Origin of the sequence: Thalassococcus sp. BH17M4-6 (assembly GCF_049323015.1) — a bacterium.
GTDB lineage: Bacteria > Pseudomonadota > Alphaproteobacteria > Rhodobacterales > Rhodobacteraceae > Puniceibacterium.
Window position 1 is genome coordinate 190634 of record NZ_JBMPGU010000002.1, and the last position, 53610, is coordinate 244243.

At 63.8% G+C, this 53610-nt stretch carries 58 protein-coding genes and 1 tRNA gene (1 of these 59 running past the window's edge); 25 read left to right on the forward strand and 34 right to left on the reverse strand.

The window, feature by feature from the left end; all coding sequences use genetic code 11:
* Positions 1-52: 52 nt before the first annotated feature.
* On the reverse strand, positions 53-1654 hold the full coding sequence (locus ACOXXX_RS03360) for a transcriptional regulator (protein ID WP_422825134.1): 1602 nt from the start codon (positions 1652-1654) through the stop codon (positions 53-55).
* 197 nt (positions 1655-1851) lie between these two features.
* Here ACOXXX_RS03360 and ACOXXX_RS03365 point away from each other — a divergent pair, with 197 nt between their 5' ends.
* Positions 1852-2985 carry a phosphatase PAP2 family protein gene (locus ACOXXX_RS03365; RefSeq protein ID WP_422825135.1) on the forward strand — a complete coding sequence of 378 codons (1134 nt, stop codon included), beginning with the start codon at positions 1852-1854 and terminating at the stop codon, positions 2983-2985.
* 110 nt (positions 2986-3095) lie between these two features.
* Here the strand turns inward: ACOXXX_RS03365 and ACOXXX_RS03370 are convergent, their stop codons facing one another.
* Positions 3096-5234: a S8 family serine peptidase gene (locus ACOXXX_RS03370; protein ID WP_422825136.1), complete on the reverse strand. Its 2139-nt coding sequence runs from the start codon at positions 5232-5234 to the stop codon at positions 3096-3098.
* A 284-nt stretch (positions 5235-5518) separates the two neighbouring features.
* Between ACOXXX_RS03370 and ACOXXX_RS03375 the strand changes: the two genes are divergently transcribed.
* Positions 5519-7033, forward strand: a complete 1515-nt coding sequence (locus ACOXXX_RS03375) for a hypothetical protein (protein WP_422825137.1) — start codon at positions 5519-5521, stop codon at positions 7031-7033.
* Between the two features lie 9 nt (positions 7034-7042).
* On the opposite strand, the gene ACOXXX_RS03380 is transcribed toward ACOXXX_RS03375, so the two are convergent.
* Entirely contained in the window at positions 7043-7723 is a 681-nt protein-coding gene (locus ACOXXX_RS03380; RefSeq protein WP_422825138.1) for a hypothetical protein, read from the reverse strand.
* A gap of 131 nt (positions 7724-7854) precedes the next feature.
* Between ACOXXX_RS03380 and ACOXXX_RS03385 the strand changes: the two genes are divergently transcribed.
* On the forward strand, positions 7855-9501 hold the full coding sequence (locus ACOXXX_RS03385; protein ID WP_422825139.1) for a P-loop ATPase, Sll1717 family: 1647 nt from the start codon (positions 7855-7857) through the stop codon (positions 9499-9501).
* Positions 9502-9505: 4 nt separating this feature from the next.
* On the opposite strand, the gene parE is transcribed toward ACOXXX_RS03385, so the two are convergent.
* The 5 genes from parE to ACOXXX_RS03410 form a co-directional block, all read right to left on the reverse strand.
* Positions 9506-11464 (reverse strand): DNA topoisomerase IV subunit B, encoded by a 1959-nt coding sequence (gene parE / locus ACOXXX_RS03390; RefSeq protein ID WP_422825140.1) that lies wholly within the window; start codon positions 11462-11464, stop codon positions 9506-9508.
* Between the two features lie 108 nt (positions 11465-11572).
* A complete protein-coding gene (locus ACOXXX_RS03395) occupies positions 11573-11950 on the reverse strand; it encodes a type II toxin-antitoxin system death-on-curing family toxin (protein WP_422825141.1) in 378 nt (125 codons plus the stop codon).
* A complete protein-coding gene (locus ACOXXX_RS03400) occupies positions 11947-12195 on the reverse strand; it encodes a hypothetical protein (RefSeq protein WP_422825142.1) in 249 nt (82 codons plus the stop codon). Before ACOXXX_RS03400 ends, ACOXXX_RS03395 begins: the two co-directional genes overlap by 4 nt.
* 62 nt (positions 12196-12257) lie before the next feature.
* Positions 12258-12659, reverse strand: a complete 402-nt coding sequence (locus tag ACOXXX_RS03405) for a hypothetical protein (protein ID WP_422825143.1) — start codon at positions 12657-12659, stop codon at positions 12258-12260.
* 17 nt (positions 12660-12676) lie between these two features.
* Positions 12677-13885 (reverse strand): pyridoxal phosphate-dependent aminotransferase, encoded by a 1209-nt coding sequence (locus ACOXXX_RS03410; RefSeq protein WP_422825144.1) that lies wholly within the window; start codon positions 13883-13885, stop codon positions 12677-12679.
* 88 nt (positions 13886-13973) lie between these two features.
* On the opposite strand from ACOXXX_RS03410, the gene ACOXXX_RS03415 reads away from it, so the two are divergent.
* From ACOXXX_RS03415 to ACOXXX_RS03425, 3 genes are all read left to right on the forward strand, one after another.
* On the forward strand, positions 13974-14366 hold the full coding sequence (locus ACOXXX_RS03415; RefSeq protein WP_422825145.1) for a helix-turn-helix domain-containing protein: 393 nt from the start codon (positions 13974-13976) through the stop codon (positions 14364-14366).
* The gene (locus ACOXXX_RS03420; RefSeq protein ID WP_422825146.1) at positions 14366-14629 is read left to right on the forward strand and encodes a succinate dehydrogenase assembly factor 2; all 264 of its coding nucleotides are present in this window, start codon (positions 14366-14368) and stop codon (positions 14627-14629) included. The genes ACOXXX_RS03415 and ACOXXX_RS03420 overlap by 1 nt, the downstream gene beginning before the upstream one ends.
* An 87-nt stretch (positions 14630-14716) precedes the next feature.
* Positions 14717-15214 carry a MarR family winged helix-turn-helix transcriptional regulator gene (locus tag ACOXXX_RS03425; RefSeq protein ID WP_422825147.1) on the forward strand — a complete coding sequence of 166 codons (498 nt, stop codon included), beginning with the start codon at positions 14717-14719 and terminating at the stop codon, positions 15212-15214.
* Between the two features lie 30 nt (positions 15215-15244).
* On the opposite strand, the gene ACOXXX_RS03430 is transcribed toward ACOXXX_RS03425, so the two are convergent.
* The 5 genes from ACOXXX_RS03430 to ACOXXX_RS03450 all read right to left on the reverse strand — a co-directional run bounded on the left by ACOXXX_RS03430 (position 15245) and on the right by ACOXXX_RS03450 (position 19532).
* Entirely contained in the window at positions 15245-15943 is a 699-nt protein-coding gene (locus ACOXXX_RS03430; RefSeq protein WP_422825148.1) for a DUF1194 domain-containing protein, read from the reverse strand.
* Positions 15940-16644 carry a DUF1194 domain-containing protein gene (locus tag ACOXXX_RS03435; protein WP_422825149.1) on the reverse strand — a complete coding sequence of 235 codons (705 nt, stop codon included), beginning with the start codon at positions 16642-16644 and terminating at the stop codon, positions 15940-15942. The genes ACOXXX_RS03430 and ACOXXX_RS03435 overlap by 4 nt, the downstream gene beginning before the upstream one ends.
* Positions 16638-17072, reverse strand: a complete 435-nt coding sequence (locus tag ACOXXX_RS03440; protein ID WP_422825150.1) for a VOC family protein — start codon at positions 17070-17072, stop codon at positions 16638-16640. Before ACOXXX_RS03440 ends, ACOXXX_RS03435 begins: the two co-directional genes overlap by 7 nt.
* A gap of 71 nt (positions 17073-17143) precedes the next feature.
* Positions 17144-18547, reverse strand: a complete 1404-nt coding sequence (locus ACOXXX_RS03445) for a hypothetical protein (RefSeq protein WP_422825151.1) — start codon at positions 18545-18547, stop codon at positions 17144-17146.
* Between the two features lie 4 nt (positions 18548-18551).
* On the reverse strand, positions 18552-19532 hold the full coding sequence (locus ACOXXX_RS03450; RefSeq protein ID WP_422825152.1) for a hypothetical protein: 981 nt from the start codon (positions 19530-19532) through the stop codon (positions 18552-18554).
* A gap of 200 nt (positions 19533-19732) precedes the next feature.
* On the opposite strand from ACOXXX_RS03450, the gene thyX reads away from it, so the two are divergent.
* The 3 genes from thyX (at position 19733) to ACOXXX_RS03465 (ending at position 22944) form a co-directional block, all read left to right on the forward strand.
* Complete coding sequence (gene thyX / locus ACOXXX_RS03455) at positions 19733-20638, forward strand: FAD-dependent thymidylate synthase (RefSeq protein ID WP_422825153.1); 906 nt, start codon at positions 19733-19735, stop codon at positions 20636-20638.
* Complete coding sequence (locus ACOXXX_RS03460) at positions 20608-21756, forward strand: FRG domain-containing protein (RefSeq protein ID WP_422825154.1); 1149 nt, start codon at positions 20608-20610, stop codon at positions 21754-21756. The genes thyX and ACOXXX_RS03460 overlap by 31 nt, the downstream gene beginning before the upstream one ends.
* 576 nt (positions 21757-22332) lie before the next feature.
* On the forward strand, positions 22333-22944 hold the full coding sequence (locus ACOXXX_RS03465; protein ID WP_422825155.1) for an outer membrane protein: 612 nt from the start codon (positions 22333-22335) through the stop codon (positions 22942-22944).
* Positions 22945-23011: 67 nt separating this feature from the next.
* Here the strand turns inward: ACOXXX_RS03465 and ACOXXX_RS03470 are convergent, their stop codons facing one another.
* Positions 23012-23470, reverse strand: a complete 459-nt coding sequence (locus tag ACOXXX_RS03470) for a YHS domain-containing (seleno)protein (RefSeq protein WP_422825156.1) — start codon at positions 23468-23470, stop codon at positions 23012-23014.
* Between the two features lie 391 nt (positions 23471-23861).
* On the opposite strand from ACOXXX_RS03470, the gene ACOXXX_RS03475 reads away from it, so the two are divergent.
* Entirely contained in the window at positions 23862-24194 is a 333-nt protein-coding gene (locus ACOXXX_RS03475) for a hypothetical protein (RefSeq protein ID WP_422825157.1), read from the forward strand.
* Between the two features lie 73 nt (positions 24195-24267).
* Positions 24268-25059, forward strand: coding sequence for an inositol monophosphatase family protein (locus tag ACOXXX_RS03480; RefSeq protein WP_422825158.1), 792 nt, complete (start codon positions 24268-24270; stop codon positions 25057-25059).
* 88 nt (positions 25060-25147) lie between these two features.
* Here ACOXXX_RS03480 and ACOXXX_RS03485 read toward each other — a convergent pair whose 3' ends face one another.
* The 3 genes from ACOXXX_RS03485 to putA are packed head-to-tail and all read right to left on the reverse strand — an operon-like array spanning position 25148 to position 29742.
* Positions 25148-25516 (reverse strand): GFA family protein, encoded by a 369-nt coding sequence (locus ACOXXX_RS03485; protein ID WP_422825159.1) that lies wholly within the window; start codon positions 25514-25516, stop codon positions 25148-25150.
* Positions 25513-26259, reverse strand: coding sequence for a rhomboid family intramembrane serine protease (locus ACOXXX_RS03490; RefSeq protein WP_422825160.1), 747 nt, complete (start codon positions 26257-26259; stop codon positions 25513-25515). Before ACOXXX_RS03490 ends, ACOXXX_RS03485 begins: the two co-directional genes overlap by 4 nt.
* 57 nt (positions 26260-26316) lie before the next feature.
* Positions 26317-29742, reverse strand: a complete 3426-nt coding sequence (putA, locus tag ACOXXX_RS03495) for a bifunctional proline dehydrogenase/L-glutamate gamma-semialdehyde dehydrogenase PutA (RefSeq protein ID WP_422825161.1) — start codon at positions 29740-29742, stop codon at positions 26317-26319.
* A 105-nt stretch (positions 29743-29847) separates the two neighbouring features.
* On the opposite strand from putA, the gene ACOXXX_RS03500 reads away from it, so the two are divergent.
* The 3 genes from ACOXXX_RS03500 (at position 29848) to ACOXXX_RS03510 (ending at position 31197) form a co-directional block, all read left to right on the forward strand.
* Positions 29848-30324: an Lrp/AsnC family transcriptional regulator gene (locus tag ACOXXX_RS03500; RefSeq protein WP_422825162.1), complete on the forward strand. Its 477-nt coding sequence runs from the start codon at positions 29848-29850 to the stop codon at positions 30322-30324.
* A gap of 32 nt (positions 30325-30356) precedes the next feature.
* The gene (locus tag ACOXXX_RS03505; protein WP_422825163.1) at positions 30357-30902 is read left to right on the forward strand and encodes a tetratricopeptide repeat protein; all 546 of its coding nucleotides are present in this window, start codon (positions 30357-30359) and stop codon (positions 30900-30902) included.
* 208 nt (positions 30903-31110) lie between these two features.
* Positions 31111-31197, forward strand: a tRNA-Leu gene (locus ACOXXX_RS03510).
* A gap of 7 nt (positions 31198-31204) precedes the next feature.
* Here ACOXXX_RS03510 and ACOXXX_RS03515 read toward each other — a convergent pair.
* The 3 genes from ACOXXX_RS03515 to ACOXXX_RS03525 are packed head-to-tail and all read right to left on the reverse strand — an operon-like array spanning position 31205 to position 33871.
* Positions 31205-32191: a hypothetical protein gene (locus ACOXXX_RS03515; protein ID WP_422825164.1), complete on the reverse strand. Its 987-nt coding sequence runs from the start codon at positions 32189-32191 to the stop codon at positions 31205-31207.
* A 4-nt stretch (positions 32192-32195) separates the two neighbouring features.
* A complete protein-coding gene (locus ACOXXX_RS03520; RefSeq protein ID WP_422825165.1) occupies positions 32196-33572 on the reverse strand; it encodes a glycosyltransferase in 1377 nt (458 codons plus the stop codon).
* Positions 33573-33574: 2 nt separating this feature from the next.
* Positions 33575-33871, reverse strand: coding sequence for a hypothetical protein (locus tag ACOXXX_RS03525; RefSeq protein WP_422825166.1), 297 nt, complete (start codon positions 33869-33871; stop codon positions 33575-33577).
* Between the two features lie 216 nt (positions 33872-34087).
* On the opposite strand from ACOXXX_RS03525, the gene ACOXXX_RS03530 reads away from it, so the two are divergent.
* The 4 genes from ACOXXX_RS03530 (at position 34088) to yhdJ (ending at position 36445) form a co-directional block, all read left to right on the forward strand.
* Positions 34088-34357 (forward strand): hypothetical protein, encoded by a 270-nt coding sequence (locus tag ACOXXX_RS03530; protein ID WP_422825167.1) that lies wholly within the window; start codon positions 34088-34090, stop codon positions 34355-34357.
* A gap of 47 nt (positions 34358-34404) precedes the next feature.
* Positions 34405-34857, forward strand: coding sequence for a hypothetical protein (locus ACOXXX_RS03535; protein WP_422825168.1), 453 nt, complete (start codon positions 34405-34407; stop codon positions 34855-34857).
* Between the two features lie 108 nt (positions 34858-34965).
* Positions 34966-35484, forward strand: coding sequence for a hypothetical protein (locus ACOXXX_RS03540; RefSeq protein ID WP_422825169.1), 519 nt, complete (start codon positions 34966-34968; stop codon positions 35482-35484).
* A gap of 85 nt (positions 35485-35569) precedes the next feature.
* A complete protein-coding gene (gene yhdJ, locus ACOXXX_RS03545) occupies positions 35570-36445 on the forward strand; it encodes an adenine-specific DNA-methyltransferase (protein WP_422825170.1) in 876 nt (291 codons plus the stop codon).
* Here the strand turns inward: yhdJ and ACOXXX_RS03550 are convergent.
* The 12 genes from ACOXXX_RS03550 to ACOXXX_RS03605 form a co-directional block, all read right to left on the reverse strand.
* The gene (locus tag ACOXXX_RS03550) at positions 36442-37512 is read right to left on the reverse strand and encodes a hypothetical protein (protein WP_422825171.1); all 1071 of its coding nucleotides are present in this window, start codon (positions 37510-37512) and stop codon (positions 36442-36444) included. The two genes, yhdJ and ACOXXX_RS03550, sit on opposite strands and share 4 nt — an antisense overlap.
* Before the next feature lie 124 nt (positions 37513-37636).
* Positions 37637-38257 (reverse strand): hypothetical protein, encoded by a 621-nt coding sequence (locus ACOXXX_RS03555; protein WP_422825172.1) that lies wholly within the window; start codon positions 38255-38257, stop codon positions 37637-37639.
* Positions 38254-38922, reverse strand: a complete 669-nt coding sequence (locus ACOXXX_RS03560; RefSeq protein WP_422825173.1) for a hypothetical protein — start codon at positions 38920-38922, stop codon at positions 38254-38256. The genes ACOXXX_RS03555 and ACOXXX_RS03560 overlap by 4 nt, the downstream gene beginning before the upstream one ends.
* Before the next feature lie 163 nt (positions 38923-39085).
* Complete coding sequence (locus tag ACOXXX_RS03565) at positions 39086-39451, reverse strand: hypothetical protein (RefSeq protein ID WP_422825174.1); 366 nt, start codon at positions 39449-39451, stop codon at positions 39086-39088.
* Positions 39444-39608 carry a hypothetical protein gene (locus ACOXXX_RS03570; RefSeq protein ID WP_422825175.1) on the reverse strand — a complete coding sequence of 55 codons (165 nt, stop codon included), beginning with the start codon at positions 39606-39608 and terminating at the stop codon, positions 39444-39446. Before ACOXXX_RS03570 ends, ACOXXX_RS03565 begins: the two co-directional genes overlap by 8 nt.
* A 163-nt stretch (positions 39609-39771) precedes the next feature.
* Complete coding sequence (locus ACOXXX_RS03575) at positions 39772-40056, reverse strand: hypothetical protein (protein WP_422825176.1); 285 nt, start codon at positions 40054-40056, stop codon at positions 39772-39774.
* Positions 40049-40600 (reverse strand): helix-turn-helix domain-containing protein, encoded by a 552-nt coding sequence (locus tag ACOXXX_RS03580; RefSeq protein ID WP_422825177.1) that lies wholly within the window; start codon positions 40598-40600, stop codon positions 40049-40051. Before ACOXXX_RS03580 ends, ACOXXX_RS03575 begins: the two co-directional genes overlap by 8 nt.
* Positions 40601-41105: 505 nt before the next feature.
* Entirely contained in the window at positions 41106-43673 is a 2568-nt protein-coding gene (locus ACOXXX_RS03585) for a bifunctional DNA primase/polymerase (RefSeq protein ID WP_422825178.1), read from the reverse strand.
* 3 nt (positions 43674-43676) lie between these two features.
* Positions 43677-43919, reverse strand: a complete 243-nt coding sequence (locus ACOXXX_RS03590; RefSeq protein WP_422825179.1) for a helix-turn-helix transcriptional regulator — start codon at positions 43917-43919, stop codon at positions 43677-43679.
* Between the two features lie 217 nt (positions 43920-44136).
* On the reverse strand, positions 44137-44532 hold the full coding sequence (locus ACOXXX_RS03595; RefSeq protein ID WP_422825180.1) for a hypothetical protein: 396 nt from the start codon (positions 44530-44532) through the stop codon (positions 44137-44139).
* Positions 44529-44765 (reverse strand): helix-turn-helix transcriptional regulator, encoded by a 237-nt coding sequence (locus ACOXXX_RS03600; RefSeq protein ID WP_422825181.1) that lies wholly within the window; start codon positions 44763-44765, stop codon positions 44529-44531. Before ACOXXX_RS03600 ends, ACOXXX_RS03595 begins: the two co-directional genes overlap by 4 nt.
* 83 nt (positions 44766-44848) lie before the next feature.
* Positions 44849-45997 carry a tyrosine-type recombinase/integrase gene (locus ACOXXX_RS03605; protein WP_422825182.1) on the reverse strand — a complete coding sequence of 383 codons (1149 nt, stop codon included), beginning with the start codon at positions 45995-45997 and terminating at the stop codon, positions 44849-44851.
* Between the two features lie 210 nt (positions 45998-46207).
* Here ACOXXX_RS03605 and ACOXXX_RS03610 point away from each other — a divergent pair, with 210 nt between their 5' ends.
* The gene (locus ACOXXX_RS03610) at positions 46208-46630 is read left to right on the forward strand and encodes a hypothetical protein (RefSeq protein ID WP_422825183.1); all 423 of its coding nucleotides are present in this window, start codon (positions 46208-46210) and stop codon (positions 46628-46630) included.
* Between the two features lie 9 nt (positions 46631-46639).
* Here ACOXXX_RS03610 and irrA read toward each other — a convergent pair whose 3' ends face one another.
* Positions 46640-47056, reverse strand: coding sequence for an iron response transcriptional regulator IrrA (gene irrA, locus ACOXXX_RS03615; RefSeq protein ID WP_422825184.1), 417 nt, complete (start codon positions 47054-47056; stop codon positions 46640-46642).
* A 170-nt stretch (positions 47057-47226) separates the two neighbouring features.
* Here irrA and fabA point away from each other — a divergent pair, with 170 nt between their 5' ends.
* From fabA to ACOXXX_RS03640, 5 genes are all read left to right on the forward strand, one after another.
* Positions 47227-47736 (forward strand): bifunctional 3-hydroxydecanoyl-ACP dehydratase/trans-2-decenoyl-ACP isomerase, encoded by a 510-nt coding sequence (gene fabA / locus ACOXXX_RS03620; RefSeq protein WP_422825185.1) that lies wholly within the window; start codon positions 47227-47229, stop codon positions 47734-47736.
* A gap of 18 nt (positions 47737-47754) precedes the next feature.
* A complete protein-coding gene (gene fabB / locus ACOXXX_RS03625) occupies positions 47755-48981 on the forward strand; it encodes a beta-ketoacyl-ACP synthase I (RefSeq protein ID WP_422825186.1) in 1227 nt (408 codons plus the stop codon).
* Between the two features lie 210 nt (positions 48982-49191).
* Complete coding sequence (locus ACOXXX_RS03630) at positions 49192-50697, forward strand: hypothetical protein (protein ID WP_422825187.1); 1506 nt, start codon at positions 49192-49194, stop codon at positions 50695-50697.
* A gap of 257 nt (positions 50698-50954) precedes the next feature.
* On the forward strand, positions 50955-51746 hold the full coding sequence (locus tag ACOXXX_RS03635; protein WP_422825188.1) for an enoyl-ACP reductase FabI: 792 nt from the start codon (positions 50955-50957) through the stop codon (positions 51744-51746).
* Between the two features lie 67 nt (positions 51747-51813).
* Entirely contained in the window at positions 51814-52488 is a 675-nt protein-coding gene (locus tag ACOXXX_RS03640) for an FAD-binding oxidoreductase (protein ID WP_422825189.1), read from the forward strand.
* Between the two features lie 72 nt (positions 52489-52560).
* Here ACOXXX_RS03640 and ACOXXX_RS03645 read toward each other — a convergent pair whose 3' ends face one another.
* Complete coding sequence (locus ACOXXX_RS03645) at positions 52561-53430, reverse strand: hypothetical protein (RefSeq protein ID WP_422825190.1); 870 nt, start codon at positions 53428-53430, stop codon at positions 52561-52563.
* 123 nt (positions 53431-53553) lie between these two features.
* On the opposite strand from ACOXXX_RS03645, the gene miaB reads away from it, so the two are divergent.
* Positions 53554-53610, forward strand: partial view of a tRNA (N6-isopentenyl adenosine(37)-C2)-methylthiotransferase MiaB gene (gene miaB, locus ACOXXX_RS03650; RefSeq protein WP_422825191.1) — the 5' end (the start) only. Its footprint extends 1263 nt past the window's final position; 57 of the gene's 1320 nt are visible here — the first part of the coding sequence; its start codon is at positions 53554-53556; its stop codon lies beyond the right edge, outside the window.

A 53610-nucleotide genomic window follows, 5' to 3' on the forward strand; every position in this document is an offset into this window, starting at 1 on the left:
AACCAAACCCCCCGCGGGGGGGGCCGCGGGGCCCCCCCCCCCCCCCCATCCGTCACAAGAGCGCGCGGATCGGCTCCAGCAGACCCTTGTTGCGCAGGGTCCGTACCGGATAGGTCTCATCATTCACGAACCGGTCGAGCGTGAAGCCAGGTTCGATCTTCATCAGCTTCTGCGCCGTGGCCATCGCCTTGTCGTGCTGACCGTCCACCGTGTAAAGCGCCAGCAGATGCCGGTGCGCGGGACGGAAGGACGGGGCGGCGCGGGCCGCGGCCTCTCCGGCCTCGATGGCGGTCTGAGGCTTGTTGCAGGCAACGCTGACGACGCAGTGATACAGGTCCCACCACTGCCGGAAGGGCGAAAAATGCGCGATGGCGCGGGCTTTCTCCGAGTATTTGAACGCCGCCTCGGGATCGTCGGCCAGCATCTTGGCCGCCGACAGCGCCTGCCAGGAAAACGCGTTGCAGGGATTGCGGGCGACCGCCTGTTCGGCCAGATCGAAGGCGCCGGCGCTGTCGCCCAGGGCCATGACCCGGGCATGTCCGACAAGCGATTGGGTCAGCGGATTTTCCGCCGACAGCTCCAGCGCCCGCTGGCCGAATTCGCCGATCTCCTCGTAGATGACCTTGGGATCGTCGTTGGTCAGCTCGATCAGCTGGATCGTGCGCACCAGACCGCGCCAGGCGAGGTAGACGCCGTTGCCATCCGCATCGAAGGCCTGTTTCAAGAGCCCGTCCGCCTCGAGCAGGGACGGGGCCTCGAAACTGAACATGCGGTAGAGCGCCAGCCGTGACAGTGCCGTGGCGCGCGCCTCGGGCCGGGCGTTCTCGATCACCAACGGCAGTTTGCCCAGCACCCGGTCGGCGGCTTCGAAGACCACCGTGGCCACGGTGTTGGACGAGGTCAGGATCTCCTCGGGCTTGTCGAGCTTGAGCAGTTTCGAAAACAGGACCCGGCCCGACGGCGCATGGGACACCTTGATAAAGACCGTGGGTTCACCCTCGGCCTCCATCAGGTCGCAGGACACGTCCATGTCCGCCACCGCCTCTGCCGCCTCGGACGACGCCAGATCGGACTTGCGCCAGGCGCGCACCTGTTCGGCGATATTCTCGCCGATCTGGTTGGCCAGCACGTCACCGATCATTCGCTGCACGTCCTGCCCGTGGGTCTGGGTGCGGCAGCGCAGGATCACCCCGTCGCTGTCGGACGGGCGGGCGATGTCGCGCCGGGTCTTGAGCCTGCTGCGTTCATCCCGCAGCCAGTCGTCGAATTCCGGGTCCCGGACGTCCAGCCCTTCCAGCAGCTCTCGGCTTTCGTCCAGTTCCAGCTCCGAACCCAGCACGTCCACCAGCACCCGGTGCGGATCCAGCGCAATACCCGAACGGTCGCTGGACAGGATGTCGCCGCAGTCGCCAAGCGCCCGGCGCAGCTTGCTCAGCGCCTGTCGCAGGTTGGCGCTGGCCTGTTCGGGGCCGAAGGTGCTCCAGAGCTTGTCCTCGAGCCAGCGGCGCGGGCGCGCCATCTTGGGGCTGAGCGCGAGGATGGCCAGCAGCGCCTGGTTCTTGCCGCCGGTCGGGGTCAGATCCGCACCATCCGGCCCCGTGACATTCAGGGGTCCGATCACTTCGATCCGGATGGTCGTCTTTGCAGAAGACATCGGCGGGGCCTTTGAATTGCGGCGTACGAAAAATCAGGTGGGCGACAACGTACAAACCGTATCACCGGTATTACCCCGGGGCAATCAAACGTTAATATTGCGTAAAAAGCCGTTGGCGCCGGACTTGGCCTTTGACCTGCCGCAGGACCAAGGGCCATAGTCCCGGTAATTAAAAGAAATTTCTCAGGGGGTTTGTCATGTCGATTTTCGGGAGTCAGGGGAGCCAAGGCAGTCAGGGGAGCCAAGGCAGTCAGGGAAGCCAGGGGAGCCAGGGCAGTCAAGGAAGCCAAGGCAGCCAGGGGAGTCAGGGAAGCCAAGGCAGCCAGGGGAGCCAGGGCACCGCAGGCAGCGCGCCCTCGTCCTACGTCAGCCTGGCGCTGATCCTCGCCCGGGACGGCACGCAGCAATACTGGCCCGGGGGCGCCGCGTCGCGCACCCCGCCGCATCCCAACCGCAGCGCCTGGGACACGTTCAAGGCGATGGCGCAGGGTCCGCGCATCGCCGTGCTGGACCGTGCGCTCGACACCATTTTCAACGTGGAACTGGCCAACCAGGCCGCCGCCAACGCCCAGGGCAAGGTGTCGGTCGGCGCGCAGACCTTGGTCACCCTGACCAAGCCCGACGATGCCTTTCTGGCCGAGCATCAGCTGCCCTACCTGCGCGCCGCCGCCGACCTGCGCGGCGACCGGCTGGCGGAAATCTCGGTCGAGACGGGCGACATCCTGTCGTTCTTCGGCTCGGTCGGCTACCTGAGCGCGGATGCGACGAAATGGACGTTGTGGCTGGCCAACGCCGTGATCCGGCTGTGCACGAAGCTGGAAATGCCTCTCAAGATGGGCTTTGACGTGCCGCGCCCGATTTCGATGGCCTACGAGGTGCAGCCGATGATCCAGACGCCCGGCCACCCGGCCTGGCCCAGCGGGCATGCCACCGAAAGCTTTGCGGTGGCCACGCTGATGACGCGGCTGATGTATCCCGCGCCTTTCGATCCGGTGGCCGCCGTCACCGGGCAGAACGCGCTGATGCGCCATGCCGCGCGGATCGCGTCGAACCGCACCGTCGCAGGGGTGCATTTCCCCACCGACAGCATGGCAGGCGCGGTGCTGGGCATCAGCATCGGCGAGGCGCTGGTCAACCTGCTGGACGGCAAGACCGAAACCATGTCGCGCGGGTTCGACGGGTCCGGTTATGCGGGCGATTTCAATCTGACCATTCTGGGTGAGGCGCTGACCGATCCCGCCGTGATCGATTCCACGCCAGTGCCGCTTGATCCCGGCAACGTGCCCGACTGGCTGGGCGATCTGTGGGCCCAGGCGACGGCTGAATGGTAGACGGGTTTAAACGGTAGATCCGGACCGTTGCGTCCGGGTCCTGTACCAGTGGGCCGGAACGCGCAAGCGCTCCGGTCTCCGCTTTCTTGAGGGGGCGGTTGGTCCGCCGGTCAAAGATGGCGCGGACGCGCCCCGCCTTCGCCGGTGACCACGCAGGCCCCCAGCTGCGGTTGCAGGGCCGGATCCACCGGATCGAGCGTCAGAACGTTCGGGTCCAGATCGTCGATCTGGCTGCCGCCACCGGCCTGCGAATTGGCGATGATGCGTGCCGCGCTCAGACCCAGCGCGCGGCTCAGCCGACCGGCGGCTGCGCTGGTGCCGTTGAGCGCAACGACCGAGCCCGAGATCGTGCCGCTGGCCAGCACACCCCAATGAATGCGCGTCGTGTCCGCGACGGTCGATACCGTCGGCGCGGGCACCGACCAGTCCGACCCGACCGAGGTGTAGAGCGGCGCGTGAAAGGCATCGTATGCCGGCGCACCTTCGGCGGCACCGACGCTGAAAACCTGCCGGTTGACGGCGGTGACCAGCGCGCTGTGGGTGGCGTCGCGGGTGATCGGGCAATCCGGCTCCAGCCCCCAGTAATTCTGCATCTGCGGGTCCCAGGCATAGGCGTCGGGACTGTCGAAATAGCTTTGCCGCCCCTGCGGTTCATAGCTGGGCAGGCTGTCGCCGCGCTGAATCTGCAGATGCACCGTCGCCGCCGCCGGGCCGGCATGGCGCACCGCCACCTCCCACCCGCCCGAGGGCGCAAGCGTGTCCCCTGCGAGCAGCGTGTTCGTGGGGGCAAGCGCCAGCAGGTAGAAGGGGCGTTGCGTGGTGCTGGTGCTTAGCTCATGCGCGGGGTTGAGGTAGATGCGCGCCACCGCCGTGCCGTCCTTTTCCAGCGTGCGGACCTGACCCGGTGCCATCGCCGCAAAGCCCGAGGAGGTGCCGTCGGGCGCGGTCAAATGCACCTGCAGATCTTCTGTCGGTGTGTCGGGGTCGGTGCGCACCTCCATGTAGCTGGGCGTGAGGTCGTCGGGCTGCGCCCGCCAGACGATGCCGCGATCGGTGGCGTGGCGCGGATTGGCCGTATCATAGTCGAAGCGGGCGACCTGACGGCTCAGCCGGTTGTTGCCGAACGACCAGACTACGCGCACGGGCTGGCCGGTCACCGCCTGCCAGTTCATCGCCTCCTGGCTGATCTGGTATTCGGTAAATCGCGTGCCGTCCTTGGGCCCGGCCAGCATCCCGAGCGAGATGTTGACGATCACCGGCGCCTTGGGATTGATCTGCGCCGCCTGCGCCAGGATCCAGCGCATGCCCTGCACCATGTAGGATTCGAAATGCGTGCCCGAGGTGTCGGCGATGGCCTGCGGCGGCAACTGCACCCCCAGAAGCGGCCATTTGCCCACCGGATCGTCGCTGTCGTCCGGGTCTGCACCGGCGGCCAGGTCCATCACCACCGTGCCGTGGCTGCGGCTGAAATCGGTGGTGCGATGGCCGCGTTCGGGAAAGAGCTGCGCGTTGAGCTGCGAATAGACCGCGCTTTCATCCAGCGATGGCAGATCGCCCAGCCAGGTATTGATGTCGCTCTTGGTCAGCACCGTGCCGACATAGGCGCGGCGGGGTCCGGGCAGATCGCGGCTTTTCTCGAGCGACTGCAGCCAAAGTGCCTGGAACCGGGTCTTGTAGCCGTCGCGGGTCTTGCGCTTGCGCCGGAACCGCGCGTTGAGAAAGCCGATCCCGTCATCCATCACCGCGATGATCGGCCGTTTTGCGGCGCGCGCGGCAAGATCGGCGGCCTCGTCCGCGTCGTCGTCATCGGGTTTGATCACCGGTTGCGACATCTCTGTCGCGGCAGAGGGTACGTCGGCATCCAGATCGACGGCCACGCCCACGTCCATGAGGAAAAGCAGATCGGCATAGGGCGCCATGTCGGTGCCCTTCCTGCGGTAAAGCGCATAGTCGTCGGGCAGGCCTGCGTTCTGCTGCGGATGGGTGATGCGCGCAGTCAGCCGCGCGTATTCCTGCGGGTCCATGACAAAGGGCGATGCGGGATCGTCGACCAGTGCCTGCAACGCGGTGCGCGCACTCTCGATCGCGCCGGTACCGGGCAGCAGGCGCACGAAAATCGGCTCGTACCACAGATGACCGTCGGGATCGGGCGGCAGCAGCGCCTCGCGGCGTTCCTGCATCAGCCACATCCAGTCCAGATAGGCATCCCAGTAGTCCGCCTGCGCAGGCGCGGTCCAGGTCAGGGTCATCGTCCACTCCCAATCACTTTAGACTATTGGCCTCAGCAAACGCCGCGGCCGGCCCTTGGGTCAAGCACCCCCCGGGCGTTTGCGGTTTTTTCACGCAGCATCTTTCGTGTCCGAAGTTTACCCTAGGGAATTCACGCGCGATTGCCGGTGCATTCACGCGCTGGTCACATTGCGTTCACGCGGCGCTGCCAGTCTGACGGCAAGAGAGTGTTCGACCGACTTTGCCAGTGCCATCGACCTGCCGATGCGTCCGGCGTGACAACCTTATTTTCAGGGGGCTCAAGATGACTGCCGACCAGATGACTTCGCCCGGAACCCTTCACCTGATTTCCGGCGGGCGCAACAAGCGCCAGCGCAAGGCCGCCGCCGCCAACCGGCCCGAAACGACCCTGCCGATCACGCCGCCCGTCATCCCGGACGCCCCGGCGCTGGCCACCGAACTGGCCCGCCTTTACGCGCTGGCGCTTCTGCGCGACGTGCCGTTGCACCGGATGTCCGACCCCGATACCGCCGTCCGCATCGACGGCGCGACCCGAATAACCCTGCACGCGCTGACAGCCGAAATTGCCCAACTGCCCTGGCCTCATCCCCAGTTCCGCCAGGCAACCGTGGCATCGGCTGACAACCTGTCCTCCCTGTCCGTGCCGGGTCACGCTGACCATCCTCCTGTCTCCCGTGGGGATGGTCAGCGGCTTTTGCCAGAACTGCTGGGCCTGCCGCGCCCGTCGGTTTTTCTCGAGGCCGGGGTGCTGGGCGCCACGGCGCCTGCGCCCGATATCGCACCGGCCTTGCCGCCGGACAATGCGCCGATGCCGCACTGGCTGGCCTGGGCTGAAACCGCGATCGGCGCCTGCCTGCCGCAGCCCGGACCGGACCGGCGCGCCGCCCCGGTGCGGACTCTGAGCGATCTGGCCGCGCAGGCGCATCTGGGCGATCCCCGTCAGCAGCCGCTGTCGCTGGCGCTGATGCTGCTGGGGCAGGGCCAGCCCTTTGACGAAAGCCTTGCAGCGGCCAGCCATCGCTGGACCGGACCGCGGCTGATGGCGCTGATGGTCACCGCCGCGCGCCGCGCCACCCGCGCGCTGCACCGGCAGGACCGCCGTGCCGCCCGTGATGCGCGTCCCGCCGTGGTGGCCGCGACGCTGGCCTTGATGCACGAATCCGAGGCGATGCGCGGCGGCCCCGATACCCGGCGGCTGACCGAGGCGCTGGCGCTCTTGCGCCGCGACACGCCGAACCTGCTGACCTGGATCGGGCGGCTCAACGCCGCGACCGGTACGGGCGGCTTTGCGCTGCCCAATCGCGACGGCACCGAAACCGCCGGCTGGACGCCGCTGCAGTTCCGCGAAAACCTGATGCTGCCGCCGCTGCACCACGACGGCGCGGCACTGCGCCCCGCCGATGCCGCCGACCGCGGGGTGATCCTGGGCGCGCTGGTCACACTGCTCAAGGCCTTCTTCGCCGGGGGGGACGACAGCCGCCAGACGGACGAGTTTGATGCGCTGGCGCAGAACCTCGTGGTGGGCCGCAGCGTCGCGGGCGGGTTCTATGGCTACGAGAACGCCCAGCACCTGCGGCTGGGCGAGGCGGTGGCGCTGGAGCTCTTGCGCGAAACGCTGGAGCAGGACGGCACGGCGGCGGGGCTCACCTTGCGCGGTTTTGATGGCCGTACGCTGGCGCTGCGGGCCGAGGCGCGCGGTCCCGGACCGGTCACTGTGCGTCTGCTCAAGGACGGCGTGCCGCAGCTTTGGCCCGCCTCGGGCATCGCGACCCCGCCGGAGCTGGTCGCGGCGATCTGACCCGCCGAATCAGCGGCAGATCCCGTCGACCTTGGCCCCGCCCCAGGGCATCCGCACCCGGGCCGGATCCAGCACCGATTGCAGCCGGTCGATCGGCATCTCGGCGCGGATCATGTCGCGCAGCCGCGCCGTGCGGGGCGCCTTTGGGTCCAGCAGATGGCAGCAGACGTATTCCTCGACAATCGCGCCCTGCTGTTCAAAGCCGTGATCGGAAAACCGCGTGCTGCTCTCCGGCTCGAAAAGGTAGGGATCTTCGCTGACCTGGTGTTCGCGCAACGCGCGCAGGGGGTGATAGCCTGTCTTGCGCCGGTTCTGCCACTGCCAGATGTGGGTGAATTCATGCGCGATCAGCATGACGTCGGCCAGATCGACCGCCTCGGGAAAGCCTTGCAGAAAATCGTCGCGAAAGAGATCGTCGCGGAAAAGCACGGTGTTGAAGAGCACCGTCGCGCCGGGGGACACGGTCACGCGTTCCCCGCGCGACGGCGGCCAGATCCGTTCCTGACAGGTCAGCCTGGGCCGGATGGGCCGGGTGTAAGTGATGGAGCCGCCGGGATTGCCGTCGATCAGCCGGACGCGCGAGGTATCGATCTCGTCCCCGTGCAGGGCCTCGGCCAGCACGACTTCGTTCGGGGTCAGCGGACGCCCGCAGGCAGCAAGAAGGAGCAGGGCACACAGAAGCAATCGCATGGGGGGATGGAAGCGCAAGCCGGACGCGGGCGCAAGCGCAATGCGTGCAACGATAGCTATGCTGCCAGATTTATGGTACTATCGCGAATATTTTCTGAAATTGAAGGTTTGCCCTTTGAAAGTCACATGCTATGAAACACGATGTTGTAGGAAATGCAAGAAGACTGAGTGATATGACGATTGAGCGCCTTCTTCGCCTCACAGACTTTGAAATTGATACTTTAAGGAACCACTTTAACCATAGAACGCCGTTTGGCCCCGAGAATGCCGGCGTTGTTAGAGACGCTGATGCGAAGTGGTTGATTTTTAGTACTCAGAACGAACTGTGTAAAGCATATCGAAAGAGCCCCAGGATAATTATTGGTAGACGGGGCTCGGGAAAAACTTCGATAGTATCTAATACAGATGAGCTTGTGGAGCACGATGTTACGCTATTGATAGATACTGCAGACGCGATTGAGTATGTGAGGGACGCGATTTTTGAAGATGTGGCGCCTTCGGACGTCTATGTTGAGAAAGTTGAAAAATTCTGGACATATGTCCTTGATGCGCTTCTGATGAGACAAATTGTAAAAAATTATGGAGAGCTTCGCTTCCCAAATTGCTCAAAGTTCTTGTCTACATTCAGCATTGGTGACGATGCTGGGTTCAATGATATCGTTTCCTCTTTTCGTAAAAGCGTTGACAGGCTTGGTGATGGGCTTGGAACATTTTTTGTAAGAGCTTTTTTTGAGTATATCGATACCGGAGAGGCAGGTTATGCATCAGCAATTCAGGAACTAGAAACATTCTCTTCTGAAAAAAATTTCTCGAGTGTTGCAATTATCGACTCAATTGAAGATTATAAGATAGGAAACGAGAAGAATGCTGCTAGTATCCAGGGTCTGTTAAAGGCCGTTGGAGAATATGGAAATAGACAGAGGCAGGTAAGGCTTTGTATTCCCGGTGAAGCATACTTTGAGATTAAGAATTTATCATCGAACTTTAGTAAAGACCTTTCGGATAGTTTAATCTTGCATTGGCTCCCGAGTGAGTTGATGCACATAATGGCTTGGCGTTATCTTATATTTCTTCGTATTTATTCTCCAGAAGATCTGTCGAAGTTCAGTGATCTGGATATAAAATCCAGGAGCCACGTCTCTAAGGTCTTGCAGAATTTCCTTCCGCAAACGATAAAAAATAGCTTTGGGAAATCAGAGTCTTCTCTTGCTTATATTCTTCGGCACACTCAGCTATTACCCCGGCAACTCATACTTATCCTCAATTCTATCTTTCGCACCAATACTGGCGAGCACATCTCAAGCTATCGTGATATTAATGTTGTTATGGGTTTGCGTAGTTGCGAAAGCTTTATTTGTGATGAGGTGTTTTCGGCGTTTCGGTATAAGTTTCCTTTCGCGGAAGATCTATGCAAAAAGGTCATTGTTCACTTGCCGAGAACATTTAGAGATGGAGATCTACATAGAGTGTACTCGAGGTTTGGGTCAGCAGTATTACGCGAGTATGGCGCTTTTGATTTTCATGATTTCAAGGAGATCCTTGTGGAAATTGGTGCTATTGGCCGCGTAAAAAATATAACTGGGATGTATGCCGAAGCTGAGTTCGAGTATGCGATGCCGGGAAGGCTTCACCTTGCTACTGACGACCAGTTGTGCCTTCATCCCGTATTTTCAGGTGTCTTTGAAGCAAGTGCACATCGAACAGACGAGGTGTTCGTATATCCTCAGCGTGATTGGTTTGAAAACGAAGAACAGAGAAGCGTCTGGCTAAAGGTATGAGCCTTCAAACATCCAACTCCTCCACGAACCGCGCGTTTTCCTGGATGTACTGGAACCGCAACTCCGGCTTCTTGCCCATCAGCCGCTCGACAAGATCGCCGGTCTCTCCGGGTTCGTCCTCGTCGATGGTCACGCGGATCAGCTTGCGGGTCGCGGGGTCCATCGTGGTTTCCTTGAGGTCCTTGGCGTCCATCTCGCCAAGACCCTTGAACCGCTGCACGTCGATCTTGCCCTTGCCGCCCAGACCCTTTTCCAGCATCCGGTCCTTTTCGGCATCGTCCGCGACGTAAAGCCGCTTGGCCCCCTGCGTCAGCCGGTAAAGCGGCGGGCAGGCAAGATAGAGGTGCCCGCCGTCGATCAGCGGCCGCATCTGCGCAAAAAAGAACGTCATCAGCAGCGACGCGATATGCGCGCCGTCCACATCCGCGTCGGTCATGATGATGATCTTGTCATAGCGCAGATCGTCGACGTTGAATTTCGTACCCATGCCGACGCCAAGAGCCTCGCACAGGTCCGAGATCTCGGCGTTCGAACCCAGCTTGGACGACGCCGCCCCCAGCACGTTGAGGATCTTGCCCTTGAGTGGCAGCAGCGCCTGGAATTCGCGGAACCGCGCGCCCTTGGCCGACCCGCCTGCGCTGTCGCCCTCGACGATGAAAAGCTCGGTGCCGTCGCGATTCTTGGCGGTGCAGTCGGTGAGCTTGCCGGGCAAGCGCAGCTTCTTGGTGGCGGATTTGCGCGCGGTTTCCTTTTCCTGCCTGCGGCGCAGCCGCTCCTCGGCCCGCAGCACGAGGAAATCGAGGATCGCGCCGGCGGATTTGGTATCCGCCGCCAGCCAGTTGTCGAAATGGTCGCGCACCGATCCTTCGACCAGCCGCTGCGCTTCGGTGGTGGCCAGCCGGTCCTTGGTCTGGCCCACGAATTCCGGTTCGCGAATGAAACACGACACCAGCGCGCAGCCGCCCGTAATCAGGTCGTCGCGGGTGATCTGGCTGGCTTTCTTGTTGCCGATCCGCTCTCCATGCGCGCGGATCCCCTTGAGGATCGCGGCCCAGAACCCGGCCTCGTGGGTGCCGCCTTCGGGGGTGGGGACGGTGTTGCAGTAGGACTGGATGAACCCGTCGCGCGACGGGGTCCAGTTGATCGCCCATTCGACCTTGCCCGGCGCGCCGAACTTCTCACGGAAATCGACGGTGCCGGAAAAGGGTGCGGCGGCATAGGTCGACGCGCCGCCCAGCGTTTCCATGAGGTAGTCCGACAGGCCCCCCGGAAAGTGGAACGTTGCCTCTTGCGGGGTGTCGCCATCGGCAATCGCGGATTTCCAGCGAATCTCCACACCCGAGAAAAGATAGGCCTTGGACCGCACCATCTTGAGCAGGCGGGCGGGTTTGAAGCGGTGGTGGCCAAAGATCTCCTCGTCGGCGTGGAAGGTCACGGTGGTGCCGCGCCGGTTTGTGGCCTGGCCCACGCGTGCGACGGGGCCCAAGGGGATGCCGCGCGAAAAGCGCTGTTCAAAGACTTCCTTGTTGCGCGCCACCTGCACGACCATCGAATCCGACAGGGCGTTGACCACCGACGCGCCCACGCCATGCAAGCCGCCCGATGTTTCGTAGGCGTCGCCCGAGAACTTGCCGCCCGCGTGCAGCGTGCACAGGATCACTTCGAGCGCGGATTTGTCGGGGAATTTCGGGTGCGGGTCGATCGGGATGCCGCGGCCGTTGTCGCGGATGGTGATGGCATAATCGGCGTGCAGTTCGACCTCGATCCGGTTGGCATGCCCGGCCACCGCTTCGTCCATCGAATTGTCGAGCACCTCGGCCACAAGATGATGCAGCGCGCGTTCGTCGGTGCCGCCGATGTACATGCCGGGGCGTTTGCGCACCGGTTCCAGCCCTTCGAGGATCTCGATGGACGAGGCATCGTAATCGGTGGGCGCGTGCCCGGAGAGAAGGTCTTCGGCCATGGCTGCTGCTCATTCTTGGTTTTGGTTGGGCCCAGTATGACAGAGCATCTGGTGCGGGGGAAGGGGCCGGACGCAAGCGGTTGTGGATAGGCGGGCGGTACGGCGCGCCTAGTCCGCCTTGCCGCGCAGCCAGTCGGCCAGTTCGCCGCTGTCCATGTGGCCCTGGGCAAGACGGATGATCAGATCGCCGATCTCGCGCGTTTCATGCGAAATCCGCGTATCGTTGATCGCGAGGCAGATCAGCATTACACGATAGGCCGTTCTTTTGTTGGCGTCGTTGAACCAGTGCCCTGTCGCGATGGCCTGCGCATAGGCCGCCGCAAGGTCGAAAACGTCTGCGATCATGCCGTAGACCAGCCGATTGTCGACCCGCGCCAAAGCGCCTTCAAGCGACTTGTCGCGGGCGCGCCCAGCCAATTCACCAGGGTTCAGGACCATGTCGTGAATGTCTTCGACCTGTGCGACGGACAGCAGGATGTAGGTCATTTGTCCTTGAGGTAGTCGAGCACCGGCTGGGCCTGCGCACGTGTTTCTTCGATGGCCGCCATCACCTCGTCCATCGTCGTATAGCGCGGCGCGCCATCGAGCGTCGCCTCTTCGGGGACGAGGTAGCCGACACAGCGGGAATTCTTCATGATCGCCAATGGCTTGCCGCCTGCGCGGTCCAGGACTTTCTGCGGTTCACGCAGTTCGGTTATGGTGCAGATGAGGTTGGTGTGCAGACGTGCCATAGGGTGTGCTTCAAAATGTGCATTTCAGTATACACTTTGGTGCGCATTCCGACAAGTGCCGCTCAGTCCTTCATCAGACGGTCGGCCTTCTTGCGCACCAGGACCGCGCGCAGGTCGTGCATGGCCAGCAGCAGCGCATCGGTCACCTCGTCAAGCTGCGCCTCGGTCGCCTTGGACTGCGCCCATTGCGCGGTCAGGTTCAGATGATCGATGGCGCGGTGAATGTCGTCGATGTCGCGCAGGGCCAGCAGCGTCCGGCGTTGGTCCATCCAGTCGCGAATCGCGGTCAGATCCTCTTCGGTCAGGTCGCGGTCGCCGTGCGGCTTGATCTCGCCGTTGCGGATGTTGATCACGGCGATCTGGTCCATCTCGATCCGGCGGTGGCGGTTTTCGGTGTCGACGCGAAAGGCGAGCGCACCGTTGTCACGGATGCGGAAGTAATAGTCGGGAAGATCGCTCGCCATCGCAGCCTTTCCGTCGCCTACTCTGCGACCAAGCCCTCACAAAACGCGACGATCCTGCCGCAGGCGTCGCGCAGCACGTCGTCCGATGTGGCATAGCTGATCCGGAAGTGCGGCGATAGCCCGAACGCCGCGCCAAAGACAACAGCGACACCGGTTTCCTCGAGCAGGGCCTTGGCGAAATCCTCGTCCGTGTCGATGCGCGTGCCGCCGGAGGAGGTCTTGCCCAGACATCCCTCGATAGAGGGGTAGACGTAGAAGGCGCCCTCGGGCAGGGGACAGGTGATGCCGGGGGCGGTGTTGAGCATGTCGACCACAAGATCGCGCCGCGCCTCGAACGCCCGGCATCGGGTGGCCAGAAAATCCTGCGGTCCGTTCAGCGCCTCGACCGCGGCCCACTGGCTGATCGAACAGGGGTTGGTGGTGGACTGGCTTTGCACCTTGCGCATCGCGGCGATCAGCGGCTCGGGCCCGGCGGCATAGCCGATGCGCCAGCCGGTCATGGCATAGGCCTTGCTGACGCCGTTGCAGGTCAGCGTGCGGTCGTAAAGCCCCGGTTCCACCTGCGCGGGGGTGCAGAAGCTGAAATCGCCAAAGGCCAGATGTTCGTACATGTCGTCGGTCATCACCCAGACATGGCTGTGCCGCATCAGCACATCCGTCAGCGCCTCGAGTTCGTCCCGGCTATAGCCCGCTCCCGTGGGGTTGCTGGGCGAATTGAACAGGAACCATTTTGTCCGGGGCGTGATCGCGGCCTCGAGCGCGTCCGGCGTCAGCTTGAAGCCGGTCGCCAGCGCGGTTTCCACCACCACCGGCGTGCCGCCGCCCAAAAGCACCATGTCGGGGTAGCTGACCCAGTAGGGCGCCGGAATGATCACCTCGTCACCCGGGTTCAGCGTTGCCATGAAGGCGTTGTAAAGCACCTGCTTGCCGCCGGTCGATACGCTGACCTGCGCCGGCGTGTAGCGCAGCCCGTTTTCGCGCTCGAACTTGGCGCAGATCGCGGCCTTCAGCTCGGGTATCCCGTCGGGGGCGGTGTATTTCGTTTTCCCGTCATGGATCGCCGCAATCGCCGCAGCCTTGATGTTGTCCGGCGTGTCAAAGTCCGGTTCACCGGCGGCCAGCCCGATGATATCGCGCCCCTCAGCCGCCAGATCGCGCGCGATCTGGGACATGGCGACGGTGGGCGACGGCTTCACGCGGGCTAGCTGTTCGGACAGGAATGACATTGGCCACCGGTTTGAAAACGGGAATGGCCTGTCATAGGGTGCAGGCAAAATGCGATCAAGCGGCTTCGGTCGGGAAGGAGATTTGCAGATGATGGATGGCGACGACTGGTACGGGCCCGACGCGGCCACCTTCGGCGACCGTGTGGCGGCGGCGCGCGATGCCGCCAACATGACCCAGGAACAGCTGGCCAAGCGGCTGGGGGTCAAGCTCAAGACCCTGCAAAGCTGGGAGGAAGACCTGTCAGAGCCGCGCGCCAACCGGCTGTCGATGATGGCGGGGCTTTTGAACGTGTCGATGATGTGGCTGATCAACGGGCAGGGCGAAGGCCTGAGCGGTCCGCTTGAAAAGGAAACCGCCTCTGAAGAGGTGCAGACCATCCTTGTCGAACTGCGGGCCATGCAGAACAAGTTTCATGCCGCGGCCGAGGACCTCGGTCGTCTGGAAAAACGCCTGCGCAAGACGATGACGGAAGGCGCCTGATGGCCGAGACGCCCGAACATCGGCTCAAGAGGCTGCGCATGCGTTCCATGCGGCGGGGTATCAAGGAGATGGACCTGATCCTCGTGCGCTACTGCGATGCGCGGCTCGAGGCGCTGAATGCGGCGGAACTTGACCGGTACGACGCGCTTTTGGCCGAAAACGATCAGGACCTTTATCAATGGGTGACGGGGCAGGTGGCTCCGCCGCCCCCGTTCAGCGGCCTGATCGCCGATATCGCCCGCGTGGCCGAGGGCGTGAAATAGCCGGTATTTTAGCGATCCCGGCGTGGTTTAACCGATTTTTTGTCTTTTTCTCCAATTGTCGACGCCAACAACAAGGCGGAGACAATAATGAGCATTCACCCCTCGCTTGGCGGCGGTCCGGAACAGGGCTTCATGACCGGATACCTCGAAGCGCTGGCGCTGGTCGAACGGCTGCACCGGCTGCTGCTGGATGTCATCAAGGATGAATTCGAACGGGTTGGCGTGCTGGAAATCAACGCGGTCCAGGCGCTGCTGCTGTTCAACATCGGCGATAACGAGGTGACGGCGGGCGAACTCAAGACCCGTGGATATTACCAGGGCAGCAACGTCAGCTATAATCTCAAGAAGCTGGTCGAAATGGGCTTCATGCACCACCAGCGCTGCGAGATCGACCGCCGGTCGGTGCGCGTGCGGCTGACCGAAAAGGGCCGCAATATCCGCGATGTGGTGGCCACGCTCTTTGCCCGCCATGCCGAGGGATTGATCAGCAAGGGCGTGCTGGGCCCCGAGGGGATCGAGGATATCACCGGATCCCTGCGCCGGATGGAGCGGTACTGGACCGATCAGATCAGGTACATCTACTAGGGATGTAACGACAGCCCGCGGGCAGCCCGGTCAACGCCGCGAAAACAGCTGACCCTGCAATTCGCGCTTGAGTTTGCGGACCATCGCGGCCTCGAAATCCTCGAACCCCAGCGCCGTTTCGACAAAGGCATCCGGCCCGTGGATCACGTAGGCGCGGAAATAGGCACTCAGCTCTCCGATTCCGGGGCTGATCTGGTCTGCCCGCGCGGGGGCGCCGATCACCAGCGCGTTGACCGTCACCGCGTCGGGCAGGGCATCGTGGCTGTCCTGCGGGCGGGGGCCGGTGTTGGATTTGCCGTCCCCCGACAGATCAAGCGTGCGTTTCCAGCAGGCCCCGCGCTGGCGCAGCAGACCGCCGCCATAGCGCAAGGCGCTGCCAAGTGCGGTCGACGGATCGCCAGACGCGCGTGCGGCGCTCCGCAGTCGGGCCGCCACGTCTGCCAGAGCGTCGGCATCGGTGATGTCGGTCCAGTCCAGCGTCAGGCGCTGATCCTCCGGCCCGCTCCATTCAAAGACCGCGAGCGCCACCGGGGCGGATGGCATGGTCAGAAGGGCGGCGCGCACCTCGGGATGCGTCAGCGCGCCCGCCAGCCCCTGTATCTGCAGCGCGTAATCCTCTGCATCGACCGAGCCGGACACATCCAGCCCCAGGGCCAGCGCCTGGCGGCAGGCGGCATCGGCAACGCTGGCCCAAAGGGTCAGCAGAAGAACCGCAAGCGCCGCGATCATCCCGGCCGCTCGGGGTGGGGAACGGCGCGGCTGCCGACCTGCAGATCATTGATTTCGCGGTAAAGCTTGCGCGTCATGGCGCGGCGATAGCCGTCATAGCCGGTCGCCGTCTCGACAAAGGCTCCGGCACCGAAGCGGACGAAATCCTCGAAATAATCCTGCACCTGCGGATCGGCGCCCAGAACCGCCAGACCGTTCACCGTCACATCCTGAAAGGGAAAGTGCCGATAGGCCAGTTCCGGGCCGAACCCATCGTTGGAAATCCCATCGCCCGACAGGTCGATCACCCGCCGGTCGCAGGCGGGCGCGCGGCGCAGCAGCGTCGCCCCGAATCCGAGCGCATAGCCCATTGCGGTGGGAAACCGGGTCTGGCTGCGCGGTGCGGCGAGGATCGTCGACACCGCGCCGTCGATGGCCGCGTCATCGGTCAGAAGTGTCCAGTCCAGCACGACGGCATTCTGGCGCCGGCCGCTCCATTCATAAGCGGCGAGGGCGACAAGGCCAGGCCCCCCGCGCAGGATCGCGTGACGGATGTCGGGATCGTCCAGCGCCGCGGCGACGCCGGTCTTTTGCAGATCGTGCTCGGCGGCATCGACCGAAGACGACACATCCAGCGCCAGCAACAGGGCCAGACGACAGTTTCCCTGGGCCGCCAGGGGGGCGGCCCAGAGCAAGAACAAAAGACCCAGAAGCCTTACCAATGGCCGGTATTCTCCATACTCGCCCAGGGTTCCTGCTTGGGCAGCGCATCGCCCTGCTGCAGCAGCTCGACCGAGATATTGTCGGGCGACCGGACAAAGGCCATGTGCCCGTCGCGCGGCGGGCGGTTGATTGTCACGCCGTTGTCCATCAGATGCTGGCACATGTCATAGATATTCTCGACCGTGTAGGCGAGGTGGCCGAAATGGCGGCTGTCGGACGGCAACCCGTCGTCGCCGTCCCAGTTGTAGGTCAGCTCCACATCCGCGGTGCCGTCATCCTGTTCGGGCGGGCACAGGAACACCAGCGTGAACCGCCCGCCTTCGTTTTCGCTGCGCCGCCGTTCCTTGAGGCCCAGAAGTTTGAAAAACTTGATGGTTTCGTCCAGATCCTTGACCCGGACCATGGTGTGCAGATAGCGCGTCGGCATGATCTCTCCTTGAATGCTGCTTTGGGACAAGGCTAGCAGCCGCGCGCCATAAGTCGAGATGCGTCACGTCTTCAGAAGGCCGATTGAAACCCCACCGAGATCGAAAATTCGTCGGTGTCGAAGCGGCTGACGTTTGAATCGCCGCGCTCGGCGCTGAGTGTCACCGTCGGCACGAAGCCCGCGTAATCGAGCGTGTGAAAGGTCATGTCGAGCTTGGCCCCAAGGGTCACATCCTCGCGCCCGCCGGGCACCGGAAAGATCACGCGGTAATCCGGGTAATGCTGTTTCGAGGCCACGACCCCGCCCGAAAGCCGCACCGGCCCCAGAGCGCGCGCCATGTCGTAATCCAGCCGGATGGTCTGGGTGTCGCTGGTCTGCTGGGTGTTGTCCGACACGCTCTTGGTGGTGGCAAGGCTCAGCGTCAGGCGGTCCTTGTTGCCCAGCCGCTGCGCCAGCGCCGCGCGCCAGCCGGTGGTGCGGATATCGGAATAGGGGCCGCTGTCGTTCCACTGCTGCTGGCGCACGTGGCCAAAGCTCAGCGCCGTCGCGTCACTGGAGCGGTGGGTCAGCGTCGTCTCGGCCCGGCCGTAATCATACCCCACATCGCCGCCGAACCACGCCCGGCCCAGAAACAGCCCGCCACTCAGATACGTGCCGCTATCGGTGAGTTTCTGGGTGTGGCTCAGCCCGATTTCCATCAGGGTGGTGTCGTAGTTCGAGCCCTTGGCGTTCGGCGCCTTCTTTCTGGCGTCGTCGCTGAGTTTCACGCGCTTGACCTGCAGGCTGGTGCGCAGGTTGGTCTGCGAGGTCTCGGACCGGTGCAGCCGGTAACGCAGCCGCAGATCGCCGCGCGCGACGGTGCCCGACAGCGCCTGCGCATCGGGCGACAGCACGCCCACGATGGGAAAGCCATCGACGGTGTTGATCTCTTCGGACGATCCGCCATTGACGTTCGACGATGGCGTCACCGACAGCCCGACGTTGAGCCGCAGCCGGGCGGCCCAGCGAACGGCGCGGAATTCATGCGCGGCGCGCGCCTTCATCGCCGGGTTGGGGGCGGTGTGCAGGGCGCGGCGCATCCATATCTGCGCGGGAAAGAACCGGTCCTGCCGCGCCGCGGTCAGCGCGGCGATGCGGGCGGCCTCGTGTTTCTGGACCGGTGTCTTGGCCAGCTTGTACGACATTCGCGCCGCGGGGCGCGCCTCCTCGGGCTGGCCGTTGCGCAGAAAGACCTGCGCGATGATGAAATGCGAATAGCTGTCCTCGGGGTCGGCGACCAGCATCGCGCGGGCGATGCCAAGCGCCAGTTCGAAGGCGCCCGCCCGCACGGCGCGAGCCGCGGCCACGCGCATTTCGGGAAGGCTCAGAACCACCTCTTCGCCCGCGTCCGCAGTGGCCGGGGCCTGCGGCGTCGCGGGCAGGGCGGGGGCCATCAGGCCCGCCGCCAGAACCGCCGTCAGGACCGCGCGGTGCATGGGATCAGTCCGGTTCGACGATGTCGCAGACTTCGGCATCGCCGGTCTGCCCGCACTGGGTCAGGACGAAGACGCCGATTTCGATCTCGCCGGTGCGGTCCTCGTCGAATTCATCGAGCGCCACGATCCCGGCCACGAAGCTGGCATTCTCGCCCCCGAAAATGCCGCCGTAGCTGCCGATGCTGCGGTCCGGGAAGCCGTCGAATTCGACCTCACCCAGGAATTCGCCGTTCTCGTCGATATCGGTGATGATCAGGGCGATATCATCCAGCTGCTGCGCGTCGGTTCCGTCGATCGGGCTGACCAGAATGCGGTTGTAGATGCCGCCGTTCACCTTGTTTTCGGCAAAGTTCGCGTTGATGAAGATCAGGCCGCGCACGATGGCGGCCTGGCCCGGCAGATCGGGAAGCGTGTCCGGATCGACCGTGTCGGGAATCTCGATCAGCTCGGACCCGTTGGCGCTGGTGATGTTGGTGATCCCGGCATAGCCGCCCGCATAGGACACCTGGCCCTGGCCCGGCCCGGGGCCGACATCAGGGGGATTGTAGCTGCCGTCGCGTTCGTAATAGCCGCCCTGGATCACCCGGTTGAACTGGCCGCCGTCCGACACGATCGCCGCGCGGGTGCTGCCATCGGGGCTTTCCGCCCCCAGGGCCACGAACAGCCGGTCCAGCGCATCCTCTTGCACCGTGTAAGCCAGGTAGCCTGCGGTATCGAGGTTGGGATTGCGGTTGTACGTGACCTCGACCGGGGTGCTGTCGATGCCCGCGATTTCAACCGTCACGCTGCTCTTGTCCGGGCTGAAGGCGAAAGACGCGAGGTTCTGCGACAGCTCGTCCGGGACGCCCGGCGCTTCGGCTTCGGTTTCCTCGCCGGTCTCTTCCTCGGTCTCTTCTTCAGTGTCATTCTTGAGCACGTCGCCACCGCCACCGCTGCAGCCAGCTGCCAGCAATAGCGCGAGAATCACCATGAATGTGCGGATCATTGTTCTGCTGCCTCGGGTCGTTTTTGATGTTTTGCGAGGAAAGTCCGGGCATTGCAGGTGAAAGTCAATGTCGGACTGCAACGCGGCATCGCGAAATCGCCTGACTGAGGCGCTTTTGCCGCCACCGCATCTGGTTGTTTCTAGACCCTGTTCATCCAGATATAGTGAGGTTCGACTCATCTGGTGGGAAAGGATTCGCCATGCCCCTGTCTGCGGACCAACAGGCTGAAATCGACGCGCAACGCGGGACGACCCAGCAGACGCTGCGCGCCACCGCCGCGGGCATGGAACAGCACCTTTACACGGCCATTCCCGTGCTCGATCACGGCTTTGTCCGGGTCATCGACTACATGGGCGACGATGCCGCGATCTGCCAGGCCGCGCGGGTGAGCTATGGCAAGGGCACCAAGTCGGTGCAGAACGACGAAGGGTTGATCCGCTACCTGATGCGGCACTGGCATTCGACCCCGTTCGAGATGTGCGAGATCAAGCTGCACGTCAAACTGCCGGTTTTCGTCGCGCGCCAGTGGATCCGCCACCGCACCGCCAACGTGAACGAATACTCCGCCCGCTATTCGATCCTCGACCGCGAATTCTATATCCCGGCGCCCGATGCGCTGAACGCCCAGTCGGTGATCAACAACCAGGGCCGGGGCGAGGCGCTGAGCGGAGAGGAAGCGGACCGCGTGCTGCGCTACCTGCGCGACGACGCGATGCGCTGTTATGATCACTATGAAGAGATGATCTCTCAGGACGGCCAGCAGGGGCTGGCCCGCGAGCTCGCCCGGATGAACCTGCCCGCCAACATCTACACCCAATGGTACTGGAAGGTGGACCTGCACAACCTCCTGCACTTCCTGCGCCTGCGCGCGGATGCCCACGCCCAGTACGAAATCCGCGTCTATGCCGACGCGATCTGCGCCGTCGTCGCCGACTGGGTGCCGTTCGCCTACAAGGCGTTCGAGGACTACCGCATGGGCGGTGCAACTCTTTCCGGCACAGCCCTTGAGTGTGTGCGCCGGATGCTGAAAGGTGAAGAGGTGACGCAGGAAACCTCCGGCATGAGCAAGGGGGAATGGCGGGAGTTTATGGGGGTTTTGGGGTGATGGAGGAACAAGTCAATTCGTTATCTGGTCAGTGGATGGGTCGTAATATTGGTGATCCGAGTTCACTTGTTGTGATCGATTTGGACGCTGTGAAAGATCGAGCGTGTGGTTCAGCATATTTATTTCCTGAAGACGACCGTATTCCGGCATCGTTCGCCAAAATCAATGTAGTAAACGAGTTTGTTGAGTTTTCGATCGAGGAGGATGTGGGGCACTTTGTCAGTGATTTGGGCTACTTCCCGACTTGGACGGAGTTAGGTGAGAGATTTCCGGATATAGACCTTCCCACTAAAGTTACAGCAACTTTTTCACCAATTGACCAAATAGAAGCAAAATTGACATGGGAAACAAATAAAGGAACCGGCGGAAGTGTGGCGCTAAGGCGTAAAAGTGGCGACGATAAATCATCTCTTGCATCAGAAGCGGAGGTCACGAACTGGAATGACTTTCAGAAATACGTTTCGGATCTCAATCCAAGTAGGCTTGTTTACCGGGGGCAATCTGAAAAATGGTCACTTAAGACTTCATTTCACCGAACAAGAAGGCGTGATCTGAATAGATATTTGAGCGAAGACATACCAAGACTTCAGCGAGCAACGAGCTCTAGACTTCGTCACGTGTTTGACTTAAGTAAACCATTTGAAAACGGTGCTTTCATGAATTTGGCCCAGCATCATGGATTTCCAACGCCATTGCTGGATTGGACTTACTCACCTTACATTGCCGCTTATTTTGCTTACTCGGGTGTGACCGACAAACATACGGGCGCGATAGTTCGAATATACGCATTTGACATCGACACTTACACTGAGAAATTTCCTCAGCACCAGACCTTGACATTTATGCGCCCTCATTTTTCTTTTTTGGAGGCCTTATCAATTGAAAACGATCGTGCAATTCCGCAGCAAGGCTTGCTGAGTTTAACTAATTTAGAGAATATTGAGGAATTCATCGAATACCAAGAACGAAGTGGTAACCGGTACTTACACGCGTTTGATCTTCCTGTTGAAGAGAAAGATAAAGCTTTGTCCGACCTGCGTTTAATGGGGATAACGAAGTCTACTCTTTTCCCAGGCTTGGATAGTATTTGTGAAGAGTTGAGGCATAGATATTTCTAATATTAGGTGGGTTTATCGAGTAGAATATCTATTTTTACGGAAATTGACTGATATTGCTCAGTTTCGCCCATCAAACCACCCCAGCGCGGAATCAAGGCCGCAGGCCGCCGTGCCAGCGCCGACCCGCCTGTCGCACCGAAGGTGCGCCGATATTGGGCGGCTCGCCTCCGGCGAGACGGGTTGGCGCTTTGTCGACCCAAGCGCCTCGTTCAGAGGTCTTCCGAACCGGGCAACCATAAAGCGCACAGAACTCCTGTAGCAGCGCCATCCCGCGGGTCGGCGCTGGCACGGCTCCGGCAAGCGGGTCGCCGGTTGACGCGTGGTCAGCTTCGCCGCCCGTCCTCTCGGTTTGTGACCGGAGGGGGCGGAATATGTCAGTCTGTGCGGGGCGTCACGCGGGGTCATGCGCTGATCCTTGCCGGTTCCCTGCCGCGCACAAATTTCCGCGCCGCGTCGCAGAAAAGTCGCCACGCAGCCGTGACCGCATCGTGGTGGAACGAACCGGCCCGCGTGCCCATTTCCCTCCTGTAACTGGCGACGATGTGCCGGAAAACAAACAGGAAATGGAGCGATCTCATGAAACGCACCCTCGCACTCACCGCCCTTCTGGGCACCATCGCGGCCCCCGCCGCCTTTGCCGGGAACGCCGACATCGCCATGGTCGAACCCGCGCCGACGGCCCCTGCGGTCACTCCGGTCGCGCCGATCCGCGACCGTGATTTCACCGGCTTCTCGCTGGGGGGTCAGTTGGGCTTTGGCAAGGTCGACACCGACGATGCGGCAGAGCTTGACGGCGACGGCGGCCTTTACGGTCTGCGCGCCTATTACGACTACGACTTTGGCAATTACGTCCTCGGCGGCGGCCTGCAATACGACGAGGCCGACATCGACCTTGACGGTGTCGCGACCGTCGACAAGGTGGTCCGCCTGGGCGGCCGCGGCGGCTACAACTACGGCGACAACCTTTTTTACGGCACGGCGGGCCTGGCCCGGGCGATCACCGAAGACGGCAGCGCGTCGGTCGGCGACTCCAACGGCTACTTCGTGGGTCTGGGCGCCGAACGCTTCGTGACCGACAACGTCACGATCGGGACCGAAGTGGTCTATCACAAGTTCGACGATTTCGAACTGGATGGACTCGAGGCGAACGCGACCACCGCCAACGTGTCGGTCAACTACCGCTTCTGATGCGGTCGGTGTCCACCATGATGCGCCCGGTCCTCGCAAGGGGGCCGGGCGCTTTCATGCCTGCGTGTCAGCCCAGGATGGCAGGCCAGTTCGCCTCGCCCTTGGCGATGTTGCCGGGGATGTCCTGCAGCCAAAGCTCCCGCGCGCGCAGGTTGGCATTGAGGTAGAGCGTGTCCTCGTAGACCGTCCAGGCCTCGGGCTGCGTCGGCGCGAGGTAGCCCTTGGAGGCCGCATAGGCGCAATAGCCGCCAAAGCGCGGGGCATAGCGCATCGGGTTCATCTCGAACGCTTCGCGGTTGGCAGCCGAGGCAAAGCGCCAGGTGGCGCCGCGCCACATCAGTTCGTGCGCGGCATCGCCCGCCACCGGGCCGCCTGCGGTGAAATAGGCCACCGGATCGGTGCCGTTGATGGCGATGGTCCTGGTCTGAAACACCTCGGGTTCGCGCGCCGCCGCCCCGCGGGGCAACAGCAGCAGCGCAGGCGCGGCAAGGGCAAGGCCAAGAGTCTGGCGACGGGAGAGGGTCATGGCAGCGGTCCTTTCGGGGTCATCCTGCGTCAAATAATGCGCCTTCCGCCTGACGCCTGCCAGTCGGGTTCAAGCGGACGTGAGCCGCCGTGGGCCGCCGCGAGTTGTCGGGCGGCACGCTAAAGGGGCCGCGGGTTTCGTAGCTAACGCATTGCGAACGTGACAGAATGCCCTCGCCTTCGGGATCAATCCACCGCGCGCGCCGAAGTCGGCGTTGAAACATTTCCGCCCCGGCGCGCGCCATCCGCCTGTAACATCGCAAAAGCGCGCGCCGCCGCGCTGAAACCACACCGGGAAACATTGCGTTTCTGTCTGAATAATTTGACTAATTTGCCCCGCTTGGTACGTTGATTGCAGACATTCATCAGACTTTGTTCATACGGGGGACGCCATGACTTTCACCAAAACCATCACCGCCGCCGTTGCGGCACTGACGCTGAGCGCCGGCGCGGCGCTGGCCTGGGATGACGCCTACAAGGGCGATGCGACGCATAACCCCAATTCCAACGTGCTGATGCATTCCTATCCCACCGCGGCCAACTATTGCCCCGCCGGTCTGCAGCCAGTGACGATGGGCGGCGTGATCTGCTGTGGTGAGCCGAACGCGGGCCCCTACGTCAACCGCGCAGGCGGGCACAAGCGCGTCCACAAGGCCAAGCGGCACGTCTATCATGCGCCGCGCGCCTATGCCCCCGCGGGCGAAAAGGGCGTCGTCTACCGCTAGGCCGAACCGGCCCTTGGCAAGCCCGGTCAGGCCGCGTATACGCGCGGCCTGATATGGAACAAGGGCCGGGCACATGCAGGGCAGCGCGAATCTCAACATCATGATCAAGGCCGCGCGCAAGGCGGGGCGCTCTCTGGTCAAGGATTTCCGCGAGGTCGAGAACCTGCAGGTGTCCATGAAGGGCGCGGGCGATTTCGTCAGCCGCGCCGACCTGGCCGCCGAGAAGATCCTGAAAGAGGAACTGATGGGCGCGCGCCCGACCTATGGCTGGCTGGCCGAAGAGGGCGGCGAACAGGACGGGCAAGACCCCACCCGCCGCTGGATCGTCGACCCGCTGGACGGCACCACCAACTTCCTGCATGGCCTGCCGCACTGGGCGATTTCCATCGCGCTCGAACACAAGGGCCAGATCGTGGCGGGTGTGGTCTTTGACCCGGCCAAGGACGAAATGTTCTATGCCGAAAAGGGCGCCGGGGCCTGGCTCAACGATTCCAAGCGCATCCGAGTCTCGGGCCGCACCCGGATGAGCGAGGCGATCTTTGCCACCGGTGTGCCCTTCGCCGCGAAACACACGCTGCCAGCCACGCTCAAGGACCTGGCCAAGCTGATGCCGGAATGCGCAGGCGTGCGGCGGTTCGGGTCCGCCGCGCTCGATCTCGCCTACGTGGCGGCGGGGCGCTACGACGGCTACTGGGAGCGTGAACTCAGGATCTGGGACATCGCCGCCGGTCTGCTCATCGCGTCAGAGGCGGGCGCGCTGGTGCAGGGCGTGCGCGAGGCGCAAAAACCGCTCGAGGATGGCACGGTGCTCTGCGCCAATGGTGCGCTTTTCGATCATTTCGCAGGGATCATCCGCAAGGTCTGACGCCGCGCGTCCACCCTTCTTCGGTTCAAATAACCTCGGAGAGCGCGAGAGGCTGGCCTCTCGCATCGCGCGTCAGCGCGATCCCGTGTCAGGCATCCGACGGGTGATTGACCCCGTCGTGCCACTTGATCGGGTCGTAGTCGCGCGGGTTCACACCGTCGATGGCGGCCATGTTCACCCCGTATTCGTTGGGGTTCGACCGGCGCCGGTGATGGGTGTAGATGCCGCAGACCGAACAGAAATGATGCTGCGCCGTCATCGTTCCGAATTGGTAGCGCGTCAGTGTCTCCGCGCCTTTGACGATCTCCAGCCCGTCCAGTGGCACGCTGACGGCGGGCGCGCCACGCCTGCGGCAGAAAGAACAGTCGCAACGCCGCGCGGCCTCCAACCCTTCTGACAGGGTCACGCGCAATTCCACCGCGCCGCAGTGGCAGGTCAATCTCAGCGGTTCGGTCATCGGCGTCGTCTCACGGCCGGGATGCGGCTGCGGCTCAGCTGGTATTTCGCCTCCGGATGCGGCGGGTGGCCATCGGTCCGGTCCCAGAACCGCGTGCCGCCCAGGCGCAGCCACAGCGGCAGGGCGAGGATCAGCCCGATGACAAAACCCCCGGCATGGGCCCAGTAGGCCACGCCGCCCGCATCTGCGGGCGATCCGAAGCCGCCGAAGATCTGCATCCCGAACCACAGCGCCAGCATGATCCAGGCGGGCATCGGAAAGATGCGGAAGAAGACGATGAAAAAGACGAAGATATCGACCCGCGCCTTGGGAAAGAGCAGCAGATAGGCCCCCATCACGCCGGCAATCGCCCCAGAGGCGCCCACAGTGGGGATCTGCGAATACGGCGCCACCAGATATTGCGCGAGCCCCGCGCCGACGCCGCTGACCAGATAGAAGACGGCAAAGCCGAAATGCCCCATCTCATCCTCGACATTGTCGCCGAAGATAAACAGAAACAGCATGTTACCGGCCAGGTGCATGAACCCGCCATGCAGGAACATCGAGGTGACAAACCCGGTATAAGCCTCGCCCGCGCTGATCCGCGCAGGGATCAGCGCCCAGTCGTAGTAAAAGGCCCACAGCGCCCGGTCATTGCTGAAAAGGTCGTATTGCAGGACGAAGACAAGGATATTGGCGACCAGCAGGGCGTAGGTCACATAGGGCGTGCGCCCCGACGGATTGTGATCGCGTATCGGAAACATGCCCCGACCTTGGCGGAAATCGGCGGGGCGTCAAGACACCCCGCCGCATTTCTGGGGTCAGGAGGCGCCGGCCAGCAGCTTGGCGTTGCCGCCCGCTGCCGTCGTGTCGACGCAGACGTGCCGTTCCATCCGGGCGTGGCCGCGGTCGGGCGCGCCGGTGATCAGCGGCAGGATCGCGCCCTTGCGGTCCGCAAGCGCCGCGCGGTACGCCCGCGCTGTCGCCGCGTCGCCCCACCAGATCGCACCCGAAAAGCCGTGCAGCGACGTCAGGGCGTCCGGGTCGACAGTACCCGTCGCGGTGACGGCGTCGCCGCCCAGGTCACGCACCATCTTCGCCTGCGCTTCTGCCGCGTCGGCGGTCGGGCCCAGGCACAGCACCGGCAGGCGGGGCAGGGTGGAAAGCACGTTGGATTCGCCCGTCGGCCCCGGCAGTTCAGTGCGTTCGGGCCGCATGTCCTGTTTCACCGCCTTCAGCGCCTTTTGCAGCCGCTGCGCGCTGTCGTCCATGTCCCAGCCATCGCTCACGGTTTCAGCATCGTGCAGCCGGAAGCGGTTGACGTAATCCGGCCCGCCCGCCTTGGGGCCGGTGCCGGAAAGCCCTTCACCGCCAAAGGGCTGGCTGCCGACGATGGCGCCGATCTGGTTGCGGTTCACATAGACGTTGCCCGCGTGGATGCGTTCCGACACATGCTGCACCCGGTCGTCGATCCGGGTTTGCAGGCCAAAGGTCAGCCCGTAGCCGGTGGCGTTGATCGCGTCGATCACCGCGTCGATCTTTTCACCCTTGAAGGTGGCGATGTGCAGGACCGGCCCGAAAATCTCGCGCTCCAGATCCTTGATACCGCCCACCTTGATCAGCGTCGGCGCGATGAAATGGCCCGCATCCGGGGTCGGCGTGGTCTTGATCACGCGGCCCTCTTCCTCGGCTTCTTCCACATGCGCGACGATCCCGGCCTTGGCCTCGGCATCGATAACGGGGCCCACGTCCGTGGTGATCTCCCACGGGCGGCCGATCTGCATGGCGTCCATCGCACCGGTCAGCATCTTGGTGAAATGCGGCGCAATGTCTTCCTGAACATAAAGGCAACGCAGCGCCGAACAGCGCTGGCCCGCCGATTGGAAGGCGGATTCGACGATGGCCGCGACCGCCTGTTCGGGCAGGGCGGTGCTGTCCACGATCATAGCGTTCAGACCGCCGGTTTCGGCGATGAATGGCGCGCCGGGGGCCAGGTTCTTGGCAATGCTGCGGTGAATGATCTGCGCCGTTTCGGTCGATCCGGTAAAGGCCACACCGCCCACCGCGGGGTTTGAGGTCAGCGCCGCACCGACGTCGCCGGCACCCGGCAAAAGCTGGAGCGCGGTCGGCGGCACACCCGCCTCGAGCAGCAGTTCCGCCGCGCGATGCGCGATCAGCGGGGTCTGTTCGGCGGGTTTCGCCAGCACCGCGTTGCCCGCGGCCAGGGCGGCCGAAATCTGGCCGGTGAAGATCGCCAGCGGGAAGTTCCACGGGCTGATGCAGGCAAAGACACCCACCGGCGGAGCGCCGTCGGCCCGCTTGGCGTAGTAGCGCAGGAAATCGACTGCCTCGCGCACCTCTGCGATGGCATCCATCAGCGTCTTGCCCGCCTCGCGCGCCAGCAGGGCGAAAAGTTCGCCATAGTTCTGCTCGTAAAGGTCCGCGGCCTTTTCCAGTACCGCCGCGCGGGTGGCGGCATCGGCGTTCCACGGCTGCGCCGCTTCGCAGGCGACGGCCACTGTGTCAGGCGTGGCCCAGCTGATCTGCCCTACGGTATCAAGCGGCCGGGCCGGGTTCGGCACCGGCTGGGTGTCGCCCATCGGTGCATCCGCCGCGACCAGCGGCGCGGCCAGCCACTGGTGCCGCTCGAACGGTGCGCGCGCCGCCTCGATCGCCTTGAGCGTCGGGCGGTGGCGCAGATCCCAGCCCTTGGAGTTCACGCGCTCGGGCGCGAAAAGCTCGGGCCCGGTGGGCAGGTTGGTGTCGCGCACCTCTTCGAACGGGTCGGCGGCCACGACCTCGGGGGGAACATCCTCGTCCACGATCTGGTTGACGAAGGACGAATTCGCGCCGTTTTCCAGCAGCCGCCGGACCAGATAGGCCAGCAGGTCGCGATGCGCGCCCACAGGGGCGTAGATGCGGCAGCGGGTGCCTTCCTTGCGCATGACGATGTCGTGCAGCGCCTCGCCCATGCCGTGCAGACGCTGGAATTCGTACTTGGCCGGGTCGCCGCCCATTTCCAGGATCGCGGCGGCGGTATGGGCGTTATGGGTGGCGAATTGCGGATAAATCCGATCGGTCATCCCCAACAGTTTCTTGGCATTGGCGATATAGCTGATGTCGGTCGCCGCCTTCGAGGTGAAGACGGGGAACCCGTCAAGCCCCGCGACCTGCGCCCGTTTGATCTCGGTGTCCCAATAGGCGCCCTTGACCAGCCGCACCATGATCTTGCGATCCAGCCGTGTGGCCAGATCGTAAAGCCAGTCCAGCGTCGGCGCGGCGCGTTTGCCGTAGGCTTGCACCACGACGCCGAAGCCGTCCCACCCGCGCAGCGACGGTTCCGACAGGACCGCTTCGATCACGTCGAGCGAGATGGCCAGACGGTCAGCCTCTTCCGCGTCGATGTTAAGGCCAATGCCCGCGCTGCGCGCCAATTGGCAAAGCGTCCGCAGGCGCGGCACGACGTAATCCATGACCAGTTCGTGCTGGGTCTCTTCATAGCGCGGATGCAGCGCCGACAGCTTGACCGAAATGCCGGGGTTTTCGCGGATATCCTCGGACTTGGCCGCCTCGGAAATGGCGTTGATCGCACGCGAATAGCTCAGGTGATAGCGCCGCGCGTCGGATTCGGTGCGCGCCGCTTCGCCCAGCATGTCGTAACTGTAGGTGTAGCCCTTCTTTTCCATGTTCGCTGCGCGCTTCATCGCCGCCTCGATGGTTTCGCCCAGCACGAATTGCGATCCCATTTCCTTCATGGCGCGGGCGACGGCGGTGCGAATCACCGGCTCGCCCAGGCGTTTGACGGCGCCGCGCAGGTGGCCCACCGGGCCCAGCTTGTCTTTCTTGAGGACCTTGCCGGTCAGCAGCAGCGCCCAGGTCGAGGCATTGACCAGCGGCGAGGTCGAATGCCCCATGTGCTTGCCCCAGTCCGATGGCGCGATCTTGTCCTCGATCAGCGCGTCGATGGTTTCGGCGTCCGGAACGCGCAACAGCGCCTCGGCCAGACACATGAGCGCGATGCCCTCGTCGGTGGAAAGGCCGTATTCCGCCAGAAACACCTCCATCAGGCCGGGCTTGGCGTGGCCCCGTATGCCGCGCACCAGTTCGGCCGCGCGGGCGCTGATCGCTGCGCGCTCCTCCTTGCTCAGACCGGCAGCCTCGCGCAGGGTGGCCACGGTCTTGGGTTCGTCTGCGTAAGTCAGCGTGTCGATGGTTGCGCGCAGGTCGGATGCGGTGTCTCTTGGCATGGTGTCCTCCGGGATGATGGGCTATGATAACGCGATGTTGGAAGTGTGTTCGACCTAAGGTTGGCGTTTTCAAAGTCGATTTGACTGATTTTCATGGGGTAGACGATGCAACCTGAAACTCTGGACCTTGATCGTTTCGACCAGGCGATTCTGGCCACCCTCGCGGAAGAGGGGCGCATATCCATCACCGATCTGGCCAAGCGGATCAGCCTGTCGAAATCCCCCACGCAGGCCCGGCTGCGGCGGCTCGAGGAATCGGGCGCCATCCGGGGATACCGCGCCATTCTCGATCCGATCCGGCTGGGCCTTGATCACGTCGCCTTTGTCGAGGTGCGGCTGACCGACACACGGGAAGAGGCGCTGGCCGCCTTCAACGCCGCCGTCGCGCGTATTCCAGAGATCGAACAGGCGCATCTGATCGCGGGTAATTTCGATTACCTCCTCAAGGTGCGGACGCAGGACATGCGTTCTTACAGGCTGGTGCTGGCGGAAAAGATTTCAACCCTGCCGCACATTGCCAACACCTCGACCTACGTGGCGATGCAGGCGGTGAAAGAGGATGGTCTCGCCGATGTGACTTGACCGGTCTGGCGGGCGCATCGACACTTTCCGACATGAAATACCTGATGTTTCTGGCCCTAGCCGTGATCGCCACCGCCGCCGCCGGGCAGGGCTGTCCGCCTGTCCCGGATCATTCCGACGCACTGTCGCAGCTACTGGCCGAGGTTCAGGCGGCCCCCAACGACCGCGCGGGGCAAGAGGTCTCCAACCGGATGTGGGAGCTTTGGACCGATGCGCCTGATGAGCCGGCGCAAGAGCTGCTGGATACCGGGATGCGCGCGCGGGGCAGTTATGATTACCTGCGCGCGATCGAGGCGTTCGACCGGCTGATCGCCTATTGCCCGGACTATGCCGAAGGCTACAACCAGCGGGCCTTCGTGAACTTCCTGCGCCAGGACTACGCCGCCGCCCTGCCGGATCTGGATCGGGCGCTGGAGTTGTCGCCCCGCCACGTGGCAGCGTTGGCGGGCAAGGGGCTGACGCTGATGGGGCTGGGGCGCGATGCCGAGGCGCAGGAGGCGCTGCGCGCTGCCGTGGCGCTGAACCCGTGGCTGTCGGAGAGGCATCTGCTGCAAGAAAATCAGGGCCAGGAACTCTGAGCCTTTACAGCCACGCGCGCCCCTGCGATGGTCCGCGCCGCTGGCCCGCGTGGTGGAATGGTAGACACAGGGGACTTAAAATCCCGGCGTCTCGTTCGGGAAGCGCAATAAAATCAAGGCTTTGTGCGTCCGTCTCGACGTTAAGGCCCGAAATAGGCCCGATTGAAGAGGTTGAAGGGAGAATCGCAGGCGAGATAGAAGGCCCCATGGCCCCGTGGCGGAATTGGTAGACGCATGGCACTTAAAATGCCTGGCCCGTATGGGCGTGAGGTTTCGAATACCTCCGGGGCCACCACCTTCACTCAGCTTGCCAGCGCGGCCTCTGCCACACGGAGCACCAGCGCATCTTCCCAGTCTTGACGGGCGTAGTTGTACCACGAAGACACGACACGGACGTTGTCCTCCGTGTATCCCTTGGCCACGTCGATCCTGTCCGCGCTCGGCGCCAGTGGCCTACGGAACGCGCCGTCGATGCGGTCCCAAGAGAGCGAGAGGCCGGTGACTTCGCAGACCCCGCGGTCCAGCCTACGCTCGACCCAGCCCCTAGACAGGTCGAAGTCGAGCCCGCGCACCTCAGCACTCTCCCGCCAGTTGGCCCACAAGTACCTCGCCGGCTTTGCGCTGCCGAAGCGGCGGGCTTGCAACTTTAGGCCGGCTTCTGGATCGGCCCCGACTTCGCCACGCAGCAGCGCCTCGCAGTAGGTTGCAACCGTCCTGTCCCGTAGCTGGCCCCGCATCACATTGTAGGCCCAGCATACCACCCGGACATTGCCCTCGACGTACCCGCCGCAGGGGTCCACCTGGTCTAGGCTCGGTGCCCACGGATTGCGGCCCGAGCCGTCCCAGTCCGTGCTGAGTGGCAGACCGGTCACCGAGCAGGTCATCGGCTCAAGTGCCTCCTCAACCCACGTTCTCGTCAGATCGAACTGGAGGCCGCGTGTGCGAGCGTTTCCCCGCGTGGCCTTGAACAGGTGGTACTGAAAGTTTTTGGCGCGGTCCTTCTTGCTGGCCGCACGCTTTGCGTCCCGGTATTCCGGCTCGGACCTGTAGCGCTCCCGCTGACGCTTGGCGGACCGGGCTGACCCATCGGAGTTCCGCATTGTATGAGCTAGGTCCGGGTCGCCACCTGCCTTCTTGAGGTAGCACTTCAGCTTCTTCAGTATCCGCGTACTCGTGCCAAGCGCATCGGCGACGGGGCTTGCCGAGCCGGTAGGCATAGTCTCGGTGCGGCCTATCCCGCGTGCGTCGAGTTCCGCTGCTAAGCGGTGAAAGAGGTCCGAGCGTTCCATGGCCTCACCCTGTCTCCTTGTGCCGCCCAAAGGGACCACCGTTTGGCCTCCTGGCGACGCCGTGTTGCGTCTTCCGCCACTTCGTCGCGCGCCGCGGCATCTCCAGGACGGCCAAGGCCATGGCGGCCGAGAGCAGCAGCCAATAGACCGGCAGGGCCCCCACGAGCCACGGCCCGACGCCGGGCGTTCGTGACCGTCTGAGCGTGGAAGCGAGGGCCAGCAGGCCGGACGTGCCCATGCCGCCAACCAACAGCCAACTCAGCGGGCTCCAGGGATCGACGCCCGCGATCAGCACGGCGACCCCGAGGGGGTAGGCCGTGGCACCCGCGAGGGTCCCGACGAGCTGGGCGTAGAGCGCCAGGAAGCTGCGGAGGCCGAGGTCGCGCGCCAGCCGCAACGGCCGTCGACCGTAGACCAGGGCCGTGACCAGGAAGCCCTTCAGCCAGCGCGACCGCTGCCTGACCCACGCACCCGCCGTCGTCGGGGCCTCCTCGCCGGTCCCGCTGTCAACGAACCGAGACCGCCAGCCCGCACGGGCCAGCCGGACGGCGAGGTCGGCGTCCTCGGTCACGTTGTGGGCGTCCCAGCCGCCGACCGAGAGCAGGACGTCCCTGCGGAGGTGGTTGCTGGTTCCGCCGATCAGGAAGGGCAGACCGGCCCGTGAGAGGGCTGGCAGGATCGAGCCGAACAGCACCTGATAGTCCAGCGCCCACAGCCTCTCCACCAGTCCACCGCCCTCGGCGTGGTCGCAGAACAGACGGCACTGGACGACCGCGAGGCCGGGGTCCGAGGCCGTCACGGCCGCAACGCGGCGGAGCTGGTCGGGGTCGGGGACGTCCTCCCCGTCGAAGATCGTCACGAGCTCCCCGCGGCAGATGGCGAGCCCGTAGTTGCAGGCACGCGGCTTGGTCCGTGGCGACCCGTCCGGGACGACGACCACGCGGAACAGCGCCTGCGCCATGTGAACCCGCGCGGCCTCGATCGTCTCGGCGTCACCCTCCTCCAGGAGGACCAGAACCTCCAGCCGGTCGGCGGGGTAGTCGAGTGCCAGCATTGCCCGGGCTAGGTCGGGCAAGACGTCGGCCTCCCGGTATAGAGGCACAAGGACCGAATAGGTCGGCAGCCGGTTCTCGCAGAGCGGCTCGGGCTCGGGTGCTGGCTTCCTGACCATCTCTGCCAGAGCAGCCAGCCTGAGGGCCGACGCGGCGACGTACGCCAAGGGTGAGGTGAGCACCATGGCCGCCGAGACGGCCATGCTGATGTATGGCTTGTCGCCCAGGGCGCGGGCCGCCTGTTCGGGTGCCACCGAGGTCGATGCCCACCGCAGTGGGTCCGCGACGGTGACGACGGGCGCTTCCGCCCGTCGAACTTCGTCCCGCATCTTCAGGCGGCCACACGGCGACCGGCGGGGAGTTCCGCCCCGCGCGGGGCTGGCACCCACGATACGAAGGCGTTGGACCTCTCGATCCGCCCCACGGCGGAGCCGACCCAGAAGGCGGGCGTGCAGTCCCGCCCGAGGTCGTCGATGACCGGGTGGCCCATTCTGTGGACCGTGACCCTCACCGCCTCGCCGACTACTCGGGTCAGTTCGCGGGCGTGGTCGAGGGCCTCGGACTGTGCCTCGGCCAGTTCGTCGCGGGTGTAGTATACGCTGTCCGCCAGCGTGATCCTGTAGAGCATGTCTCCGTCTCCTTTTCGAGGACCGCCAGGGTGGCGGCCGTGGAGACATGCTGTCGTGGAGGTGGGGTCTCGCGAGCGCCCAACCCACCGTTACTTCACGACTTTTCGCTTCGAGTTCCGAAGCAATTCGTCATCGCACGCAGGCGTTTTCCCCATTCGCGGGGAGTCCCACCCACGACATTCTATTCCCATCAACGCTGAGACGGAGACCTGACCATGACCGCCACGACCTACTCCTTCCACCGCGCCTACGACCACTCGATCGTCGAGGTGGCTGACCCCGTGAACCTCCAGCAGCGCGCCCAGTCGCTCTGCGCCGTCCGGGCCAACCACGGTGAGCGCTTCTACGTCCACAACGGCCGCGGCGTGGTCGCCGCCCTGCTGGTCAAGCCGCACGGCGCCTTCGACGTCCTGCGCGACGACTACCTTCGGTTCGACCCCGAGGCCCGCTGGACCCGCGACCACTTCGGCCTGACCAACGATTGAACCGGCGGGCGCACCGCGCCCGTCACCAACCCCAAGGAGACTGAGAGATGAACGCCATGACCAAGATTGAACCCACGCTTCACGACCGCGGCGCCTACGGGCAGATGACCATCGCCGAGCTGCTGGACGTCCACAACGACCTTGCCGAGCGGTGCGGGACTGACGTCCTCAAGTCGTGGAAGCGGGCCAAGCCCGAGCTGATCGACCGCATCGAGGCTCTCGGTGCCGATCAGGCTGACACGCACGAACCCGAGACCACCGAGAAAGCAGAGCCGACCGACGACGAAGCAGACGACACGCCCGAGCAACCGAAGCGCACGATCGGCGCTCTTGTCCAGGAACTCCTCATGGACGAGGCGCTGGGCTACGAGGCCATCCTGGAACAGGTCATGGCCGAGTTTTCCGACGCCAAAACCTCGGTGCGGTCCATCGCCTCGGTTGCCGCCAACCTTCGCAAGCGAGGGGTGGACGTGCCAATGCGGCGCAAGAAGAAAGGCTAACCCATTGACCTGACGCGGCGATCCCGTCGTGCAGCTTGATGCAGGGCCCTCCTGCGGCTAAGCTCAACTCCGGGTGGAGTGGGTTCGGCCGCAGGAGGGCCCTTTCGTATGGAGAACAAGCAGGGCAGCGGCGAGACCGCACGGGCGCTCATCAGGCGGGGCGCGAAGGACGAGGAGACACTGGAGCTCGTTCGGTTCCTCCACCCCGGCGGAAGGACAACGCTGAAGACAATCCAGTCTTATAGGTCCCGCATGCGCGATGACTTCGAGGACGTGCCGGTCGGACGAGACGCGCCTGGAATAGACCGCGCCTGCCTGCGCGAGCTGATCGTGACGGGCGCCCGTCCCGCCCCGGAGGACGAGGGCAACGATCCTGAGGCAAAGTCGGCCCGCCAGATAGCCCGTGAGAGCATTCGGGCCTGGAGGACCAATCAGCAGACCCTTGAGGACGTGCTGTCGACGCTACCGGGTTGCGGCTTCACGCCTCGACAGGTCACCGACACGCGGATGCGGTTGCGTGCCGCCGACGAGCGGATACCTACCGACAACGAGGTCCGTCGCTGGCAGGCGGGGGAACCCTGGACCGCTGACCTGACGCCGCCTCCCGGCCTCAAGCCACCCTCCTGACCATACGCTAGATATTCGGCATTCCGTTGTCGGCCCATACTCGATATGGTGTCCGGAAACGGTATCGCAGAGGGAGTCGGTCGGCATGCGGAAGTTCGAGGATCAGGATCACACCATCTTGCACGGTGACGTCTTGGAGGCGCTGGCGGGCGTCGAGACGGACAGCGTCGACCTGATCTTCGCAGACCCGCCTTACAACATCGGCAAGGACTTCAACGGCCTCCGCGACCTCCGGGACGAGGGGGAATACCTGGACTGGTGCCGCGAGTGGATCGACGAGTGCGTCCGCGTGCTGTCTCCGACGGGCACCTTTTACCTTATGTCCTCAACCCAGATGATGCCCCACCTCGACCTCCACTGCCGCGAGCGGCTGGAGGTGTTGTCTCGGATCGTCTGGACCTACGACAGCTCGGGCGTCCAAGCCCGGAAGTACTTCGGGTCGATGTGGGAGCCGATCCTCCACATGGTGGCGGACCCGCGATCCTACGTGTTCAACGCCGACGACATCAAGGTCGAGGCCAAGACGGGAGCAAAGAGGAACCTGATCGACTACCGGAAGGACCCGCCGCAGCCGTACAGCAACGAGAAGGTGCCCGGCAATGTGTGGGACTTCGCGAGGGTCCGCTGGCGGATGGACGAGTACGAGGACCACCCGTCGCAGAAGCCCGAGGCGCTTCTGGAGCGGGTGGTTAAGGCGTCCAGCAAGCCCGGTGACCTGGTGATGGACCCCTTCGCGGGCACCTTCACGACATGCGCCGTGGCCGCACGGTTAGGGCGTCGGACGCTCGGCATCGAAGTCAACGAGGGCTACGTGAAGGTGGGCCTGAGGCGCGTCGGCGTCCCGTCTGACTACCCGCCCGAGGAACTTGCAAAGGTGAAGGCCCGAAAGACCAAGAACCGGTCCAAGCGGGACCGCGGGGAGGCCGCTGACGCAGACGTCGGCCAGGCTACGCTGCTCTAGTCGAGGAGGCCGTACTCCAGACGGAACTGGAGCGCGAGCTCGTCCTTCATCCTTCCGACCGATGCGGCGTCCCCCGGTAAACCGGCCAGTATGCGCCTGAGGTCGGGCAGCGTGTAGACCTCCTCGAACAGGCCCATGTATAGGTCCACCTGAGGCTCAGTGTAGCGGCCGGAGCGGAGTGCGTCCGACCTGATCGTCTTGCGAGCCGCGTCCGCCGTCGCCTCCACCTTTACCACGAAGCTGATCGGGAAGCGGTTCACCTTCTCGAAGTCGAGGAAGTACTTGCCAAAGTCCAGGGTCTCAGTGACCTGGAAAAAGCGACCGAGTGGCTTGAGGACGAAGTCGATGCCTCCGTCATTGGCGTTGGTGCGGCCCGAGCGGAACAGCCTGAGCGGCTCTTGGACCACGGTCTCCCTGGTCTCGCCCACCCAGACGGAGCGCCCGCGAAAGTGCTCCGCGAGCAGCACGTATGACACGATCTCGAACAGCCGCGCGTCGGAGTTCGGCTCGAACGCGCCCGCCAGGAACTCTCCGAGTTCGTCCGCGTCGCTGAGTGCCTCGACCTCGTCCAGATACGACGTCTGCTTTTCCGTGATGAGCCTGACGTACTCGCGGACCACGTCCACGATGAATGCTGCGGCCTCTGCTGGCGGGACGCCGTCATGGGCTAGCAGGTCGGGCGAGATGCGCCGGGCCTTCTGCCCGTCCACAACTGTCGCCTGCACGGGCAGCAAATCCCCGTCTACGCCCATCTGTCGACGGAACTCGTCGTTCAGGCGGTTGTCCAACGGGTGGTTCTGCAGCTTCGACCCGAACGGGAGCTCGCGCATTCGCGCCAGGAGGTCTGTGAACCTGGAGCCGTCTGCCTTGCCGTCTACGAAGTCCTCCGCGACTACGAGCAGAGCGTAGACGTTGCCGAGCGAGCGCCGGGCCTTTGCTCCCCTCGACGCCGCCTTGGTCTTGCGCTCCAGGTAACGCACCAAGAGGGCGTCTGAGCCGAGGCCGTGACGCTCCGCGATGGTGGCGACAAAGGAATCAGGTTCTAGTAGGTCGAGCTGCTGGTCCATACCAGCAGTAGACGCTCAAGCCACGTTGCGGTCAAGGACGACTCGTGTCCGCAGTCATGAATATGAAAAGGCCCGCGTCTCGGATGGAGACGCGGGCCTTTTCGGTTGTCGTTCGTGCAGGCTGTTACCGAGCCAGGCTCTTGCGGGCTTCGTCCAGTTCCATCGACGTCACGCCACCGCGTTCAAGTTCCTGGGCGTCGTCGCGGGTCTGCATCAGCGCCTTGCCCATGTCGGTGTTGAGAGCCCGGTCGTATGCCTTATGGAAGCTCTCGCCCGGCTGTTGGATGCTCTTGGCCAGTTCATCGAGTTGCCGTTCGGCAGCCTGACGGTTGGCCGCTGCGGCCTTCCGCACGTCATGGATCGACTTCTCGGTGACCGTGGTAGCGGGCCGTTTCGAGCGGGGCACGTCGATCTTCGGGAGGTTCAGCTTGTCGGCGAGCTGGGCGTACATGGCGTCCGCCTCGGCGTCGGTGGCATTCACCAGCGCGTCGTAGAGCCGGCGCTGCTTCTCGCCCATGTGGGCCAGATGCTGGTCGTTCTTGGTCATGGTCTTCTCCTGTGATTGCACGGCCGCGCGGGCTGTCGCGACCTGTTCCTCGAGGAGCTCGACCTCTTTCGCGAGCTCCATGACTTCCTCGGCGTCGGCCTCGTCCCGCGCCAGGCGGCCGAGTGCGTCCTCCAGTTCCTTCTTGCGATCCTCCAGCCGCTTCAGCTCTGCGGTGTGGCGCTTTCCATCCTGGGTCATCCGGCCTTCTCCATCTTCTCCAGTTCCTGCTTGGCCTCGCGGGCAACGTTCGGCTGCGGGCTCTCTGCGCGAACGCGAAGCAGCTCGGCGCGGAGCGACTCCGCGACCCTCTCCTCAGCGGCCGTCAGGGACAGGCTGTGCCGGTCCTTGATCGGGGTTTCGATCCCGAGGGCGCGGGCCAGGGTCCCGCCGCCAGCGTGGATCAGCGCTTTGACCAGCGGCTCGGCCAATCGCTTGTTGGTCAGTCCTCGCTCGACGGCCGTCAGGTCGCCCCCTGCACCGGAGACGGTGCCGAGGTCCCTGCGGAGCGCCTCCTGATACGCGGGCCACGCGGTGGCGAGCGCGGTCAGCGCATCGTCCACGCCGGCAGCCAGCTTTGCCCGTTCGGAGGTCTTGTGCAGGGCGGCCTCGGCACGCTTGCGGCGCTCGTTGCGATGCGCGCTGGCCTGCGTCGCGGTCAGCCGGTCGTTCAGTTCCGCCAGCGCGTCGTCGATGACCGCGATGCGGGTCGAGATGGCCACAGCGACGTTGTCGGGTTTGTCGCCGCGGATCAGCGCCTCGCGCTCATCGACGCGGGCCTTTTCGAGCTCGCCGACCAACCGTTCGCGGTCGGCGCGGAGCTCGGCGATGCGGGTCTTTATGTCTTCCTGAGTCTTCACGGGCATCCGTCCTTTCCTGTGTCGGGGACGGCGGCCAGGGCCCGTCGTCAACCCTGGCCGCCAGGTGTCGGGAGAAGGAGGCTCATGACCAACCGACACGAGACCACGATGCCGCGACGGGACGGTGCGGGGGACCAGCGTTTGACCGCCCGGCGTCGATTGTTGGCGCTCAGACTTCGACGTCCTGCTCCAACTGGAGGAGAAGGTCACGCGGCACGCCTCGCATCCCACCGAAGTAAGCGGGGCAGTCCTGCACCTTCGAGCGGTACCACCGGAGACACTTCTGGTTGGGGTGCGGCGCATTGGCCGCACGGCAGGCGACCATCACCGCCCGCACCCATCCCCTAGGCAGGGCGAGAGTCCCCGAGGCGTACCACATGCCCACGATCATCCTGACCGCGTTGTTGGCCGGCGGCAGGTCGGACAGCGGGCAAAATCGCTCGTCATCCACGGCCTCGGCAACCAGGGCGTCGGCCTCGCGCTGGGTAGCGTGGAACAGGTGTTTCGGCAGGGGGTGGGGCGACGGGTCAGTCATCCAGTGCCACGCCCAGGTCGAGGAGCCGATCGCGCTTCCGCCGGATCAACTCGAACCGCTCCTCCTGCTGCCGCTCGACCTCGTCGAACTCTCGCTCCAGTTCGGCGAGCTGCTGCTTCTCGCGGGTCACGATGCGATGGGGTGTCTGGTCCTGCATGGGGTTTCTCCTGTGAGGGGGTATGCTCGCAAGATGCCGCGACGGGGTGACGGAGTACGCCCACGTGTGCGCCGGGCCCCATGTCGGGCCGCACGGGTGGCGGTCACCAAGCGCTTGACAACGCTGAGCTATCCGACCCCTCGGAGGGGCGAATGACTGGTGGTCACTCGTAGTACGGCGTGCCCTCGATCCAGGCTATCAGGTCGGCCCGTTCCCCATCTTCCAGGTCCATCCGGGCGCGGATCGACCGGATCGCCTCGTCGCGCACGGCGGCGCTCTCCCACGGCACCGGCTCGCGGCGTTCGGCCATCTCGACCAGCAGGCCGTCGTCCTGGGAGTGCAGGTAGCCCGCGCACGTCCGCATCAGGGCATGGGTCCCGTCGGCGAAGGCCCTGGTGAGCACGCCGCCGGGTGAGATGAGCGTGACGTACGTGTAGGGCCTACCCATCGTGACCTCCGGGCTCCTCGGTGACGAGTTCGGCATCGACCACGTCCTCGGCCGTCGAGGCGGTCTGGACCGGCGTCGGTCGGACGAGACGCGGCTTCCTGGCCGGCAGCTCGTTGTTCACGGTCGTGCTGACGTTCAGGTTCGTGGTGGCGGGCCCGTCCACGCTGGGAACGCGCTTGTCGATCAGCTTCGACAGGATGCGGGCGTCGACGTGCGACACGTCCAGGACCATCACGGGCTCGAAGTCCTCGTCCAGCAGCGGCTCGCCGTTCTCGTCGGTGGCCCGCACCCATCGACCGAGGCCGAGCTCGCGGGCGGTGTCCACCACGTCCTGGGTGAGCTGCTCCTGGTGGACCTGCATTGCCAGGTCCCACGCGCGCTGGAAGTCGGCGTCGCGGTGCTTCCAGTAGTACACGCTGGTGCGGGGCAGGCCGAGCTGCGCGCAGGCCACCATCACGTTGCCGGTCTCCACCAGGCGCTCTAGGAACGTCCGTTTCAGGTCGGGCGACGGTTCGGCCGCGACGTGCATCGTCAGGTCGGTCATCGACCCCTCCTTTCGGGCCTCCCGTCGGGCCGCGCGTTCAGCCCCCTCCAACTACTTGAGAACGCTGAGCAATACGGCACCCTCCGAGGGGCGAATGATCGGTAGTCCTTCGAGGGGCACGGCGCCTCACGCGCGAGCCTGCCTCGGAGACTTCGAGGTCAGGTTGTCGCGTTCCTCCCCTATGGGAAACCAGCGTTGTACGGCGATCTAGGGGGCCGGTTTCTCGGTGCCCCATCATCCAAGCGATAGGACGGGACGTCCGTTTCGGCGCCTGAGTCAGTTTTCGGCGTCCTTTTCGGCGATACGGTCCAAGGGGACGTGCATATGCGCGCATTCATATAATCAGAAGTCGAATAGCCTACCTATACTATCCATTCATACCGATGAGCCGAAAAGGCTCAGGTAGGCTCTACGGGCTCTGTATAGAGAAATGCGCGCATATGCCCGCCGCCCCTTGAACAGGACGACGGACTACTTGGCGTTCCCAAGTATCCAGCCCGGCCGCTCAGGTCGCGTCCTCGGCGTCGAGCACCCTGAACCTGGACGACCGGCGCTCGGCCTTCACCTCCAGGTAGTAGGTGCCCGCCGCGACGCCGCCGTTCCGGACGAGCTCGCGGCCGATCCACGCCTTGTCCCGCTTGCCGCCGAACAGGGCCTCAACCATGGACTCCGCGCCCTCCATCATCTCCCGGCCGAGTGGGCAATCGAGGTCGTCCGCAGCGCCAGCCACGAAGGCGGCGAGGTCGGCACCCGTGGCCCATTCGTCGTCGAAGGCGAGCCGCCAGGTCTCCATCGCGTCCATCAGGTCGCTGCGGTCCATGTCGGTGGCCTTGACGTCGGCGATGGTGTCGGCGGGGTCCGCCATCCCGCACCAGAGCAGCAGCCCGCGCACGGCGGTCCAGTCCTCGAAGGAGCCGAGCGGCGCCGGGTCGGCGGGTCGTCCCGCGGCGAGGTACGCGGCCAGGGCCTCCAGCAGGTCAGCCACGAGGCGGGGCCTCTCCGCCCTTGCCACCGCGACGGGGTCGAAGTCGAAGACACGGCGCTCGGGCTCGGCGCACTTCGCGTCCAGGCGGCACTTCACGGCCCGGCGGCAGAAGTCGCCCGCGACCACGATGTTGTTGCCGGTTGCCATCGTCATGAGCCTCGTGTTCAGGACCTCCTCCTCGGTCTTGCCCAGGACGCGGATGGACGCGGGGTCTTGCGTCAGGACGATGTTCAGGATGTTGCCGTCGAGCCGGTCGCCCCGCTTGGCGTCCACGTTGTCGAACAGCACGACCGGGTTCCCGCGGCGGTACAGGGCCGCGATGCGCTTCTCGTTCTCGTCCTCGGAACTCGCCCAGGCTGACGCGGACGGCTCGACGCCCGTGGCCAGGACGCCGACCACCGAGGCCATCTTGGACTTGCCCGTGCCGGCCATCGCGGCATCGAAAAGGTGCATCGGCGCGGTGCGGAGCGTCGGTCGGACGAGTGCGGTGACAAGTGCCGACATGGCGACCGAGCGGCTGGCGTCGTCGACGAACGGCATCCCGCGGAACAGCGCGTGCTCCACCCGCCGCAGCCGCTCGACCGCACCGTCCCTGCCGACGTCGGGCTCGATGCGTGGGAAGTCGCCCGGGTCGAAGACGGCGAGGAGGCCCGTATCCGGGTCGATGCCGGGCCTGTCCACGATCTGGCCGGTGCCGACGTCCACGGTTGGCGCCGCGACCATTCCGGTCAGCGAGTGGAAGGGCCAGTCGCCCTGGTCGTTGAGGATCAGCCGTGCCACCTTCACGGGCGGGTCGGCGGGCACGTTCTTGGCCTTGCCCTTGCCTTCGCCGTTCCTCGGCCTCTCGACCGCGCGGCGGTACCAGTCGGCCGTCTCCGCCATGCGCTTCTGGAGCCAGTGCTCGTTGATCGGCATGAGCACGGTCGCGCCTGCCCGGTGCCTGACGCCCGACTCGTCCGTGGTGCGGCCCAGCCTTAGGGGCCGGATGAGTTGCCCGTGGCGCTGAAGGACCTCGTGGCCCGCGCCCTCGAACAGGGCCTCCTTCGCGGCCTTGGCCATGGCAAGGAGCCGACCCTCGCCGACGCGGACGCTCGGTCGGGTGGGTTTTGGCTTCTCCGCCGCCTCGGGCGGGACGTCGTCGGGATCGAGGTCGTCGAAGTCGTCCTTCGCGGGCGTGCGAGGGATGGCGTCCTCGGCCCCGGCGTCGCGGAGCAGCTTGTGCAGTGTCTTGTAGGTGACGCGGGCACCCTTGTTGTCGGAGTGCAGGCTGTCCCAGCGCAGGCCGATTATCGTCCCGTGGTCGGCGTACTCGGGGTCTCGGGTGCACCACTCGATGAACTCGTCCCGGCCGTCGCCCGCCGTCGCGTGGTGACAGGCCTGCATGAGCTGGAGCCAGGCGTCGTGCTCACGGAAGTCCTCGGGGTCCAGGGCGTCGAGCATCCGTGCCAGTTCGTCCTGGTCGTGCTCACCGCCGCCGGTCGGGGCGGCGCCATCGGGTCTTCGGATCAGGTCGAGCAGACTGTCGGGCGCCGGGTCGGCGCCGAGTGCGTCTAGCTCGGGACGGTCCGGGTCCCAGAGGTATGGCTTCAACGTGTCGGGGTGGATCGAACCCGGCGCGACGACCTGACGGCCGAAGGACTTGAACTCGACGCCAGGGTACTGGTCGTTGAGGCTGTCCCTGGTGGAGACGTCCTCGGGCTTCGTCATGTAGATGTGCAGACCGCCGCTGCCGGTCACGACGGTCGGATACTGGTCGATGTCCAGGCCGACGTCCGCGCAGAGCCTGCGGAACGGGTTTTCGGTCGTCAGGTCTTCACCCTCCGGGAAGCCACGCGGGTCCACGTCCAGGATCAGGTCTGCCCTCGTCAGGCGGACGCCGACGTTGTCTCCGGCCTCCATGTGCGTGACCTGGTCGGCGGAGCGGTAGACCCGCTTGGTCCAGTTGTTGTGGGCTGGGCTCTTGCCCCTCTTACGCCGCTTGCCCTTGTACTCGTCCTCGTAGGCGTGGTTGTGCAGCGGGATCAGGTGCATGCCCGAAGCGAGGTAGGGTCGCAGCTGATCCGGGTCGGTCATCGGTTGTTCGGTCATCGGTCAGCCCCGCCGGTTGGCGACGTAGGCATCGACGGCGGTGCGTGTGTAGAACACCGCGCGCCCCAGCTTCACGAACTCGGGCCCCGCGTCCGGGTACTGGCCTGTGGTCCGCCAACTCCGGTACTGGTTCAGGGTCTGGACGGTGTGGCCAGTGGCCTCCGCGGCCTGCCTCGTCGTGAGCAGGTCGTTCAACGAGGGCGTAGCGGGGCCGTCCCCTGCTGTATAGTTCTTCACATCAGACATGAGCGTCTTTCCCTTTTCTGGTTGCTCATTCGGTGGGCCGTCCGAGGCGGTCGGGCGGTCCACACCTTACAAGCGCAAGTGTGTCGAGACGCAGGTGTCACGTAAGCCAGCGTGGGTCGCCTGCAGTCTTAATGCTGGCAGACTACCCGGCGGCATAGGCGGCTGGATATAAACGAATCGCGGGGAGCGCGGGGCGCTAACCGCCCGTTAAAGGATCCTAGACGCCGTGATCCATGTAGGGCTCACCGTCCTTCGCCCGGCGGCGGTCGGGCCTGGCGGCGCGGCGTCGTGCGAGGTCGACCAGGTACAGCTCGTCCCAGAATATCGGCGCGGTCGAGAACGTAAGGGCGTCCTCCGGCTCTCCCCAGAGTATCTTCCCGTCCTCGCGGTGGATGATCGGAAAGCGGTCTGCGAAGATCGCCACGGCCCAGACCGTGTTCTCGTCGTCGCGGTCCCAGAGCAGCCTGCGGTGGATGAGATCGACGAAGAGCTCCAGGAAGTGGAACTCGTCCTCCTTCCCCTCCATGATGAACAGGGTCAGGACGAGGATGTACTCGACCTGCTCCCAGTCCTGGGCGTCGATGGGTTGGTGGGCGTGGACGAGGCCGCTCATTCCAGCGGCTCCTGGCGCAACCCGTCCATGAAGGCCCTGAGGTCGTCGACGGCGTAGAGGCACTTCCGCCCGACGCGGTGGAACGCCGGGCCGCCGCCCTTCATCCTCCAGAGGTCGAGCTGCTGCTTGCTCAGCCCCATGAACTCGGCCGCCTCGGCCACGGGCAGGTACGCCCGCGGCGGGGCCGCGAGCCTCGCCTCAATCCGGTCCAGTCTTTCCACGATCTCTTGCATCCTCGGCGTTCCTTACGGGTGTCGGTATGCGTCGATCGTGCCCGAAGCGGCAGCCCGCGTAACCCAACACTTCTCACCGGACCCTATGGGCCGGTGCGGCCGCGGTATCCCGCGATGAGCCCCGCGACTCTCTCGCTCGCCTCCCGCATCGGCCCCAGCAGGTTCGCCCGCGTCACGTAGTTCCAGGTCACGCCTGCGGGCCGGTGGTTCAGGAGGACCATCGCCATCTGCAGGTCCACGCCGGCCTCCAGCGCCATCGTCCGCCAGGTGTGGCGCAGTCCGTGCGGGGCGTAGGGCCAGTTCTTCGTCCTAGCGAAGTGCTCGACGTGGCCGCTCTTTGAGGTGGGTGAGGCGAAGACGAACGGGCTTTCAAGGGGCGCGGTCAGGTCCCTCACGGCGGCGAGCTCCTGGACCAGCATCCGCGGCAGTGGCAGCTTGAACGCCTTGGCCTCGCCGCCCTTCGGCGATGGCACCGTCAGGACGCCGTCCGCGTCCAGGTGTTCCCACCGCATCGAGCGCGCGTCATTGGACCTGAGGCCGGTGAGGAGCATGGTCAGCCAGCAGGCGCGGCGGACCCGGTCCTCCATCGCGTCGAGCCGGCGCCACATCTCGGGCATCTCGGCGGGCGGGATGGCCCAGTCACGCGGGGTCTCCTTGTTCATGCGCACCGCCCGCGAGACGGGGTTCGGCGGCAAGTCGTGTGTACGGGCGACGTCGTTTAGGACCAGCTTGAGCACCCGCATCGCGCCGTTGGCACCGTAGGGACCGGCCTTGCGGGTGATCTTCTCGTGGAGCGCCCTGACGGTCTCCCGGTCCACCCGGTCGGCCGGTAGCTTCGCCAGCGACCTGAGCGGTCCCTCTATCTTCTGCCGGTACCACTGCTGCGTCCTCGGGCTCAGGTCCGTGCGGCCTTCGAGGTAGCGGTCCAGGGCTTCGGCCACGGTCGGCACGCTCGCCTTCGGCGTCCTCGGGTCCTCGCCGCGCCTGAGCGCCAGGCGGAGCTCTGTCGAGCGCTCCCTGGCTGTCCTGAGCGCGACGTCGCCCGTCCTGCCGAGCACGACCGAGACATAGCGGTCGGTGCCGTCGTTGATCCTGCCGACGAACTTGTAGGAGCAACCGCGCTTCCCGACCACGACGCGGAGGCCAGAGACCTCGGCGTCGTATAGCTGGGTGCCGGGCGGATGTTCTTCTGCTGCCCTGTTGACTGTCGCTTGCGTGAGTTTGGTGGCCATGGCCGAATCCTCCTAGGCCCGGGCCCAGGCCCGGGTTGAAACACTGCGTGTTAGGTTGCGATAGGAGGATAGTGCCGTGAAAACATGGGGTTGCGAACCACGATAAGGCCCGGTAAGGCCCTATAAATCGCGCTGAGGATGACTTAAAATCCCCAGGCCGGAAGGCCGTGCCGGTTCGAGCCCGGCCGCGGGTACCAGCAGACCCGACATGTGAGCGTGAATTCCGCCCGCCTTAAACCCTTTGTTTACCTGCTCCGGCGCAGATTTGACCCCGGCGCTGCCAGACAGGCCGGCGATCAGATCAAATATAAGGGACAGAGTATGAGGATTTTGATGTGCGGCGCGCTTTGCGCGCTGGGGTTTGGGCTGGCCGGTTGCGAAATGCCCGAAGATCAACTTGAGCCGGTCGTGGCATCGTTCAACGAGGCCAGCGTGGGCATCCAGCTGAATGGCAATGCGATGGATTTCTCGAGCTCTGAGCAACGGGCTGCAGCGATCGCTCGTGCGGATGCCAAGGCGAACGAGATTTGCAGCAGGGGCCCGAACCGACGTGCGGAATTTGCCAGCACCCGAAATCTGCCCACCGGCCAGTACAGCTATGTCAAGGAACGGCTTTACCTCTGCCTGCGCTAGATCGCGCCGTCAGACGCGCCGCAGGCGGATCACCACGTCGACGCTGGCGATCTCTGCGCCATCGGGGGCGCCGGGCAGGCGCGCGATCTCAAGCTGATCGGCCGGCGCGTCGGTCAGCCGCCCCTCGTCTTCCCAGTAGAAATGCGGATGATCGTGGGTGTTGGTGTCGAAATAGCTTTTCGACCCGTCGACCGTCACCTCTTGCATCAGGCCCGCGTCGCAGAACGCCTTGAGCGTGTTGTAGACCGTGGCCAGCGACACCCGTTCGCCCTGATCCTTGGCCAGGGCAAAAAGGCTTTCGGCGGTGACATGGCGGTTCTGCCCGTCGCCCACCAGAAGGGTGGCCAAGGTCAGCCGCTGCCGTGTCGGGCGCAGCCCGGCCTGCGACAGCCAGTGTGTTCCGCGTTGCTGGGCGTCGGGTGTCATTGCCGCCTGGCTCCTCTTCCTGCGGTATATATAGAGGGTGAGGCACGGGAATTTCAAACAAAATTGCCGGTTGCGCGGGATCGTCGCGGCCCCTGCGCAGGCTTGCGCCCCGCGCGATACGGGTGGTAGAGGGGCGTAATGGGAACGCGAAAGAGCGAGGCGCGCCACGCATGGCCGATTATCCGAGCAGTTTTGACAAGGACGACCTTCTGAAATGCGCACGCGGAGAGCTGTTCGGCCCCGGCAACGCGCAACTGCCCGAACCGCCGATGCTGATGATGGACCGGATCACCGACATCTCGGGCGACGGCGGCGCGCATGGCAAGGGCCACGTGGTCGCGGAATTCGACATCACGCCGGACCTGTGGTTCTTCGAATGCCACTTCCCCGGCAACCCGATCATGCCCGGCTGTCTGGGCCTGGATGGGCTGTGGCAGCTGACCGGTTTCAACCTGGGCTGGCGCGGCTGGCAGGGCCGCGGCTATGCGCTGGGGGTGGGCGAGGTCAAGCTGACCGGCATGGTCCGCCCGGACCGCAAGATGCTGACCTACAAGGTGGATTTCACCAAGGCCGTGCAGACCCGCCGCCTGACCATGGGCGTCGCCGACGGCACCGTCGAAGCCGATGGTGAGGTGATCTATCAGGTCAAGGATATGAAGGTCGCGCTTTCCGAAAGCTGACCCGAGAAAGGAGGCCACATGCGCCGCGTCGTCGTCACCGGGCTGGGGATCGTCTCCAGCATCGGCAACAATGCCGAAGAGGTCCTGGCCTCTTTGAAGGCCGGAAAATCCGGCATCACCGCCAACGAGGCGATGAAGGAACACGGGTTCCGCAGCCAGATCGCGGGCGACATCAAGCTGGATGTGGCCGACCACGTGGACAAGCGCGCGCTGCGGTTCATGGGGCCGGGTGCGGCCTATGCCTATATCGCCATGGGGCAGGCCATCGCCGACGCGGGGCTGGACGAGGCGGACATCTCGAACCCGCGCACCGGGCTGGTGGCGGGATCGGGCGGGCCGTCGACCAGCGCGATGCTGCAGGCCCATCAGGTGGTGCTGAAAACCGGCGCGACCAAGCGGATCGGGCCTTTTGCTGTGCCCAAGTGCATGTGCTCGACGATCAGCGCGAACCTCAGCACCGCCTACAAGATCAAGGGCATCAACTACTCCATCACCTCGGCCTGTTCGACCTCACTGCACTGCATCGGCAACGCGGCCGAGCAGATCATGCTGGGCAAGCAGGACGTGATGTTCGCGGGCGGCGGAGAGGAACTGGACTGGACGCTCTCGTGCCTCTTTGATGCCATGGGCGCGATGTCGTCCAAGTACAACGACACCCCCGAAAAGGCGAGCCGCGCCTTTGACGCGGGCCGCGACGGATTCGTGATCGGTGGCGGCGGCGGGATGCTGGTGCTCGAAGAGCTGGAGCATGCCAAGGCGCGCGGCGCCAGAATCTATGCCGAGGTCACGGGCTATGCCGCGACGTCGGACGGCCACGACATGGTGGCGCCCTCGGGCGAGGGCGGCGAACGGGCGATGCGGCTGGCGCTGTCGACGCTCAAGGACCGCACCGTCGGCTACATCAACGCGCACGGCACCTCGACCCCCGTGGGCGATGTGGGCGAGATCGAGGCGGTGCGCCGCGTCTTCGGCGAGGGCAGCACGCCGCCGGTCAGCTCCACCAAGTCGATGACCGGCCACAGCCAGGGCGCGACCGGCGCGCAGGAGGCGATCTATTGCCTGCTGATGCTGCAACACGACTTCATCGCGCCGTCCATCAACGTGGAGACCCTGGACCCCGCCCTGAAACCCGAAGAGATCGCCACCTCGCTGGTCGAGAACGCGGGTCTGGACACGGTGATGACGAATTCCTTCGGGTTCGGCGGCACGAACGGGTCGATGCTGTTGTCGCGGTTTGTGGGGTAAGGGAAATAGATTGTCGCCTGACAACAGTTTCGGCGATTAGGATTTAGCGGAGAAGTGCGGCAGCGGACATTGGCAGCATGAGTGGGTGATGCTTCCATCTAAGGAAAGCTTAAGTTTCCGACATCTTGATGACACGGCAAGTAATAGACTTCTAAGCTGCACATCACTATGGGTTTAATGCCTTGCAATGCAATTGAAAATGGAAGTGACTTGGGAGCATTCTCAAACGAGAAGAGATTGTATTGGGAACGGAGGCTGCATGACCTTCTACGGCCTGTCCCGGTAGAAGATATTTTAATACTGAGCTGGGCAATTGAAGCGATGCGAGACGGACGCGCGGAAGCGGCGCGTCGTCGTCTTAAGATTCCGGGCAACACGAGTGATCATAAAATTGGCGGAAAATTTTTCGTGCCGCCGTGGTCAATTGATGCTCTTATTCGTGAAAAGCTCTTACTTGGGCCTGCGCAAAATGATGCGAAACGCCTAAATCTAAAGCTATGGAATGGTGCGGGAAGACTGCTAGACGTGTATACGGGATTGTCTAATGTGGAAAGCGTCATGGATTACTCTCCGAGCGAAGTTTTGGCGGCGATGCCTCGCCTATTCTGGCCGCAATATGATTGGCAGCTTGGCACGTCCAATTTGTTTCGCATCGGACGCGCTTGGCATGTGTACGCAACACCAGAAGGTAAAGCTGCCTTTTCTACAAAGCATGAAATTGATTTGGAGACATTCCTGAAAATTGGCTTCGGGATATATGCAGGCAGTGCAGAAAATCCTGCGATACGATCCGACTCTTTTGCCGCGATTGGCGTATCAAAAGCGGAATTGCACCAAGTTCGACGGGTCATCGGTGATACGCTTAAAGGACATTGTGAGTGGGCAAAGGATACCAATAATCCAAACCTCCCGCGCGACTTTCTTCCTAGCGTCACAAAGGAGCGGCCGATTTTTGAAATATCTGATACTAAAGGCCGAGTTTATTGCGTTCCTTCGCGAGCTAATCTTATGCTGCGTCTTACCGATGGCCTTTACTATGATATCGTATCGGATCCTGACGCACGGCGACGTTCTGGGGAAGCATTTGAAGATCTCTGCTTTCAAGTAATCCGGCATTATGTCGATGTGACCACATCAGTTCAACCTGAACGGCCAACCAAGTACGGCATGAGCGCGGATATTCTTGTTGAAGATCGCTCAGATTTGACTGGTCTCATTATTGAATGCAAAATTCGCCGGCTTCCAAGAAGAGTTTTGACATCACCAAATCCGTTCAAGGATTGCGCGGATGCGTTCGAAGATGTTATAAAAGGCATTGTTCAGATTTGGCGAACACACCATGAGTTCTACACCGGATCAACCTTGAATATGGCGGGTGTTGTTCTACAATATGATCCTTGGACAATATTAGGAAATGCCTTCGTCAGTAAATTGTTTAAGTCAGCCCATGAAAAAGCGGATACTTTAGAGATACCTATCAGTGATCGCATCTCTGTAGCCTTGGTCGGCTATTCTGATTTTGAGCATCTGCTCAGAAACTATCAACACTCTGATATATTTGAAGCTGTAAGCGATTGGGATACTGAAAAATTCCATGGCTGGAGCCTCGTAAGTGTTTTGAAAGAAAAAAATATAGAAAAAAAGCTTAAATCAGAATTTGACTACGAAAAGCTTTTGATGGAGGCGGTGACTTGGTGGGGCGACCTTGAATCCTAGCTCCTACAGTCTTGAAGAAAGGTTGCTCCGCTCGCCATCTGCGCGGGAAAAACACGCGCAGCCTCGTACCCAGGGCAAATCTCAATTTGGGCTGGACCAGGGCGGTACCACGGACCGCAAGTAACGGCTTTAAAGAGGCTCCTTCCACACCTTGCCTGTGCCTCTCAAGAATGTTGGCTCAAGACCGAGACCACTGCCTCAAACCTTGACCTCCTCCGCCGTTCCGGTCAGACCTGAGCCAAAAGCCGGAGGGGCTCATGACGATTTCTTTGCAGGGCAAGCGCGGGCTTGTCATGGGTGTGGCCAACGAACGCTCCATCGCCTGGGGCATTGCCAAGGCCTGCGCCGAAGCCGGGGCCGAACTGGCGTTTACTTATCAGGGCGACGCCTTCGGCAAGCGGCTGGAGCCGTTGGCGCAGTCGGTGGGCAGCGATTTCATGGTCGACGTCGATGTGACCGACGACGCCTCGCTTGACGCGGCCTTTGCCGCCCTCGCGGACCGCTGGCCGACCATCGATTTCGTCGTCCATGCCATCGCCTTTTCCGACAAATCCGAACTCACCGGCCGGTTCCTCAACACCAGCCGCGCGAATTTCAAGAACTCCATGGATATCTCGGCCTACAGCTTTATCGAGATCGCCCGCCGCGCGCATCCTCTGATGGTCGAGAACGGCGGTACGCTGATCACGCTCAGCTACATGGGGTCGAACCGGGTCACGCCGAACTACAACGTCATGGGCGTGGCCAAGGCGGCGCTGGAATCCGCGACGCGCTATCTGGCCAACGATCTGGGCCCCGAGGGCATCCGCGTCAACGCCATCTCGCCCGGCCCGATGAAGACGCTGGCGGGCGCGGCCATCGGCGGCGCGCGCAAGACCTACAAGCACACCGACATGAACGCGCCGCTGCGCGCCAATGCCACGCTCGAGGCGGTAGGCGGCACGGCGGTCTACCTCGTGTCGGACGCGGGCGCCTGCACCACCGGAGAGATCATCCGCGTCGACGGCGGCTTCCACATTCTGGGCATGCCGCAGTACGAGAACCTCTGACGGCGCGCGAATTCCGGGAACAGCGCGGCGGCCCCGCGGGTTCTCCTGTCAACGCACAGGAGAGACCATGACCCATACCCTCAAGCTCAAATCGATTTCGCCCGTCACCCACGACACCCACCATCTGGTTCTGGAAAAGCCCGAGGGGTTCGACTTCACCCCCGGCCAGGCGGTCGACTTCGCGCTCGACCAGGACGGCTGGCGCGAGGAAAAGCGGCCCTTCACCTTCACCTCGCTGCCCGGTGATCCGGACCTCGAGTTTGTGATCAAGTCCTACCCCGACCACGACGGCGTGACCGAACAGATCGCCAAGCTGCAGGCTGGCGACACGGTGCTGATCGACGACCCCTGGGGCGCGATCGAGGACAAGGGCCCGGGCTGGTTCATCGCTGGCGGCGCGGGCGTGACCCCCTTCATCGCGGTGCTGAAAAAGCGTCTGGCCGAGGGCGGGACGCTGGATGGCTGCACGCTGATCTTCGCCAACAAGACCGAGCGCGACATCATCCTGCGCGACACCTTCGAAGGCATGTCCGGCCTCAAGACCGTGTTCCTGGTCGAGGACGGCGGCGGGCAGGGCGTGCAGACCGGACGGATCGACAAGGACGTGCTGGGCGCGCATGTCACGCCCGGGCAGGGCAAGTGCTATATCTGCGGGCCTGATCCGATGATCGAGGCGGTGCAGGAGGATCTGGAAGGTCTGGGCGTGACCAAAGACGACATCGTCACCGAAGAATTCGATTGAGCCTGCCGGGCGCCTGACGCCCGGCTCCAGAGATCGACAAGGTCCGGCGAGGATGTGTCGGGCCTTCTTTCTTCAGAACCACTGCCCCGGCTCCATCAGCCCAAGGTCCAGCAGCTGCCGCGAATGCCATTCGAACGGCGTGGAGTTGTGCCAGCGGAAGGTCTGGATGTCGAAGGTCGATCCGGGGTTGCTTTTCAACGCCTTGGCGGTGCGGAACGACACGATGGCCGAGGTCAGGTTGTTGTGCCAGGGACAGGCGTAGGTGTTGTATTCCTCGTCCGAAAAGGTGTGATCGTCGCGCAGCTTCAGCCCCGGCTTGGCCCGGAAGAGTGCAATGCGGTCGATCTTGCGGCGCACCTGCGGCACGTGTTCCTCGTACCGCCAGCGCAGGCCGCCATAGAAATCCAGTTGCCGTTCCTTGGGGTGGTTGTGGTTCGCCGGATCGGGCCGCGCGAGCGCGTAGTAGCCCGACCGGTCCATGTACGCCTCGTCCAGTGACACGGCGTTGGGATAGCGCCACAGATCGCCGGCATAAAGGTCGATCACGTAGGTCAGCATCGCGTCGCGGCGTTCTTCGGTGTGGAAGGCCAGCAGTTCGGCGACGGTGCGCGTTTCGGCGAAGGGAAAGAACAGGTATTCGGCATTGTAGCAATAGTAGATCCAGACGCCCGGTGCGGCATCGTTGATCCGGTTCACCGCCGTCTGCACCGCCCCGTCGGCCCGCAGGTCGTAATCCACGCGGTGCACGGTATCGTGCAGGTCCGGCGGCAGGTCGAACACCGTGGGCATGAACACGATGACCGAGGTGAAGCCCAATTGCTGGTGATGGCGCAGGGTGGTGTCGATCTCGACCGCGTCTTCGGCAAAGACCAGTGCGACCGGCCCCTTGGCCAGCACCTTTGTTCCCCGCGACAGGAAATCGCCTAGACCGGTGTACCGCATCGTTCGCCTCTGAAGGTTCTTTTGGCACAGATTCGGTGAATTTTGTGTGCATTGCAAGCGGGGCGCAATCTGCGGTATGTGCGCCCGATCTGTCCCACCGCCCCAATCACCGGAGCCTGCCGCATGTCCGCGCCGAAAAAGCTGTTCATCAAGACCTACGGTTGCCAGATGAACGTCTAC

Excerpts from the sequence above, each read along its gene's own strand:
- ACOXXX_RS03470 (WP_422825156.1), bottom strand. The coding sequence starts at position 23,470 with ATGACCCTCTCCCGTCGCCAGACTCTTGGCCTTGCCCTTGCCGCGCCT.
- ACOXXX_RS03450 (WP_422825152.1), bottom strand. The coding sequence starts at position 19,532 with ATGATCCGCACATTCATGGTGATTCTCGCGCTATTGCTGGCAGCTGGC.
- thyX (WP_422825153.1), top strand. The coding sequence starts at position 19,733 with ATGCCCCTGTCTGCGGACCAACAGGCTGAAATCGACGCGCAACGCGGG.
- ACOXXX_RS03570 (WP_422825175.1), bottom strand. The coding sequence starts at position 39,608 with ATGCAGGACCAGACACCCCATCGCATCGTGACCCGCGAGAAGCAGCAG.
- ACOXXX_RS03640 (WP_422825189.1), top strand. The coding sequence starts at position 51,814 with ATGACCCATACCCTCAAGCTCAAATCGATTTCGCCCGTCACCCACGAC.
- ACOXXX_RS03360 (WP_422825134.1), bottom strand. The coding sequence starts at position 1,654 with ATGTCTTCTGCAAAGACGACCATCCGGATCGAAGTGATCGGACCCCTG.
- ACOXXX_RS03485 (WP_422825159.1), bottom strand. The coding sequence starts at position 25,516 with ATGACCGAACCGCTGAGATTGACCTGCCACTGCGGCGCGGTGGAATTG.
- ACOXXX_RS03445 (WP_422825151.1), bottom strand. The coding sequence starts at position 18,547 with ATGCACCGCGCGGTCCTGACGGCGGTTCTGGCGGCGGGCCTGATGGCC.
- ACOXXX_RS03465 (WP_422825155.1), top strand. The coding sequence starts at position 22,333 with ATGAAACGCACCCTCGCACTCACCGCCCTTCTGGGCACCATCGCGGCC.
- ACOXXX_RS03490 (WP_422825160.1), bottom strand. The coding sequence starts at position 26,259 with ATGTTTCCGATACGCGATCACAATCCGTCGGGGCGCACGCCCTATGTG.
- ACOXXX_RS03385 (WP_422825139.1), top strand. The coding sequence starts at position 7,855 with ATGAAACACGATGTTGTAGGAAATGCAAGAAGACTGAGTGATATGACG.
- ACOXXX_RS03605 (WP_422825182.1), bottom strand. The coding sequence starts at position 45,997 with ATGGCCACCAAACTCACGCAAGCGACAGTCAACAGGGCAGCAGAAGAA.
- ACOXXX_RS03520 (WP_422825165.1), bottom strand. The coding sequence starts at position 33,572 with ATGCGGGACGAAGTTCGACGGGCGGAAGCGCCCGTCGTCACCGTCGCG.
- ACOXXX_RS03475 (WP_422825157.1), top strand. The coding sequence starts at position 23,862 with ATGACTTTCACCAAAACCATCACCGCCGCCGTTGCGGCACTGACGCTG.
- ACOXXX_RS03550 (WP_422825171.1), bottom strand. The coding sequence starts at position 37,512 with ATGGACCAGCAGCTCGACCTACTAGAACCTGATTCCTTTGTCGCCACC.
- ACOXXX_RS03540 (WP_422825169.1), top strand. The coding sequence starts at position 34,966 with ATGGAGAACAAGCAGGGCAGCGGCGAGACCGCACGGGCGCTCATCAGG.
- ACOXXX_RS03380 (WP_422825138.1), bottom strand. The coding sequence starts at position 7,723 with ATGCGATTGCTTCTGTGTGCCCTGCTCCTTCTTGCTGCCTGCGGGCGT.
- ACOXXX_RS03395 (WP_422825141.1), bottom strand. The coding sequence starts at position 11,950 with ATGACCTACATCCTGCTGTCCGTCGCACAGGTCGAAGACATTCACGAC.
- ACOXXX_RS03410 (WP_422825144.1), bottom strand. The coding sequence starts at position 13,885 with ATGTCATTCCTGTCCGAACAGCTAGCCCGCGTGAAGCCGTCGCCCACC.
- ACOXXX_RS03535 (WP_422825168.1), top strand. The coding sequence starts at position 34,405 with ATGAACGCCATGACCAAGATTGAACCCACGCTTCACGACCGCGGCGCC.
- ACOXXX_RS03375 (WP_422825137.1), top strand. The coding sequence starts at position 5,519 with ATGACTGCCGACCAGATGACTTCGCCCGGAACCCTTCACCTGATTTCC.
- ACOXXX_RS03515 (WP_422825164.1), bottom strand. The coding sequence starts at position 32,191 with ATGGAACGCTCGGACCTCTTTCACCGCTTAGCAGCGGAACTCGACGCA.
- ACOXXX_RS03400 (WP_422825142.1), bottom strand. The coding sequence starts at position 12,195 with ATGGCACGTCTGCACACCAACCTCATCTGCACCATAACCGAACTGCGT.
- ACOXXX_RS03440 (WP_422825150.1), bottom strand. The coding sequence starts at position 17,072 with ATGCCGACGCGCTATCTGCACACCATGGTCCGGGTCAAGGATCTGGAC.
- ACOXXX_RS03460 (WP_422825154.1), top strand. The coding sequence starts at position 20,608 with ATGGCGGGAGTTTATGGGGGTTTTGGGGTGATGGAGGAACAAGTCAAT.
- ACOXXX_RS03595 (WP_422825180.1), bottom strand. The coding sequence starts at position 44,532 with ATGAGCGGCCTCGTCCACGCCCACCAACCCATCGACGCCCAGGACTGG.
- ACOXXX_RS03480 (WP_422825158.1), top strand. The coding sequence starts at position 24,268 with ATGCAGGGCAGCGCGAATCTCAACATCATGATCAAGGCCGCGCGCAAG.
- ACOXXX_RS03525 (WP_422825166.1), bottom strand. The coding sequence starts at position 33,871 with ATGCTCTACAGGATCACGCTGGCGGACAGCGTATACTACACCCGCGAC.
- ACOXXX_RS03555 (WP_422825172.1), bottom strand. The coding sequence starts at position 38,257 with ATGACCCAGGATGGAAAGCGCCACACCGCAGAGCTGAAGCGGCTGGAG.
- ACOXXX_RS03635 (WP_422825188.1), top strand. The coding sequence starts at position 50,955 with ATGACGATTTCTTTGCAGGGCAAGCGCGGGCTTGTCATGGGTGTGGCC.
- ACOXXX_RS03505 (WP_422825163.1), top strand. The coding sequence starts at position 30,357 with ATGAAATACCTGATGTTTCTGGCCCTAGCCGTGATCGCCACCGCCGCC.
- putA (WP_422825161.1), bottom strand. The coding sequence starts at position 29,742 with ATGCCAAGAGACACCGCATCCGACCTGCGCGCAACCATCGACACGCTG.
- parE (WP_422825140.1), bottom strand. The coding sequence starts at position 11,464 with ATGGCCGAAGACCTTCTCTCCGGGCACGCGCCCACCGATTACGATGCC.
- ACOXXX_RS03575 (WP_422825176.1), bottom strand. The coding sequence starts at position 40,056 with ATGGGTAGGCCCTACACGTACGTCACGCTCATCTCACCCGGCGGCGTG.
- ACOXXX_RS03585 (WP_422825178.1), bottom strand. The coding sequence starts at position 43,673 with ATGACCGAACAACCGATGACCGACCCGGATCAGCTGCGACCCTACCTC.
- ACOXXX_RS03365 (WP_422825135.1), top strand. The coding sequence starts at position 1,852 with ATGTCGATTTTCGGGAGTCAGGGGAGCCAAGGCAGTCAGGGGAGCCAA.
- ACOXXX_RS03425 (WP_422825147.1), top strand. The coding sequence starts at position 14,717 with ATGAGCATTCACCCCTCGCTTGGCGGCGGTCCGGAACAGGGCTTCATG.
- ACOXXX_RS03590 (WP_422825179.1), bottom strand. The coding sequence starts at position 43,919 with ATGTCTGATGTGAAGAACTATACAGCAGGGGACGGCCCCGCTACGCCC.
- fabB (WP_422825186.1), top strand. The coding sequence starts at position 47,755 with ATGCGCCGCGTCGTCGTCACCGGGCTGGGGATCGTCTCCAGCATCGGC.
- ACOXXX_RS03415 (WP_422825145.1), top strand. The coding sequence starts at position 13,974 with ATGATGGATGGCGACGACTGGTACGGGCCCGACGCGGCCACCTTCGGC.
- ACOXXX_RS03370 (WP_422825136.1), bottom strand. The coding sequence starts at position 5,234 with ATGACCCTGACCTGGACCGCGCCTGCGCAGGCGGACTACTGGGATGCC.
- ACOXXX_RS03430 (WP_422825148.1), bottom strand. The coding sequence starts at position 15,943 with ATGATCGCGGCGCTTGCGGTTCTTCTGCTGACCCTTTGGGCCAGCGTT.
- yhdJ (WP_422825170.1), top strand. The coding sequence starts at position 35,570 with ATGCGGAAGTTCGAGGATCAGGATCACACCATCTTGCACGGTGACGTC.
- ACOXXX_RS03645 (WP_422825190.1), bottom strand. The coding sequence starts at position 53,430 with ATGCGGTACACCGGTCTAGGCGATTTCCTGTCGCGGGGAACAAAGGTG.
- ACOXXX_RS03405 (WP_422825143.1), bottom strand. The coding sequence starts at position 12,659 with ATGGCGAGCGATCTTCCCGACTATTACTTCCGCATCCGTGACAACGGT.
- ACOXXX_RS03600 (WP_422825181.1), bottom strand. The coding sequence starts at position 44,765 with ATGCAAGAGATCGTGGAAAGACTGGACCGGATTGAGGCGAGGCTCGCG.
- ACOXXX_RS03500 (WP_422825162.1), top strand. The coding sequence starts at position 29,848 with ATGCAACCTGAAACTCTGGACCTTGATCGTTTCGACCAGGCGATTCTG.
- ACOXXX_RS03420 (WP_422825146.1), top strand. The coding sequence starts at position 14,366 with ATGGCCGAGACGCCCGAACATCGGCTCAAGAGGCTGCGCATGCGTTCC.
- ACOXXX_RS03580 (WP_422825177.1), bottom strand. The coding sequence starts at position 40,600 with ATGACCGACCTGACGATGCACGTCGCGGCCGAACCGTCGCCCGACCTG.
- fabA (WP_422825185.1), top strand. The coding sequence starts at position 47,227 with ATGGCCGATTATCCGAGCAGTTTTGACAAGGACGACCTTCTGAAATGC.
- irrA (WP_422825184.1), bottom strand. The coding sequence starts at position 47,056 with ATGACACCCGACGCCCAGCAACGCGGAACACACTGGCTGTCGCAGGCC.
- ACOXXX_RS03560 (WP_422825173.1), bottom strand. The coding sequence starts at position 38,922 with ATGCCCGTGAAGACTCAGGAAGACATAAAGACCCGCATCGCCGAGCTC.
- ACOXXX_RS03530 (WP_422825167.1), top strand. The coding sequence starts at position 34,088 with ATGACCGCCACGACCTACTCCTTCCACCGCGCCTACGACCACTCGATC.
- ACOXXX_RS03565 (WP_422825174.1), bottom strand. The coding sequence starts at position 39,451 with ATGACTGACCCGTCGCCCCACCCCCTGCCGAAACACCTGTTCCACGCT.